The sequence below is a fragment of the Streptomyces sp. NPDC001093 genome (genome assembly GCF_040298985.1).
Classification (GTDB): Bacteria; Actinomycetota; Actinomycetes; order Streptomycetales; family Streptomycetaceae; genus Streptomyces.
Genome location: NZ_JBEPBF010000006.1, coordinates 1 through 57021, shown reverse-complemented (window position 1 = coordinate 57021; position 57021 = coordinate 1). Strand labels below are relative to the sequence as shown.

Annotated in this window: 47 protein-coding genes, 1 tRNA gene, 2 pseudogenes and 1 riboswitch; of the genes and pseudogenes, 14 read left to right on the top strand and 36 right to left on the bottom strand. The window is 70.8% G+C overall.

Annotated elements, in window-relative coordinates:
• Positions 1-54: 54 nt before the first annotated feature.
• Positions 55-321 (top strand): annotated as a pseudogene (locus tag ABT288_RS05270) (YbhB/YbcL family Raf kinase inhibitor-like protein); the annotation flags it as partial.
• Positions 322-504: 183 nt separating this feature from the next.
• On the opposite strand, the gene ABT288_RS05265 reads toward ABT288_RS05270, so the two are convergent.
• Positions 505-975, bottom strand: coding sequence for an SRPBCC family protein (locus ABT288_RS05265; RefSeq protein ID WP_351602958.1), 471 nt, complete (start codon positions 973-975; stop codon positions 505-507).
• 58 nt (positions 976-1033) lie between these two features.
• Entirely contained in the window at positions 1034-2044 is a 1011-nt protein-coding gene (locus ABT288_RS05260; protein WP_351602956.1) for an aldo/keto reductase, read from the bottom strand.
• A 648-nt stretch (positions 2045-2692) separates the two neighbouring features.
• Here ABT288_RS05260 and ABT288_RS05255 point away from each other — a divergent pair.
• The 3 genes from ABT288_RS05255 to ABT288_RS05245 all read left to right on the top strand — a co-directional run bounded on the left by ABT288_RS05255 (position 2693) and on the right by ABT288_RS05245 (position 4987).
• A complete protein-coding gene (locus tag ABT288_RS05255) occupies positions 2693-3460 on the top strand; it encodes an alpha/beta fold hydrolase (RefSeq protein ID WP_351602954.1) in 768 nt (255 codons plus the stop codon).
• A 212-nt stretch (positions 3461-3672) separates the two neighbouring features.
• Entirely contained in the window at positions 3673-4095 is a 423-nt protein-coding gene (locus ABT288_RS05250; RefSeq protein ID WP_351602952.1) for an FUSC family protein, read from the top strand.
• A gap of 196 nt (positions 4096-4291) precedes the next feature.
• On the top strand, positions 4292-4987 hold the full coding sequence (locus tag ABT288_RS05245; RefSeq protein WP_351602951.1) for a type 1 glutamine amidotransferase domain-containing protein: 696 nt from the start codon (positions 4292-4294) through the stop codon (positions 4985-4987).
• 174 nt (positions 4988-5161) lie between these two features.
• Here the strand turns inward: ABT288_RS05245 and ABT288_RS05240 are convergent, their stop codons facing one another.
• From ABT288_RS05240 to ABT288_RS05210, 7 genes are all read right to left on the bottom strand, one after another.
• On the bottom strand, positions 5162-6025 hold the full coding sequence (locus tag ABT288_RS05240) for an SDR family oxidoreductase (protein WP_351602950.1): 864 nt from the start codon (positions 6023-6025) through the stop codon (positions 5162-5164).
• Between the two features lie 160 nt (positions 6026-6185).
• Positions 6186-6983, bottom strand: coding sequence for a maleylpyruvate isomerase family mycothiol-dependent enzyme (locus ABT288_RS05235; RefSeq protein WP_351602949.1), 798 nt, complete (start codon positions 6981-6983; stop codon positions 6186-6188).
• Positions 6984-7038: 55 nt separating this feature from the next.
• Positions 7039-7932, bottom strand: coding sequence for an NAD(P)-dependent oxidoreductase (locus ABT288_RS05230; protein ID WP_351602947.1), 894 nt, complete (start codon positions 7930-7932; stop codon positions 7039-7041).
• 34 nt (positions 7933-7966) lie between these two features.
• Positions 7967-9352: an NADP-dependent succinic semialdehyde dehydrogenase gene (locus ABT288_RS05225; RefSeq protein ID WP_351602945.1), complete on the bottom strand. Its 1386-nt coding sequence runs from the start codon at positions 9350-9352 to the stop codon at positions 7967-7969.
• Between the two features lie 1120 nt (positions 9353-10472).
• The gene (locus ABT288_RS05220) at positions 10473-11156 is read right to left on the bottom strand and encodes an alpha/beta fold hydrolase (RefSeq protein ID WP_351602943.1); all 684 of its coding nucleotides are present in this window, start codon (positions 11154-11156) and stop codon (positions 10473-10475) included.
• 70 nt (positions 11157-11226) lie between these two features.
• The gene (locus ABT288_RS05215) at positions 11227-11511 is read right to left on the bottom strand and encodes a hypothetical protein (RefSeq protein ID WP_351602941.1); all 285 of its coding nucleotides are present in this window, start codon (positions 11509-11511) and stop codon (positions 11227-11229) included.
• 477 nt (positions 11512-11988) lie between these two features.
• A tRNA-Leu gene (locus ABT288_RS05210) sits at positions 11989-12075 on the bottom strand.
• Positions 12076-12501: 426 nt separating this feature from the next.
• Between ABT288_RS05210 and ABT288_RS05205 the strand changes: the two genes are divergently transcribed.
• Entirely contained in the window at positions 12502-13272 is a 771-nt protein-coding gene (locus ABT288_RS05205; protein ID WP_351602939.1) for an ABC transporter ATP-binding protein, read from the top strand.
• On the top strand, positions 13272-15800 hold the full coding sequence (locus tag ABT288_RS05200; RefSeq protein ID WP_351602937.1) for an ABC transporter permease: 2529 nt from the start codon (positions 13272-13274) through the stop codon (positions 15798-15800). The genes ABT288_RS05205 and ABT288_RS05200 overlap by 1 nt, the downstream gene beginning before the upstream one ends.
• A 57-nt stretch (positions 15801-15857) precedes the next feature.
• Here ABT288_RS05200 and ABT288_RS05195 read toward each other — a convergent pair whose 3' ends face one another.
• Positions 15858-17150 carry a class I SAM-dependent methyltransferase gene (locus ABT288_RS05195; RefSeq protein WP_351603092.1) on the bottom strand — a complete coding sequence of 431 codons (1293 nt, stop codon included), beginning with the start codon at positions 17148-17150 and terminating at the stop codon, positions 15858-15860.
• A 253-nt stretch (positions 17151-17403) separates the two neighbouring features.
• Here ABT288_RS05195 and ABT288_RS05190 point away from each other — a divergent pair, with 253 nt between their 5' ends.
• A complete protein-coding gene (locus tag ABT288_RS05190; protein WP_351602935.1) occupies positions 17404-18000 on the top strand; it encodes a hypothetical protein in 597 nt (198 codons plus the stop codon).
• A gap of 106 nt (positions 18001-18106) precedes the next feature.
• Here ABT288_RS05190 and ABT288_RS05185 read toward each other — a convergent pair whose 3' ends face one another.
• Positions 18107-19486, bottom strand: a complete 1380-nt coding sequence (locus ABT288_RS05185; protein ID WP_351602933.1) for an NAD(P)/FAD-dependent oxidoreductase — start codon at positions 19484-19486, stop codon at positions 18107-18109.
• Between the two features lie 561 nt (positions 19487-20047).
• Between ABT288_RS05185 and ABT288_RS05180 the strand changes: the two genes are divergently transcribed.
• Positions 20048-20305: a hypothetical protein gene (locus ABT288_RS05180; RefSeq protein ID WP_351602931.1), complete on the top strand. Its 258-nt coding sequence runs from the start codon at positions 20048-20050 to the stop codon at positions 20303-20305.
• Between the two features lie 70 nt (positions 20306-20375).
• Here ABT288_RS05180 and ABT288_RS05175 read toward each other — a convergent pair whose 3' ends face one another.
• The 6 genes and pseudogenes from ABT288_RS05175 to ABT288_RS05150 all read right to left on the bottom strand — a co-directional run bounded on the left by ABT288_RS05175 (position 20376) and on the right by ABT288_RS05150 (position 26374).
• Positions 20376-21371, bottom strand: a complete 996-nt coding sequence (locus tag ABT288_RS05175; protein ID WP_351603090.1) for a Ppx/GppA phosphatase family protein — start codon at positions 21369-21371, stop codon at positions 20376-20378.
• A gap of 204 nt (positions 21372-21575) precedes the next feature.
• Positions 21576-21977, bottom strand: a pseudogene (locus tag ABT288_RS05170) (DUF501 domain-containing protein); the annotation flags it as partial.
• 27 nt (positions 21978-22004) lie between these two features.
• Positions 22005-22481 carry an FtsB family cell division protein gene (locus tag ABT288_RS05165; protein ID WP_351602929.1) on the bottom strand — a complete coding sequence of 159 codons (477 nt, stop codon included), beginning with the start codon at positions 22479-22481 and terminating at the stop codon, positions 22005-22007.
• Between the two features lie 114 nt (positions 22482-22595).
• A complete protein-coding gene (eno, locus tag ABT288_RS05160; protein WP_351602927.1) occupies positions 22596-23882 on the bottom strand; it encodes a phosphopyruvate hydratase in 1287 nt (428 codons plus the stop codon).
• A 348-nt stretch (positions 23883-24230) separates the two neighbouring features.
• A complete protein-coding gene (locus tag ABT288_RS05155; RefSeq protein WP_351602925.1) occupies positions 24231-24923 on the bottom strand; it encodes a transglycosylase family protein in 693 nt (230 codons plus the stop codon).
• A 4-nt stretch (positions 24924-24927) separates the two neighbouring features.
• Positions 24928-25100, bottom strand: a riboswitch (cyclic di-AMP (ydaO/yuaA leader).
• Positions 25101-25282: 182 nt separating this feature from the next.
• Positions 25283-26374, bottom strand: a complete 1092-nt coding sequence (locus tag ABT288_RS05150) for a transglycosylase family protein (protein WP_351602923.1) — start codon at positions 26372-26374, stop codon at positions 25283-25285.
• Between the two features lie 300 nt (positions 26375-26674).
• Here ABT288_RS05150 and ABT288_RS05145 point away from each other — a divergent pair, with 300 nt between their 5' ends.
• The gene (locus tag ABT288_RS05145) at positions 26675-27358 is read left to right on the top strand and encodes a DUF899 family protein (protein WP_351602921.1); all 684 of its coding nucleotides are present in this window, start codon (positions 26675-26677) and stop codon (positions 27356-27358) included.
• Here ABT288_RS05145 and ABT288_RS05140 read toward each other — a convergent pair.
• From ABT288_RS05140 to ABT288_RS05110, 7 genes are all read right to left on the bottom strand, one after another.
• A complete protein-coding gene (locus ABT288_RS05140; protein WP_351602919.1) occupies positions 27352-28662 on the bottom strand; it encodes a cytochrome P450 family protein in 1311 nt (436 codons plus the stop codon). The two genes, ABT288_RS05145 and ABT288_RS05140, sit on opposite strands and share 7 nt — an antisense overlap.
• 427 nt (positions 28663-29089) lie before the next feature.
• The gene (locus ABT288_RS05135) at positions 29090-30160 is read right to left on the bottom strand and encodes a nucleoside triphosphate pyrophosphohydrolase (protein WP_351602917.1); all 1071 of its coding nucleotides are present in this window, start codon (positions 30158-30160) and stop codon (positions 29090-29092) included.
• Between the two features lie 85 nt (positions 30161-30245).
• A complete protein-coding gene (locus ABT288_RS05130) occupies positions 30246-30899 on the bottom strand; it encodes a SurA N-terminal domain-containing protein (protein ID WP_351602915.1) in 654 nt (217 codons plus the stop codon).
• A 150-nt stretch (positions 30900-31049) separates the two neighbouring features.
• Complete coding sequence (locus tag ABT288_RS05125; RefSeq protein WP_351602913.1) at positions 31050-31877, bottom strand: glycoside hydrolase domain-containing protein; 828 nt, start codon at positions 31875-31877, stop codon at positions 31050-31052.
• An 83-nt stretch (positions 31878-31960) separates the two neighbouring features.
• Positions 31961-33454, bottom strand: a complete 1494-nt coding sequence (locus ABT288_RS05120) for a serine/threonine-protein kinase (RefSeq protein ID WP_351603088.1) — start codon at positions 33452-33454, stop codon at positions 31961-31963.
• Positions 33455-33492: 38 nt separating this feature from the next.
• Positions 33493-34143, bottom strand: a complete 651-nt coding sequence (locus ABT288_RS05115; protein WP_351602910.1) for a hypothetical protein — start codon at positions 34141-34143, stop codon at positions 33493-33495.
• Positions 34144-34254: 111 nt separating this feature from the next.
• A complete protein-coding gene (locus tag ABT288_RS05110; protein ID WP_351602908.1) occupies positions 34255-36549 on the bottom strand; it encodes an N-6 DNA methylase in 2295 nt (764 codons plus the stop codon).
• Between the two features lie 188 nt (positions 36550-36737).
• On the opposite strand from ABT288_RS05110, the gene ABT288_RS05105 reads away from it, so the two are divergent.
• Both ABT288_RS05105 and ABT288_RS05100 read left to right on the top strand, forming a co-directional pair.
• The gene (locus ABT288_RS05105) at positions 36738-37412 is read left to right on the top strand and encodes an Rv1352/Rv1906c domain-containing protein (protein WP_351602906.1); all 675 of its coding nucleotides are present in this window, start codon (positions 36738-36740) and stop codon (positions 37410-37412) included.
• Between the two features lie 240 nt (positions 37413-37652).
• Positions 37653-38372 (top strand): hypothetical protein, encoded by a 720-nt coding sequence (locus ABT288_RS05100; protein WP_351602904.1) that lies wholly within the window; start codon positions 37653-37655, stop codon positions 38370-38372.
• Positions 38373-38397: 25 nt separating this feature from the next.
• On the opposite strand, the gene ABT288_RS05095 is transcribed toward ABT288_RS05100, so the two are convergent.
• The 6 genes from ABT288_RS05095 to ABT288_RS05065 all read right to left on the bottom strand — a co-directional run bounded on the left by ABT288_RS05095 (position 38398) and on the right by ABT288_RS05065 (position 48098).
• On the bottom strand, positions 38398-39141 hold the full coding sequence (locus ABT288_RS05095; RefSeq protein ID WP_351602902.1) for an N-acetyltransferase: 744 nt from the start codon (positions 39139-39141) through the stop codon (positions 38398-38400).
• Between the two features lie 51 nt (positions 39142-39192).
• A complete protein-coding gene (locus tag ABT288_RS05090) occupies positions 39193-39687 on the bottom strand; it encodes a hypothetical protein (RefSeq protein WP_351602900.1) in 495 nt (164 codons plus the stop codon).
• A 59-nt stretch (positions 39688-39746) separates the two neighbouring features.
• Positions 39747-40460: an HNH endonuclease family protein gene (locus tag ABT288_RS05085; RefSeq protein WP_351602898.1), complete on the bottom strand. Its 714-nt coding sequence runs from the start codon at positions 40458-40460 to the stop codon at positions 39747-39749.
• A gap of 507 nt (positions 40461-40967) precedes the next feature.
• Positions 40968-44501, bottom strand: coding sequence for a transcription-repair coupling factor (mfd, locus tag ABT288_RS05075; protein ID WP_351602896.1), 3534 nt, complete (start codon positions 44499-44501; stop codon positions 40968-40970).
• A gap of 232 nt (positions 44502-44733) precedes the next feature.
• Complete coding sequence (locus ABT288_RS05070; RefSeq protein ID WP_351602894.1) at positions 44734-47313, bottom strand: ABC transporter permease; 2580 nt, start codon at positions 47311-47313, stop codon at positions 44734-44736.
• Complete coding sequence (locus tag ABT288_RS05065) at positions 47310-48098, bottom strand: ABC transporter ATP-binding protein (RefSeq protein ID WP_351602892.1); 789 nt, start codon at positions 48096-48098, stop codon at positions 47310-47312. The genes ABT288_RS05070 and ABT288_RS05065 overlap by 4 nt, the downstream gene beginning before the upstream one ends.
• A 420-nt stretch (positions 48099-48518) precedes the next feature.
• Here ABT288_RS05065 and ABT288_RS05060 point away from each other — a divergent pair, with 420 nt between their 5' ends.
• From ABT288_RS05060 to ABT288_RS05050, 3 genes are all read left to right on the top strand, one after another.
• Positions 48519-50024 carry an MFS transporter gene (locus tag ABT288_RS05060; protein ID WP_351602890.1) on the top strand — a complete coding sequence of 502 codons (1506 nt, stop codon included), beginning with the start codon at positions 48519-48521 and terminating at the stop codon, positions 50022-50024.
• Positions 50025-50234: 210 nt separating this feature from the next.
• Positions 50235-50762 (top strand): DUF485 domain-containing protein, encoded by a 528-nt coding sequence (locus ABT288_RS05055; protein WP_351602888.1) that lies wholly within the window; start codon positions 50235-50237, stop codon positions 50760-50762.
• Complete coding sequence (locus ABT288_RS05050) at positions 50759-52405, top strand: sodium/solute symporter (protein ID WP_351602886.1); 1647 nt, start codon at positions 50759-50761, stop codon at positions 52403-52405. The genes ABT288_RS05055 and ABT288_RS05050 overlap by 4 nt, the downstream gene beginning before the upstream one ends.
• A 346-nt stretch (positions 52406-52751) precedes the next feature.
• On the opposite strand, the gene ABT288_RS05045 is transcribed toward ABT288_RS05050, so the two are convergent.
• From ABT288_RS05045 to ABT288_RS05025, 6 genes are all read right to left on the bottom strand, one after another.
• Positions 52752-53639: a cellulose-binding protein gene (locus ABT288_RS05045; RefSeq protein WP_351602884.1), complete on the bottom strand. Its 888-nt coding sequence runs from the start codon at positions 53637-53639 to the stop codon at positions 52752-52754.
• A 96-nt stretch (positions 53640-53735) separates the two neighbouring features.
• Positions 53736-54107: an EthD family reductase gene (locus ABT288_RS05040; RefSeq protein ID WP_351602882.1), complete on the bottom strand. Its 372-nt coding sequence runs from the start codon at positions 54105-54107 to the stop codon at positions 53736-53738.
• Positions 54104-54661 carry a dihydrofolate reductase family protein gene (locus ABT288_RS05035; protein WP_351602880.1) on the bottom strand — a complete coding sequence of 186 codons (558 nt, stop codon included), beginning with the start codon at positions 54659-54661 and terminating at the stop codon, positions 54104-54106. Before ABT288_RS05035 ends, ABT288_RS05040 begins: the two co-directional genes overlap by 4 nt.
• A gap of 126 nt (positions 54662-54787) precedes the next feature.
• Complete coding sequence (locus tag ABT288_RS05030) at positions 54788-55438, bottom strand: sigma factor-like helix-turn-helix DNA-binding protein (RefSeq protein ID WP_502972725.1); 651 nt, start codon at positions 55436-55438, stop codon at positions 54788-54790.
• 14 nt (positions 55439-55452) lie between these two features.
• Positions 55453-55716 (bottom strand): sigma-70 family RNA polymerase sigma factor, encoded by a 264-nt coding sequence (locus ABT288_RS50110; RefSeq protein ID WP_502972724.1) that lies wholly within the window; start codon positions 55714-55716, stop codon positions 55453-55455.
• Between the two features lie 63 nt (positions 55717-55779).
• A partial coding sequence (locus ABT288_RS05025; protein ID WP_351602878.1) for an SUKH-4 family immunity protein occupies positions 55780-57021 on the bottom strand: 1242 nt, incomplete at its 5' end.

Below are 57021 nucleotides of genomic sequence, written 5' to 3'. Positions count from 1 at the left end.
TGGCGCCCTTGCCCCAGGCGGCGAAGTGTTCGCCTGGTGAAGTTTTCTTCACTGATGTCGGGCGTGAGTCTGCGCCGGGAGGCATGTGATGTCAATGGGATGCGCAGCGGCGACGTCCACGCCTGCGGCGGAGGCGCGGTCGCCTCGGGCTTCTGGCACTGGGCCGTCGCCGACCTTCCCGTCTCCGTGACCGACCTGCCGGCCGGCGCAGGAGACGGACGTGACTTGCCTGGCGGCGCGGTGACCCTGCCCAACGACGACGGCTACAGAAGGTATCTCGGTCCGGCGACTCCTCCAGGCAACGGGCCGGACCGCTACTTCCTTGTAGTGCATGCCGTCGACGTGAAGGAACTGGAGGTGTCCAAGACGACGACGCCTGCCCTCATGGACTCCTCCTGTTCACTCACGCGATCGCGCGGGCAACCCTGTACGGCACCTTCGAGCGCTGAGCAGGCCTGCTGGTCAATCTCCGCAGGCCCTGCGAAGGCGGGTTCCGAATGGACGTCAGCCCATGTCAACAGTCGGCGCGTGGACGTCGCTACGCGGTGGCGTGACTTGGCCGATTGTCTTGTGGAGCGCCTCGAGGCCATCTCGGTAGATCTCGGTGAAAAGAGCGATCACCTCGTCGTCGGTCGCTTCGCCCTCGGGGGTGAAACGGCCCGACCACTGCACTTCGGCGCTGTCGGGGGCACCGCTCACCTCGTGCACGCGCAGGGTGGACAGGTAGCCGACGACAGGGAAAGGTGCCTCCACAATGGTGTAACTGTAGTGGCGCTCGGCGTCGTTGAACTCCACCAGGCGCTCGACGATGACGTCCTCGTCGGGGTTTCTCAGCCGTCGGACACGGCCGCCCTCCACGAGGTCGCTGTGGGAGATGTAGGGCAGCCAGCCGGGCAGGGAGCCGAAGCCGCCGATGAGTTGCCACACTCGTGCGGGCGAGGCGGGGACGATCCGGCTGACGGATGTCGATGCCATGACGTTCTCCCGAGCTCGTTGGTTTCTCCCTTGCCGGACGGGAAGCATGCGCAGGGGCTCAGGTGCCGCCGGGCAAGGGCGCCTGCGGGCTGACCAGGTCGGCTTGCCGCAGTTCGCGCCAGAAGTCAGCCGGGATCTGCTCATGCAGGGCGGCTAGGTCCTCGGCGATGCGACTGGGCTTGGTCGCACCGGGGATGACGGCGGCAGTCACGGGGTGAGCGAGGCTGAACTGCAGGGCCGCGGCTTTCATGCTCACCCCGTGTCGGTCTGCGAGCTCCTTCAGACGCCGGACCTTTTCCACGATCTCGGGGGAAGCGTCAGCGTATTCGAAGTGGGAACCGCCGGCGAGTACACCGGAACTGTACGGACCACCGACGACCATGCTGACCTGCTGCTCGACGGCCATGGGCAGCAGTCTCTGCAGAGCGTGCGCGTGATCCAGCAGGGTGTAACGCCCGGCCAGCAGGAAGCCGTCCGGCCGGGGCTCTTCCAGGGCCAGGGCCAACTCGACGGGTTCTGTGCGATTGACCCCGAGACCCCACGCCTTGATGACGCCCTCGTCGCGCAGCCGGGACAGGACCCGGAAGGCCCCGGTTCGGGCCTCCTCGAACTTCTGCAGCCACACGTCGCCGTAGAAGTCCTGGGAGATGTCGTGGACCCACACGATGTCGATCCGGTCGACGCCCAGTCGTTCCAGGCTGCCTTCGAGCGAGCGCTCGGTTGCCTCGGCCGTCCACTCGTGGACCATCCGGTTTGGACGGCCGAACTCGAAGAGACTGCCCTTCTCCCCCAAATCACGGGAACCCTCTTCGATCTCGTCCAGGATGACCCGGCCCACCTTCGTCGACAGGACGAACTCGTTCCGGGGCTTGCTCGAAAGGAGTCCACCAAGGCGGATTTCGGCCAGACCTGCCCCGTACAGCGGAGCGGTGTCGTAGAAGCGGACGCCCTGATCCCAGGCGGCGTCGAGCGTCGCGTTCACTTCGTCGTCCGGAACCGCGCGGAACATGTTGCCCAGTGGAGCCGTCCCGAACCCGATCCGATCAGGGAGGATCTTCTGCAGGCTCACGATACGTCCTCTTCACGGTGTCTTTGCCTCCGCAGCCGAGGGCTCCGCCGTGGCGATCACCCGGCTGACGCTCTCGATCTCCTTCACCAGACGTTCGGCCGCATGCTGCGGCCACCCCGCCCGCTCCTCGACACTCGTCGCGGGACTCGTCGTCGCGACCGCCGATATCCACCGTATGACCGCGCGATATAGCTCGCAATTCACCCATTCGAACCGTCGCGCGTCTCACAACGCGGCACCCCGACAACTCGCCGCCGCGCATCCAGCGCGGCGGCGACGCCGCGGTCCAGCGGCGACGGCCTGTCGAGCGGCGACCACACCCGCCACCGGCCCCCCTCCACGGCAACGAATGCGCGGCAAGCAGAGACACGCGAACATGGTGATCCGGGAGATGCGGCGGACGCGGAGCACGACGACTTCCGCGAAGGAGGTCCGCGCGACTCCGCGCAGCCGGCCGGACAGGGCTCTCGGGGTGGCTGCGGGCGACGCCTTCCGTACGACCCTCACTTTTCTCAGTCGCCGAACGGGCCGAGTTCACCTTGTACGCCGAGGAAGTGGAAGCACATGACCGTCTCCGGAATCCTGACATCGGGCCAGGGCAGACTGGCCCTTGGAGTGGCGGTGCTTTCCGCCCTGACAGTGATGCCGATGCCGACTCACGCCGCGGACGACATCGGTCGGGCCCCGGCGGCCCAGAAGCCAACCGTGGTGCTCGTACACGGAGCGTTCGCCGACGGGTCCAGCTGGAACGCAGTGGTCCAGCGCCTGCAGCGGGACGGCTACCAGGTCATCGCCCCGCCCAACACGCTGCGCGGCATACCCCAGGACTCGACGTACCTGAACAGCCTCCTCAAAACCATCAAGGGACCGATCGTTCTCGTCGGACACTCCTACGCCGGCGAGGTGATCTCACAGGCGGCCGCCGGCCTCGACAACGTCAAGGCACTCGTGTACGTCAACGCCATCATGCCGGACAAGGGAGAGTCCTTCGCCAGCCTCTCCGGCAAATTCGCGGCAGCCCCGCTCACCAAGGCGCTGAGGCAGGTCCCCTTCCGCAACGGCGGCACCACCACGGGCACCGACGTGTACATCCGGCCCGCCGAACTCCACGCCACCTTCGCTCAGGACCTCTCCCAGCAGCAGGCGTCCGTCATGGCATCGACACAGCGGCCGATCGCACAGTCCGCCTTCACCGACAAACTCACCGAAGCGGCCTGGCGGGACAAGCCCGTCTACGTGCTCGTCGGCAGACAGGACCGGGCCATCAACCCGAGCCTCGAACGGTACGAGGCCGAACGCGCGCACGCGCGCAGGACAGTGGAGATCGACTCCTCCCACGTGTCCTTGATCTCCCACCCCCAAGCCGTCACGGATCTCATCCTCAGCGCGGCCCACGACTCCGTCACCGGTAAGTGACGAACGGGCATGTCCTGTCACGGTCGCGCGTTGCGGTTCCACGAGACAGCGGTCGCAGCATGGCGGTGACATCGAGTTCACCGAAGGCGGGGACCGGAAGGCTGCTGAGGTACTCGGTCGAGGTCGGCCTGGCCAGTCTGCTGAGCTACTGGGCGGCGACCAGACTCTGGTCGACCGCTCATCAGCCGTACGAGGAAGGGCAACTCGGTGGCATGTGGGCTGCGATCTCCACGATCTTCGTGGTCCGGGAATGCAAAAGGGAGAGTGCGACCGCGGCGATCGCTCGCATGTCGGCGACCCTCATCAGCTTCGTACTCTGCCTGGCATACCTCGCGTTCCTGCCCTTTCACGCCTGGGGCCTCGCCCTGCTCGTGGGCTTGAGCGTCCTGGTGCCCGGGCTGATCGGACGGCCCGGCGACGAAGCGACCGCGGCCATCACCACCACCGTCGTCATGGTCGTCGCGGGACTGAACCCGCACGGGGCCTGGAAACAGCCGCTGCTACGTCTGGCGGACACGGCCATCGGCGTAGCAGCAGGCCTCGTCACGCTGGTCATCGTGCATCAGATCGGCAAGTGGACAGGCAGAGGAAGCGGCCCTCCATCGGATCGATCACCCACGAGTCAGGCCGGCTGACTCCGCACACTCTCGCGCCGTGGGCTGTCAGGACGGACGAGCCCCAGTGATTCACCCCTATGGTCCCGCCGAGGATCCGAGCCCGCGCCTCCGAAGTGCGCGACAGCAATGGCCCGCTTAGCGTGCGAAGTGCGTGGGGACTGCCCAGCCGTGGTCGCGCCTGCCGCGCGAAGGTCGGGACGAAGGAGCATGGGGTATGGCGAAGGTACTGTTCATCGTCAGCGGTGCCAGCTACTGGGTGCTCAAGGACGGCACGAGGCATGCCACGGGTTACTGGGCGGAAGAGTTCGCGAACCCGTACAAGATCCTCACGGATGCCGGTCACCAAGTGATCATCGCCACTCCGGGCGGCGTGATTCCCACTGTCGACATGATGAGCCTGCGCCCGTCCTTCAACGGTGGTGAGGACGGGGCCCTGCAGCAGGAGAACATCATTCGCGACGCCGAGGGGATGCGGCGGCCGCTCCAGCTCTCGGACGTGCGGCTCGAGGACTACGACGCCGTCTACCTGCCGGGCGGTCACGGGCCGATGCAGGACCTGGCGTTCGACCCCGACACCGGGCGCCTGCTGACCGAGCAGCTGCAGTCGGGCAAGCCGCTGGCGATCGTGTGCCACGCCCCGGCCGCGATGCTGGCCACCCGGATCCACGGTGTCTCGCCGTTCAAGGGCTACAAGATCACGGCCTTCACCAATGACGAGGAGGAGGGCGTAGGGCTGGCCCCCCGAGCCCCGTGGCTGCTGGAGACCGAGCTCAAGGAGAAGCTCGGGGTCGACTTCAGCCGGGGTCCGAACTGGGAGCCGTACATGGTCGAGGACCGCAACCTCATCACCGGCCAGAACCCGCACTCGGCCGGGGTCCTCGGCAAACGACTCCTCGAAGTCCTCGCCTGACGGCTCGCGGCGGCTCAGCCCGCGACCCGGGTGCGACCACGGTCCCGGCACCACGGGGCGCGGCCGGGTCGTGGCCCGCGTGCCATCCGCGCGTCCAGACTCCGGTAGCGCCGCGTTGGTGTCGTGCGCCCCTGCCGTCCTTGCCGGGGGCCGCCACGTTGATGCGATACCGGTTCAGGCCGAGACCGGTGTCTCCGGCTTCATCTTGTAGGCGTTCTTGATGGCCTCATGCCGGGTACCGAGGCCGTCGGTGACCTTGCGCTCCCACGGAACCCGCTGCAGGTACTTGGTCTCGTCGATCATGGACTTCGGCTCCAGGTTCCGGTAGCTGTCGACCTCGCCGGCGGCCACGGCCGTCAGCGTGGCGAAGACGGCTTCAGGGTCGAACTGCGCCCGCGGGAAGGCGAGTTCGGAGTAGTCGAACAGTCGCTCCGCGGGGTCGTCCTCCCAGCTCTCCCACGTCTGGAACATCCGGTCGTTGAAGCCGGTCAGGAACGGCCCCGGATTCACCGTGGCAACCTCTATGTTGTACTCCTGCAGCTCGTACGCCATGGTCTCGGCGATCGCCTCGATCGCGTGCTTGGACGCCGAGTAGATACCCGTGAACGGATTGACGTTCAGGCCTTCCCTTGACGAGACCCAGACGATACGGCCCTCGCCGCGCTTGATCATCTGCTTGGCGATCCCCTGGGTGAGCAGAAGCGGCCCCGTGACGTTGACCTCGAACTGGTGCCGGATGTTCGCGCCGGGGATGTCGACCGTCGAGCCTCCTTCTCCGACGCCCGCGTTGTTCACGAGGATCTCCACGCCCCAGTCGAGAGCCTTGCGCCGGTCGCCGTCGTTGGTTACGTCGAGCTTCTCCACGTGCAGGTCGACCTTCCGCTCGGCCGCCTGCCACTTCAGGGTCTGCACCTGGGCGTAGATCTCGACGCTGGCGATGACGTCGAATCCCTTCTGGGCCAGCCGCATGGCCGCCTCGAAACCGAAGCCGGAACCGGCTCCCGTGATGAGGACTTTCTTCAGCGACGAATTCGACATGGTGACGCACTTCCTTTTCGACTGTCCGGTTCGCGACTATCTACTTGTCGATCTTGTCGATGGTGTTCTCGTAGCTGTTTTGCGTTCAAACGGCGAGAGCGGTGCTGCCGCTTGCGACCGCGCCCCGTCGGGAGGGAAAGGCCAAGAACGGGATCGTGTGTCAGATGATGTTGAGGCGGTCGAGGAACGGCTCGGCGACAGCGGCGTCTCCGGTGATCTCGCAGTGCTCGCGCCACGGAGTGCGGGTGGTACCCCAGCAGATGAAGTCGGCCGCGCTGCTGTGGACCTGGGTCGAGCCGAGGGCGCCGGGCGCGACGGTCAGCCCTGCGTGCCCGCCCTCGGCGGGCAGTATCGTGACCGTCGTGGCACCGGGGCCGGTCAGGTCCAGCACGAGCGGCTCGGTGACCGCGGCGTCGAGGTCGTGACCTTGCATCTGGGGCACCCCGGCGAGCATGAACTCCACGGCTGGAGCCACCAGTTCGTCTGTCGGCGCCGGAACCGTGAACGGCAGCGGCCCCTGCGGGGCGAGCAGGTCGTAACGCAGATGGCAGAGCACATTGAACGCCATGGTGTTGGCCAGCAGATGCCGCGGATAGGTTCCCAGGCCTGGCACGGGTATCGGGTCGTCCGCTCGCGGCGTCTTCTGGCCCGCTTCCAGGAGCTCCAACTGCCGGGGGGTGTAGCGCCTCCACTCGTCGATCACCTCGCGGTGATTCCAGCCGCGGCGCTCGTCGACCCGCATGTCGTGGTAGCGCTCGCGGACCTGCGGCCAGGACGGGTCCGGTGTGGGGGGTTCGACCGCTTCATGGGCGAGGGCCGCCAGGTGGGCGATCACATCGATGACCCGCCAGCCTTTGCAGGCGGAGGGCGACTCCCACTGCTCGTCGTCGACGAGCGGGACGATGTCCGCGAGCTGCGCGCTGCTCGTCCGCGCCGACGCGACTCCTGCTTGTGTCATAGATGCCTCCTTTCGGCGGGCCCGAGCCCGGACCGGTGTCCGGGAGACGGACCGATCAGGCCGCCCGTCGCGACAGCCGGTATGTGGCCGCCACGTCCGCCCGCCCCTGACCATGCGTGGCAGCCGACTGCAACCGGTCGCGTACGACTTCCGCGATGCCCAGCCGCAGCCCGGCGCCGTGCGCCGACTCGGTGATCAGAGCGGCGTCCTTCGCCGCCGCCTCCAGCGGGAAGGAAGGTGTGTCGAGGTCGTCGCTGATCATCTTGGGGCCCTTGGCCTGCACGTACTTGCTGTCCAGCGCACTGCCGCTGATGACGTTGATCAGCTGGTGGGGGTCGACACCCAGCGCCTCGGCCAGGGTGAGGGACTCGGCGATGCCCTCGACGGTCGTCAGCACCCACGCGTTGTAAGCGAGCTTGAGGCTGCTGGGCTGCCCGATGTGGTCCAGCCAGACAGTGCGCGTGCCCACCGCGTCCAGGACCGGCTGGACACGCTCGCCGGCACACAGGTGGGACGCGGCGGCCAGAATGGTCAGGGTGCCGGCGATGGCCGGCTCCCTCGTGCCCAGCACCGGCGCCTCGACGAAGGCGACGCCGAGTCCGTCGGCCTGCTCCGCCAGGCGCAGGCTGCCCTCGGGCGAGACGGTGCAGCACTGCAGCCACACGGCGTCCCGGTCCAGACCGTCACGGGCCTGGTCCATCACCTCGGACACCACCCGCTCGTTGGCGAGAACGGTCAGCACGACCTTGGCCCCGCGGCAGGCCTCAGCCGCCGTGTCGCACACCACCGCGCCGACCTCGGTCAGCGGCTCGGCCGCCGCCCGCCTGCGGTTCCACACCCGAAGCCCCAGCCCGGCCGCGGCGATGTTCCGCGCCATGGCGTCCCCCATGGTTCCGATCCCGAGGACGGCCACCTCCGGACGGCCCCGGGCCGTGTCGCTTCCGCTCATGCTCCCACCTCCGTGGTGACGGTCCCGCCCGCGCTCAGGCGGCGTCCTGACCGATCCAGACGGTCTTGGCGTTCATGAACTCACGCATCCCGAGGTCAGACAGTTCGCGTCCGTAGCCGCTGCGCTTGACCCCGCCGAAGGGGATTTCGGGGTAGCTGGTGGTGTTGCCGTTGATGAAGGCCATACCGGACTGCACATCCCGGACGAACAGGTCCCGTTCCGCCCGGTCCTCGCTCCACAGGTTCGAACCCAGGCCGTACGGGTGACCGTTGGCGATCTCCAGGGCCTCCTGCAGGGACGCCACGGTCCACACCTGGGCGACCGGGCCGAAGACCTCCTCGTGGAACATCTTCATCTCGTCCGTGATGCCCGTCAGCACGGTCGGCGGGAAGAACCAGCCGGGCCGGTCCGGACGCCTCCCACCCGTCAGCACCGTCGCGCCCTTGCCGACCGCGTCGTCCACGTACGCCTCGACGTCCGCCCGGCCGGACTCGGTCGCCAGCGGGCCGACGTCCGTGGCGTCCTCCATCGGGTCCCCCACCACCAGGGCCGCCATCTTCGCGGTGAACTTCTCCAGGAACGCCTCGGCGACGTCCTCGTGGACGAAGAACCGCTTGCCGTTGATGCAGGACTGCCCGTTGTTGAGCGTCCGCGCCCTGACGGCCACGTCGGTCGCCCGGTCCAGATCCGTGGACGGCATGACGATGAACGGGTCGGAGCCGCCGAGTTCGAGCACGACCTTCTTGATCACGTCACCGGCGATCCCGCCCACCGAGCGTCCCGCCGGCTCGCTGCCGGTGAGCGTCGCGGCCGCCACCCGGTCGTCGCGCAGGACCTCCTCGACCCGGCGCGCGGAGATCAGCAGCGTCTGGAACACGTCGTCCGGGAATCCCGCTTCACGGAAGAGCCGCTCCATGTACAGCGCGCACTGCGGCACGTTCGAGGCGTGCTTGAGCACCCCGACGTTCCCCGCCAGCAACGCGGGCGCGGCGAAGCGCATCGCCTGCCACAGCGGCAGGTTCCACGGCATCACCGCCAGCACCACGCCGATCGGCTGGTACGTCACGAAGCACTCCTTGGCGCCGACGTTCCCGGCGTCGTTCCGCAGATCCCGCAGGAAGTCCGGGCCGTGGGCGGCGTAGAAGCGCAGTCCGTGGACGCACTTGGCCACCTCCTCGCGGGCGGCCCGGAGCGTCTTGCCCATCTCCGTGGTGATCATCCGGCTGACGTCGTCGGCGTCTTTCTCCAGCACATCGGCTGCCTGGTTCAGCCATTGAGCGCGCTGCTCAACGCTCGTGAGGCGATAGGACCTTGCCGCGGCGGCGGCCCGCTCCAGCTTGTCGTCCAACTGCTCGGCGGTGAGTTCCTCGAAGGTCCTGATGACCTCGCCCGTCACAGGATTCGTGGTCGCGATAGCCATAAAATGAGGCTAGTTCCGTCGTTCATTTGTAGCAAAATGTGTCACGTCGCCCTGCGTTGAGACACCATGACCCGCTGTAGGCGAATGCCATTGGCGTCGCGCCGCAATCCGGGGCGGATCAACGCTGCGGGCGATAGCCGGTGACGGCAGAGAACAGGGTTGGGCCCAGATCGGTCAAGCCGAGTGATGATCTGTTGGAAAAGGCTTCCTCAGCGCGCGAAAACGGACTTCAACGATGCCGAGCGGCACTACAGCTGCGCCATTCTCCAGGCACCATTCCCGGTGGACGGATATGGCTCGGCCCTGCGGGTGCATTCGCTGTGAACTTCTTACTCCTCCCTTCAGCAGTACGTCGACGCAGCCCCCAGGAATCACGAAGCAGGTCTACGAGGCGGACAGGTGCCATGAGCCCGATACCCTCGGCTGCGATCGCGACATGATGCCTTTCCCCTCTTTCGTCTCGATAAATAACATCGATCGAAGAAATGTGGCGTTCCAGCTCGTACCGCCACGCCGACCCTCGGTCCGAACTCCTCTCCTTCTGAGGATCCGCACGTCGCGCAGCCCGAAAATTCCCAACCCAAAGAACACCAACGCTGACACATACATGAAGAAGGTGCCCAAATCGGTACCTTGCGCGTCATAGAGCCCTCGCTGTCAGCGGCAGCGGATCAAGGAATGGCGTATCGCGTGTCGCCACGCGGATCAAGTGGTCGGTGGAGCCTTCGTGGGCGAGTCGAGTTTCCGTCGAGCGCGATCAGTAGTCGAAGAAGTGAAGGGCGGGTCCTCTGACCTGCGGCCGATTAATCGATCAACACTGCGACCTGTGACTCACCTGTCGGCAGTTGTCAGCGTTGGTCGCCGTTGAGTACCCCCGCACGGCCCAGCGACGGCCCGAGCGGGGTTCGTGCATGGCCCCTCGATGCGAACTATGGGCACGAAGGTCACCGAGGTCTGTCGGGCTGGCTGGGCGTGCCGTGAGAAGCAGGGACGGTTGGTGCTGGTCGGCGGGGTTGCTGTACTTCGCTGCTGTACCGCACCGAGTTCTGTCGAGACCTCTTTACGGCCGGCGGCGACGCGCACGGATGCCCAAAGGCGGCGTGCCCCGCAGTCCTCGGCCCTACTCCAGGGTCTTCGCAGCGTTGCGGATGACCTTGAGGACAGCGCTGGGCTGAGAGAGCATCGGGACGTGGCTGCTGTCGAGACTGACGGTCGTGGCCTTCATCCGTTCGGCGGAAGCGCGCTCCCGGTCCGGGTTCACCGTGCGGTCCTGGGTGCCCACGATGTACCAGCTCGGCTTCGCTCGCCAGGCATTGCCGGGAACCTGCTGGTCGAAGAGGTCCGCGATCGGCGGATTAGCGGTCGCCAGCACGAGCTTTTGTTCCTCCAGCGGCAGGTCGCCGCAGAAGTCGCCGATGCCCGACTCCTTGAGGTAGATGCGGTTGTCGGCGACCTCAAGGTGTTCGAAAACCGGCGAGCTGGGAAACGCGGCCAGGTGCTGCTGCGAGGTCTCGTCGTCGTCCGGGGCAAGCGCGCAGATGTACACCAGGGCGCCCACCCGGTCGTGCACGCCCGCCTTGGTGATCAGCGTGCCGCCGAAGGAGTGGCCCACGAGCACGACCGGGCCGGGCACATGGTTGATCGCGCGGGTTACGCAGTCGACGTCGCCCGCGAGCGAGTCAAGCCCGTGCTGCGACGCGAAGACCTCGCGACCCTCGGCCTGGAGTGCGGGGATGAGCTTTGCGAAGCACGAGCCATCGGCCCACAAGCCGTGGGCCAGCACGATGCTGGCTTTTCCGGCCATGAGTGCCTCCTCTGTCGCTACGTGCTACCTGTAGCGGAGATCCACTTCGTTTGATCCTCTTTGTTCAACCCTAGGTGGGAACTACAGGTGCCGCTCGCCCGATACGAGGTCCAGGTCTCAGATTCCGGTAGTAGGCGACGACGTCGGTCAGCTGGCCGCGAGTGGCGGCCCCCGTGACGTTGTCGTGCTCTTGGAAGTACTCGAACTCCACGTCGATCCAGTGAGCGCCCGGACCGATCAGCTGGGCCCGCTGAGCTGTTGCAGCCGCGGCCACGTATTCGGCCAGCCGCGCGGCTATCGCACTGGTGTCCGTGATCGCGTCCCGGCGATCGTCATGGTAGGCACGCCAAGTCATAGCAGGAACCCGCCACCGTGGGCAGCAGGGCAACCCCAGTGGCGGATAGACGCGCTACTTCGAACTGCTTGGTCAGCCAGAGCGCCAGTGACACTCCGGCCACCTGAAGGACCAGGTAGATGACCAGTGCCCTGCGGGTTCGCGATCCCCCATGGGAACCATGCTCGTCCAGCCCGTCACGCAGCGGGGAGGGATCAGTCACTTCGCTACCAGGATGTGATGACGCAGTCACGGAGTGACGCCAATCGCTGCAGTCACGCATTGACCAGAGTGGCGGCCCAGCGGCTAGTGATGGCCTCGGTGCGACGGACACCCACCCCACGTCGCTTGAACCTACCGAACACTCCCACAGGGCCCGAATGTGTGACGGGAGGCTGCACAGAGACGTGACACCTGGCCGGTGACTACGCGTTACAACCAGCGGACCGCTGCCGGGCCACTCCCGAGGGTGGCCCGCACGCCGCGTCGCAGGCGAAGTGGTGCCCGGAGCCGGACTTGAACCGGCACGCCCGCGAAGGGGCAGCGAGGTTTAAGCTCGCCGTGTCTGCATTCCACCATCCGGGCAGGCCATGGGCTCCGCTTCGAGGTTCGAGCCTATCGGGACGCATCCCCCGAACAGCGGATGGGCGGACCGATGTTGTCTTATTTTATTGACGTCTGAGGGTGCATCAGCCCGTGGAACGGGCCATCCGCACTTGCCAACAGCGTGACGTGACGGGGCTGCGGCCGTACGTGGAATGACGGAATTTCACCGCCCGAACGAGGGTGTTCCACCCGTTCTCGACACCGGCTGGACAGCGGTTCGAGGGCGATCCGGGTCGGCGACGCTCTCAGGGTCCGCCGTCCTCCCCAGGTATGACACGTCGCTCTCCCGTCCGACCCCAGGCGGCCCCCGGAACCGGAACAGCGACTGACTACACGCGCGCTCGGCGCCGGGACGATGGAACGGTCCCCATGGAACACACGTCGTCCCGACAGGAGCACCGTCCCGTGACCACCACACCCACCGCCGACCGGACCACCGCCGTGGCCGCACGCGCCACGGAGCTGTCGAAGATCTACGGGCAGGGTGAGACCCGGGTGGTCGCCCTGGACCAGGTCTCCGTCGACTTCCGGCAGGCCGAGTTCACCGCGATCATGGGCCCGTCCGGCTCCGGCAAGTCCACCCTGATGCACTGCGTGGCCGGCCTCGACACCTTCTCCTCCGGATCCGTGCGCATCGGTGACACCGAGCTGGGCTCCCTGAAGGACAAGCAGCTCACCAAGCTCCGCCGGGACAAGATCGGCTTCATCTTCCAGGCCTTCAACCTGCTGCCGACGCTGACCGCCCTGGAGAACATCACCCTTCCGATGGACATCGCGGGCCGCAAGCCGGACAAGGCCTGGCTGGACCAGGTGATCGCGATGGTCGGCCTGTCCGGGCGGCTCGGCCACCGGCCCTCCCAGCTCTCCGGCGGCCAGCAGCAACGCGTGGCCGTCGCCCGCGCCCTCGCCTCCAGGCCCGAGATCATCTTCGGTGACGAGCCGACCGGAAACCTCGACTCACGCTCCGGCGCCGAGGTCCTCGGCTTCCTGCGCAACTCCGTGCGCGAGCTGGGCCAGACCGTCGTCATGGTGACCCACGACCCGGTCGCCGCCGCCTACGCCGACCGCGTGGTCTTCCTCGCGGACGGCCGGATCGTCGACGAGATGTACGGCCCCACGGCCGACTCCGTCCTCGACCTCATGAAGCAGTTCGACGCGAAGGGCCGTACCAGCTGATGTTCCGCACCGCCCTGCGCAACGTCCTCGCGCACAAGGCCCGGCTGCTGATGACCGTGCTCGCCGTGATGCTCGGCGTGGCCTTCGTCACCGGGACGCTCGTCTTCACCAACACCATCTCCGACGCCTACCAGAAGAGCTCCGCCAAGGGCTTCGACCAGGTCGACGTCGCCGTACAGCCCAAGTACCAGGACTCCAAGGGCGATCAGGTCGGCAGACTGTCCGACCTGACCCAGGCCACGCTGGACAAGGCCGCGAAGGTCCCCGGCGCCGCCTCCGCGACCGGTGTCGTCAGCGGCTTCACCGCCGTCGCCGACAAGGACGGCAAGCTGGCCGGCGGCGACTGGCAGTCCAACGGCGGCAACTACTGGGGCACCAAGGACGCCCGGTACCCGCTGGTCGGCGGCCACGCCCCGCACGGCGCGGGCGAGGTGCTGCTCGACTCCAGGACCGCCAAGCGCGCCGGCTACCAGGTCGGCGACACCGTGCGCCTGTCGGTGAACGGCCCGGTCCTCACCCCGACCCTCGCCGGCATCTTCACCACCGACGACGGCAACGTCTCCGCCGGCGGCAGCCTCGCCCTGTTCGACACGCCGACCGCGCAGAAGCTGTTCGGCAAGAAGGGCACGTACGACGAGATCGACGTCAAGGCCGCGGCCGGCACCAGCCAGACCGCGCTGAAGGCCGAGCTGGACAAGGCCCTGCCGTCCCACCTGGTCGAGAACACCACCGGCAAGACGCTCGCCGACGGCCAGGCCAAGCAGATCGCCGACTCGATGAGCGGCCTGAAGCAGGCCCTGCTGGTGTTCGCCGGCATCGCGCTGTTCGTCGGCACGTTCATCATCGCCAACACCTTCACCATGCTGGTCGCCCAGCGCACCCGCGAACTGGCCCTGTTGCGCGCGGTCGGCGCCTCCCGCCGCCAGGTGACCCGCTCGGTGCTGATCGAGGCGTTCGCGGTCGGCGCGGTCGCCGGTGTGGCGGGGCTCGCCGCCGGCATCGGCATCGGCGCGGGCCTGCGCTCGCTGCTGGGCTCCTTCGGCGCGAGCGTGCCCGACGGGCCGCTGGTGATCAGCCCCGGCACCGTGGTGTCCGCCCTCGCGGTCGGCATCCTCATCACCATGCTGGCCGCCTGGCTGCCCGGCCGCCGGGCCGCGAAGATCCCGCCGGTGGCGGCGATGAGCAGCGTGCACGCCAAGGCCACCACCAAGTCGCTGGTGCTGCGCAACACGCTCGGCGCGCTGTTCGCGGCGGCCGGCGTCGCGGTGGTCCTCGCGGCCACGTCGATGGACACCGACTCCGCCCAGGGCCCGATGGGCATCGGCGCGGTCCTGCTCATCATCGGCGTGTTCATCCTGACCCCGCTGCTGTCCCGCCCGCTGATCGCGGCCGCCGCCCCGGTGCTGCGCGCCTTCGGTGTCTCGGGCAAGCTGGCCCGCCAGAACTCGGTCCGCAACCCGCGCCGTACGGCGGCCACCGCCTCGGCGCTGATGATCGGCCTGACCCTGATCACCGGCATGACGGTGATGGCGGGCAGCCTGCAGACCGCGATCGACAAGATGGCCTCCTCGGCGATCCGCGCGGACTACGTCGTCTCGATGGCCAACCGCTCCCCGCTCTCCCCGGACGTGGCGACCAGGCTCGCCGCCGCCGACGGCGTCACCGCCAGCAGCCCGCTGCGCAACGCCGAGTCCCGCATCGACGGCAGGACCGAGTTCCTGACCGGTGTCAACGGCTCGGCCATCGGGAAGCTGACCGATCTGAAGGTGGACGAGGGCACGTTCACGGTGGGCGGCTCGCAGATCGTCGTGGACAAGGACCGGGCCAAGGAGCACGGCTGGACGCCCGGTTCGCACGTCACGGCGCACTTCGAGGACGGCACGGCACGGCAGCTGACCGTCGCCGGTGTCTACGAGGGCAACGACATGATCAACGGCATCATGCTCGACAACAAGGTCCTCACCCCGCACCTGAAGCACCCGGCCGACATGCAGGTCATGGTCAAGACGGCGGACGGCGCCTCCGACGCCACGAAGACCCGGCTGACGAAGGTCCTCGGCACCAACCCGGCGATCAAGATCCAGGACAAGCAGGACATCTCCAACAGCATCGCGCAGATCTTCACGACGATGCTGAACATGCTCTACGGCCTGCTCGGCATGGCGGTGATCGTCGCGGTCCTCGGGGTCATCAACACCCTGGCCATGTCCGTCTTCGAGCGCGCCCAGGAGATCGGCATGCTCCGCGCGATCGGCCTGGACCGCAAGGCGGTCAAGCGGATGGTCCGCCTGGAGTCCCTGGTGATCTCCCTGTTCGGCGGGGTGCTCGGCATCGGACTGGGCGTGTTCTTCGGCTGGGCGGCCGGCGAGCTGCTGGGCACGAAGATGCCGACGTACCAACTGGTCCTGCCCTGGGGCCGGATGGCGGTCTTCCTGCTGCTGGCGGGCATGGTCGGCGTCCTGGCCGCGCTGTGGCCGGCCCGGCGCGCGGCCCGGCTGAACATGCTGGCGGCGATCAAGTCCGAGTAGCCGTACGACGACCGGAGGGGCCTCGCAGCCGCGGGGCCCCTCGTGTCGTACCGGCTGTCAGGTGTTCCAGGTGCGGGTGCGCAGCGGCAGGCCGGACGCGCCCGGCTCCGGGGTGCGGACGGCCAGGACCTGGTTGACGCCGATCCGGTTGCGTTCGAAGGCGAGCGCGGAGGCGGCCATGTACAGCCGCCAGACGCGGGCCCGGCCGGGGCTGGTGAGGCGGACCGCGCGGCCCCACTCCCCCTCCAGGTTGGCGACCCACCGGCGCAGGGTGCGGGCGTAGTGCTCGCGCAGGGACTCCACGTCGCGCACCTCGAACCCGGCGAGCTCCAGCTGGGTGACGGTGCTGCCGATGGGGGCGAGTTCGCCGTCCGGGAAGACGTAGGCGTCGATGAACTCGTCCACGGAGTACGCCGTTTCGTCGCGCTGCGGGCGGCGGGCGATCTGGTGGTTGAGCAGCCGCCCGCCGGGCTTGAGCAGGTCGTGCAACCGGCGGGCGTACTCCAGATAGCGTGCGGCGCCGACGTGCTCCGCCATGCCGATGGAGGAGATGGCGTCGAAGGGGCCGTCCGTCACGTCCCGGTAGTCCTGGACCCTGATCTCCACCCGGTCGGTCAGCCCCTCGTCGGCGACGCGCTTGCGGGCGTATGCCGCCTGCTCCTGCGACAGGGTGACCCCGACGACGCTCACGCCGTGCTCGCGGGCCGCGTGGACGGCCATCGAGCCCCAGCCGCAGCCGACGTCCAGCAGCCGCTGACCAGGGGTCAGCCCGAGTTTGACGCAGACGAGTTCGAGCTTGTCGCGCTGGGCGGTCTCCAGGGTTCCGCCCTCCTCCCAGTAGGCGCAGGAGTACACCATGGAGGGGCCGAGGACGATCTCGTAGAAGTCGTTGCCGACGTCGTAGTGGTGGCTGATGGCCTGCCTGTCGGTGCGCCGGGTGTGCAGATGCCGGCGCGCCCTGCGGACCTCCTCGCGCGGCGGGGCGGGCGGGAGAGGCGGCCCGGCCAGCTTCAGCAGCTCGCGGACGGCGGACCGGACGGCGGGGTCGCGCAGGGCCTGCAGGAGGCCGGGGGCCTCCTCGCCGCGCTCCCACACCAGCCCTGCCAGGGCCTCGAGCGCGGCGTACAGGTCGCCCTCGATGTCCAGGTCGCCGGCGACCCAGCCGCGGACGAGGCCCAGCTCGCCCGGTTTGAACAGCATGCGGCGCAGGGCCCGGCGGTTGCGCACGACGAGCGCCGGCGCACCCGGCGGCCCGGCCTGCGACCCGTCCCAGGCACGGATCCTTAGCGGGAGCGGGGTTCCCAGCAGTTGCTCGGCAAGACTCCTCAGCCGCGGCGCGGCGTCGACCATGGCGCACACCTCCAAGACGAGATCCCGGATGCCGGTAACCACGTAAACACCGTTGGCCGTTCGGCGCAGTCCCGCAAAGGAGTTACAAGTCGGCAAAACGGCTGCATATGCCATGCAGATGGGGCGGGGAGTGTGCGGGAGGCACCGCCCGTCGGTCAAGTCACGACTTGCAGGGGCATGACGCGCCTCGGGGCCCGGGCCGTAATGGATGACGTACCCGGCTTCCCCTTCTCCCCAACGGATGTGCATGGCCATGGTTCGTCTTTCCACGTTGCACCGCCTCGCCCTGCTCGCTGCCTCGACCACGGTGATCACCGGAGGTGTGCTGTCGCAGGGCAGCGCGTTCGCCGCCACGCAGTGGCAGAAGATCACCGACGCCCCGAGCGGGATCACCGTCCGGCTCCCCGGAAGACCGGCGGTGCAGAAGTACAGCGATCACGGGGTCAACAGCCGTGACTATGTGGTGCCGACCGGATACGGAGCCCTGGGCTTCTCGGTCTTCGACGGGCCCGGCAAGGCCCCGGACAAGCCGTGGGACCTGAAGACAGGTCTCAAGGCCGCGGTGGACGGCTACAACAGCTCCGATGCCGAGGCCCGGCTGCACAGCACCGGCGTCCATGACGGCACCGAGGACGGCGACCACTATCTGGAGGCGGGACTCGTCGGCGCCGACGGCAAGGTGGGGCACATCCGCATGGTCGACCACGGCAGGCAGGCGCTCATGATCATGACGATCGGCACCGGCGACCGGCGGGACGCCGTGGACCGCGACTACCGGCAGGTGCTCGACAGCATCAAGACCCGCGACCACGGCCCCCGGCAGGCCGGGGAACCCGCCGTGGCCACCTGACCGGAGTGCGTCACCGGCCCGGCGGGGCCGGGGTCCGCACACGCCGAAGGGGCCGCCCGCACCACGGATGGCAGGCGGCCCCTTCGGCGTGTTCAGCCGACCGAGGTCAGGAGGCCTTGGCCTTCTCCTCGGTCTTGGCGGCGGCGACCGGCGCGGGCTTCGCGGCCTCGTAGAACTCCTCGCGCGGGTTCTCCATGGCGCCCAGGGAGACGACCTCGCGCTTGAGGAACATGCCGAGCGTCCAGTCGGCGAAGACCCGGATCTTGCGGTTCCAGGTCGGCATCGCCATGCCGTGGTAGCCACGGTGCATGTACCAGGCGAGGCGGCCCTTGAGCTTGATCTTCATCTTGCCCATGACGATCATCGCCACGCCCTTGTGCAGGCCGAGACCGGCGACCGCACCCTTGTTGGCGTGCTCGTACTCCTTCTGCGGGAAGCCCCGCATACCGGAGACCACGTTGTCGCCGAGGACCCGGGCCTGGCGCAGCGCGTGCTGGGCGTTCGGCGGGCACCAGGCGTTCTCGTTGCCCGCCTTGCGGCCGACGAGGTCCGGGACCTGTGCGTTGTCACCGGCGGCCCAGATGTAGTCCGTGCCCTTGACCTGGAGGGTGGGCTCGCAGTCCACGTGGCCGCGCGGGCCGAGCGGCAGACCGAAGCGGGCCAGGGCCGGGTTCGGCTTGACGCCGGCGGTCCACACGATCGTGTTGGAGTCGACCTCGAGCCCGTTCTTCAGCACGACGTGGCCGTCGACGCAGGAGTCCATGGAGGTGGAGAGGTAGATCTCCACGCCGCGGCCCTCGAGGTGCTCCTTGCCGTACTGGCCGAGCTTGGGGCCGACCTCGGGGAGGATCTTGTCGGCGGCGTCGACGAGGATGAAGCGCATGTCCTCACGGGACACGTTCTTGTAGTACTTGGCCGCGTCCCGGGCCATGTCCTCGACCTCGCCGATGGTCTCCGCACCCGCGAAGCCACCACCGATGAAGACGAAGGTGAGCGCCTTGCGGCGGATCTCCTCGTCGGTCGTGGAGTCGGCCTTGTCCAGCTGCTCCAGCACGTGGTTGCGCAGGCCGATGGACTCCTCGATGCCCTTCATGCCGATGCCCTGCTCGGCGAGGCCGGGGATCGGGAAGGTGCGGGAGACCGCGCCCATCGCGATGACGAGGTAGTCGAAGGGCAGCTCGTACGCCTCGCCGACCAGCGGGGCGATCGTGGCGACCTTGCGGTCCTGGTCGATGGTGGTGACCCGACCGGTGAGGACCTCCGCCTTCGGCAGCACGCGCCGCAGCGGGACGACGACGTGGCGAGGGGAGATGTTGCCGGCGGCGGCTTCGGGGAGGAAGGGCTGGTAGGTCATGTACGACCGGGGGTCGACGACCGTGACGGTCGCCTCGCCGTAGCGCATCTTCTTGAGAATGCGCCGAGCTGCGTACAGGCCTACGTACCCACCGCCTACTACGAGGATCCTGGGACGCTCCGTGGTGCTCATGCCATCGAGTATCCACCCGCACCTGGAGGGTCGCTCGTGCGCCCCTTCACAAGGTCCGACAGGCCCTGTGCTACACTGCGCGACCCGCGTGACGCAGATCATGACCCGCGAGGGGAACCGCAGCACCCTTTGAGCCGTTGTCAAGGCCGCGTGAGCTGCCTCTCTCGGCGACGGGCGGGAGCGTGAGCCATCCGGAACACCCCCGTCGACACGCGATCCGAAGGCGCCGTACACCCTCGATCTGAACACGTTCAAGGGCCTCTTGGCCCCCTGAAAGGGCCAACGGACCGCCTTGTGTGCCACGACCTGGCCGAAATCCTTGTGAAGAACTTCACGAAGGTTTCCGACGCGGCGTCATCACGAGGCCCCGACGACGTCCGACGGACCGTCCGGCGGCCGCTCAAACGTTATCCGACCTGCTCAGCAGTTGGCTACCCATCAGTAACAAAAGAGAGCCGGGCAACAGGGCTTCACCCGGCCGGACCGTTGGGGCGGACCCCTGTTCACCCGGTCGGCCACGCACCGCGCGATATCGGGCAGAGTGGCCCATAGCGTGCCTGCATGAGCACTTCACCGAAGGCCTCCAAGAAGGCCATTTCGCGCATACGCACGGTCAGCGCGGTGCTGGGCATCGCTCTCGCGGCGGGGACGGCGACGGCCGCGTCCGCGGTGGCGGCGACGTCCGCCTCTCACCTCACCGCCAAGGTGGCCGCCCCCGCGGGCGGCCATGACCAGCACCATGGCTCTGGCGGGCACCACGGTTCCGACGATGACGACGAGGGAGGGTGCCAGGGCCTGCTCGTCCTGCTCTGCAACTGAAACGGCCGGCCCGCCCGGGCCGGGGTGACGGCCCCGGCTCCTGCTCATGAGGAACCGGGGCCGTCCCACGTCATCGCAGGCGGGCGGCTTCCTCGCCCGACGCCGCCGCCTCGGCCGCGCTGAAGGCGATGCCGTCGAGGATGTCGTGCTCGCTCACCACGACCTCCTCGGCACCGATCCGCTCCATGACCGAGAGCAGCACGAGGGCGCCCGCGCCGATGACGTCGACCCTGCCCGGGTGCATGGACGGGATCGCGGCGCGCTCGGCGTGCGTGGAGCGCAGCAGCCACTCGGTGATCTCGCGGACCCGGTCGCGGGAGACGCGGGAGTGGTGGATGCGCGCGGAGTCGTACTCGGGCAGCTCCTGCGCGATGGCCGAGACGGTGGTGACGGACCCGGCGAGGCCGACCAGGGTGTGCGCCTCGCGTAGCGGGACCGTCTCCTCGGCGAGGTCCAGGGCCGCCTCGATGTCGGCCCTCATGGCGGCGACCTGCTCCTCGGTGGGCGGGTCGGAGACCTTGCCGCCCCGCACCAGGTGACGTTCCGTCATCCGTACGCAGCCGACGTCCACGGACCGCGCCGCCCGCACGTGGTCGTCGCCGACGACGAACTCGGTGGAGCCGCCGCCGATGTCCACCACCAGGTACGGCCTGGTGAGGTCCTCACGCCCCTTCAGTTCCTCGGTGGCGCCGGTGAAGGAGAACCCGGCCTCCTGGTCGCCGCTGATCACCTCCGGCTCGACGCCCAGGATGTCCAGCACCCCGCGCACGAAGTCGTCCCGGTTCTCGGCGTCGCGGGAGGCGGAGGTGGCGACGAACCGCACCCGGGCGGCGCCGAGTTCGCGGATCACCCCGGCGTACTCGCGGCAGGCGGCGAAGGTCCGCTCCAGCGCCTCGGGCGCCAGGCGGCCGGTGCGGTCCACGTCCTGGCCGAGCCGCACGATCGTCATACGCCGGTCCAGTTCCAGCAGCTCGCCGGTGACCGGGTCGACGTCGGCGACGAGCAGCCGGATGGAGTTCGTGCCGCAGTCGACGGCGGCGACCCTGAAGAAGCCCTCCGGAACCATCGGCCGGTCCGCGAAGAAGCCGCTGCGGACCTCGGCGGGGTCGAGGACGGCGCCCTCCTCACCGGGGTGCTCGTCCGCCGGGTCGGGCGCCTGGAGCGGCTGCACGCACGGCCCCTTGCGCCACCACTCCGGCAGCATCGCGATCGCCTCGTCGCCGAGCGGGTTGACCCCCGGCCCGGCGGCCAGCGAGTGCGCGACCAGCACGTGCAGGCACTTCACGCGGTCCGGCATGCCACCGGCGCTGGGGAAGCCCTGAAGGACCTCGATCTCGTCCCGGCGCCGGATGTAGTCCTCGTGCGCCGCCCGGTAGGCGTCGGCCAGTTCCGGGTCCGTCTGCAGCCGCTCCGTCATCTCCTTCATGACGCCGTCCGCCTCCAGCGTGCCGATCGCCGAGGCGGCACGCGGGCACGTCAGGTAGTACGTCGTCGGGAAGGGCGTGCCGTCGGGCAGCCGGGGGGCGGTCTCCACGACGTCCGGCTGACCGCACGGGCAGCGGTGCGCGATGGCCCGCAGGCCCCGCGGCGGGCGGCCCAGCTGCTGCTTGAAGGCCTCGACGTCCGCGTCGGTGGGCTCGGTGCGCGGCGTGGCGGGCGGGGGCGTTTCCATGACTGCTTCAGGTCGGCTTTCTATCGATTACTGGTCGGAGGCGTCGGACTTGTCGACGCCGTCCCAGACGTTCGCGTACCAGGGCCGGCGGGCGGCCCTGAGGTCGGTACGGGACTGCTTGGCCGCGCCGGGGTCGACGACGATGTACCCGGTCTCCCCGGGCATCACATAGTGCAGCCGGCGCCGGATCTGCTGCTCGGCGTAGGAGTCGTCCTGCCAGCGGGCCTTGAGGTCGCGCAGCTGCTCGACCCGCTTGCGGGCCTGCTCCTGCTGCCGCTGGAGGTCGGAGATCTGCGCGCGCTGGGAGACGTACTGCCGCATCGGGTAGGCGAGGGCGACGATCAGCGAGCACAGCACCAGGGCGAGCAGCGCCGCGCGGCCGGTGAGCCGGGAGCGGCGGGCCTGGCGCCTGGTCTGGGAGCGGTAGACCCGGGCCGCCGTCTGCTCGCCGAGCAGCCGCAGCCTGGTCGCGGTGGAGAAACGGTCCCGGTCCCTCACGGCCATCGGTCCTCCGCTCCCCTTGTGTCCGGGTCACACACGTGCGTACGTCCCCGGACACGGTACGGGACCGGGTACGGGGACGTACGTATGACTGGCTGAGACTTAGCCCGGGTCGGCTCAGCCCTTGAAGCGCGGGAACGCGCTGCGGCCGGCGTACACCGCGGCGTCGTCGAGGATCTCCTCGATGCGCAGCAGCTGGTTGTACTTGGCGACGCGCTCGGAGCGGGCCGGGGCGCCGGTCTTGATCTGGCCGCAGTTGGTGGCGACGGCGAGGTCGGCGATGGTGACGTCCTCGGTCTCGCCGGAGCGGTGGGACATCATGCACTTGTAGCCGTTGCGCTGGGCCAGCTCCACGGCGTCCAGGGTCTCGGTGAGCGAGCCGATCTGGTTCACCTTCACGAGCAGGGCGTTGGCGGTGCCCTCCTCGATGCCGCGGGCGAGGCGCTCGGGGTTGGTGACGAACAGGTCGTCGCCGACCAGCTGGACCTTGTCGCCGAGACGGTCGGTGATGACCTTCCAGCCGGCCCAGTCGTCCTCGAACAGCGGGTCCTCGATGGAGACGAGCGGGTAGGCCGCGACGAGCTCCTCGTAGTACTCCGTCATCTCGGCGGCGGAGCGGTCCTTGCCCTCGAAGAGGTACTTGCCGTCCTTGTAGAACTCGGAGGCGGCCACGTCGAGCGCCAGGGCGATCTGCTGGCCGGGGGCGTAACCGGCCTCCTTGATGGCCTCGATGATGAGGTCGAGGGCCTCGCGGTTGGAGCCGAGGTTCGGGGCGAAGCCGCCCTCGTCGCCGAGGCCGGTGGACAGGCCCTTGCTCTTCAGGACCTTCTTCAGCGTGTGGTAGACCTCGGTGCCCCAGCGCAGGGCCTCGGAGAAGGACTCCGCGCCGACGGGGGCGATCATGAACTCCTGGATGTCCACGTTGGAGTCCGCGTGCGAGCCGCCGTTGAGGATGTTCATCATCGGCACCGGCAGCAGGTGCGCGTTGGGGCCGCCCAGGTAGCGGAAGAGGGGGAGGTCGGACGCCTCGGAGGCGGCGTGCGCGACGGCGAGGGAGACGCCGAGGATGGCGTTGGCGCCGAGAGAGCCCTTGTTGTCGGTGGCGTCCAGGTCGAACATGGCCTGGTCGATCAGGCGCTGCTCGGTGGCGTCGTAGCCGACCAGCTCCGGGCCGATCTGCTCGATGACGGCGAGGACGGCCTTCTCGACGCCCTTGCCCTGGTAGCGGTTGGGGTCGCCGTCGCGGAGCTCGATGGCCTCGAAGGCGCCGGTGGAGGCGCCGGACGGGACGGCGGCACGACCCGTGCTGCCGTCGTCGAGGCCGACCTCGACCTCGACCGTGGGGTTGCCTCGGGAGTCCAGGATTTCCCGGGCTACGACGACGTCGATGGACGGCACGAGCATCTCCTTCGTGGATGTGACGCTGGTAGTGCGGGGCTGTGTGCCTTACGGCTGTGCCTTGCGCCTAGAGCCTAACCGCCCCCGGGCCGTCGGCCACCGACCGACCGTCCCGTGGACGGGAGGGACACGCAGACGGTACCCATTGTTCACCCACGGAACAAAGGGGCCTGCCGGTGAGGCCCGGCTGAAGAGTGGGGAAACAGCACGCGGAAACAGAAGACCCCGCCCCGGCGCGTACGGGGGAACACGCGCCGGGGCGGGGAGTCCGTGGGGACGGGGGTGGCCCTCACGAGGCCTTCAGTGTGCGGGCCGGGGATGTGAGGGCACTGTGGGTCCGCTCGGAGCCAGATGTCACTTCAGGTGCAGCTGCTGGCCCGGGTAGATGAGGTTCGCGTCCTCGACGATGTCCTTGTTCAGCTCGAACAGCTTCTGCCAGCCGCCCTTGACGCCGTGCTTCTCGGCGATGGAGCTGAGGCTGTCGCCCTTGACGACCTTGTACTCGCCGTCGCCCTTCTTGACCTTCTTGCCGGTCGGGGTGCTGACGGTCTTGCTCGCCGACGGGGCCGTGCGCGTGGTGGAGCGGGTGGCGGCCTGCTGGTCGGTGGAGCGGGTGGTGGTGCTCTTGGCGGGGGCGCTCTTGGTGGTCGCCGCCGGGGCCGAGCCGTTGTACGCGGCGCTCGACAGGCCCGTGCCGCAGACCGGCCAGGCGCCCTTGCCCTGGCCCGCGAGCACCTTCTCGGCGACGGCTATCTGCTGCGCCTTGGTGGCGAGGTCGGCGCGCGAGGCGTAGGCGGTGCCGCCGTACGCGGCCCAGGTGGAGTTGGTGAACTGCAGCCCGCCGTAGAAGCCGTTACCGGTGTTGATGGACCAGTTGCCGCCCGACTCGCACTGGGCGACCGCGTCCCACTCGGAGGCGGTGGCGGCGGAGGCGTTGCCGGCCGCCATCAGCGGGGCGGCGACGGCGGCGCCGGTGACACCGGCGAGCGTGATGGCGCGGACGGCCTTGGACGGGCGACGGTGCTTGCCCTTGCCGGAAAACAGCATGGATCGATCCCCTCACCGACGCCTGCGAGGTGAGCTGTCGGGTTCGGGCCGGTTGAGTTGCCCGGCCGCGCACTCGTTTTTCCGAGGCGCGGCTTCACCCCAAGCCGGTCCAGCGTCAACCGCTGGGCCCGGCGCTTACCTTGGGTCCCCCGCTCCTGCCTACGGCGCTTGACGCGACGACTGTTCCCGGGCAACCGCTGGCAGGATTCGGCGTTGCGGCTGCCGGGGCTCGTGGTGACGAGCGGTCCTGACCGTAGACATGCGATCGGCGGAATTTCAAAGACGATCAGGGCTTCTGAGACTCATCCCACACTTTCGCCAAACCGGACATCAGTGGCGAAGTGGGGCGTCAACTGCCGCTAGCCGTCGCCCTTTTCGGCAGGGACTTCCAGGGTCTGACCGGCGGCGATGTGGTTCGGGTCGGCGCCGATCACCTTCTCGTTGCCGACATAGAGGGCATGCCACCCGCCGTCGACGCCAAGGGAGTCGGCGATGGAGGCGAGCGAGTCGCCCTCGCGGACCGTGTAGGTGCCCGGTTCACGGCCGGCGTGACGGCCGGAAGGTGCGGCGTTCTGACCGTTTGTCACGTTTTCGTCCGCGCTCTCGCCGCGGTGACGTCCACCACTGCTGAGCGCGCCGGTGTCGACCAGGCTCCAAGAACCGCCACTCTGCTGGTAATTGTCCGAGTTGTCGGTACCCGGCGCCGCCACGGGAGAGCTGTCGCCTCCCTGCGGGCTTCCGCTGTCGCGTGAGCCCGGCTTGTCGGTCTTGTCGGACTTGGGGGTGCTGGTTCCGGCGGAGCCGTCGGCCGCGCCGGGAGTGCCGGTGGTGTCCTTGCTCGGACTCGGGCTCGGGGTCGGCGTAGCGCTCGAGTCCGAGGAGGAGCCGGAGGAGTCCGAACCGGAGGAGGAGCCGGAGTCCGAACCCGAGCCCGAATCGGAGCCCGAACCGGAGCCAGGCGAGGACGAATCCGGCAGACCGGACGAGTCGGAGCCCTGGGCCGAGCCGGACGCGCCGTGCGACCCGTCACCACCACCGGAGCCGCCGACGCCGGTGTCGACGTCGACCGAGGCGGAGTCGGAGGTCAGCCCGGAGAGCAGGGCACAGGTGGCCCACGGCTTGGTGCCCTGGTCGGCGAGGATCTTCTCGGCGACGGCTATCTGCTGGGAGCGGCTGGCCTGGTCGGCGGTCTCGGCGTACTGCGTGCCGCCGTACTTGGCCCAGTCGCCGAGCGAGATCTGCAGACCGCCGTAGTAGCCGTTCCCGGTGTCCGCGCTCCAGGAACCGCCGCTCTCGCACTCGGCGACCTTGTCCCACGTGGTGCCGTCGGCCGCGTTGGCACTGGCGGCGCCGAGCAGCGGGATGGCGATGGCGGAGCCGGTCACGCCGGCCGCGACGAGGAGAGCCGGAGCCTGACGGGGGCGACGGTGACGACCGTTCCCGGAGAGCATGCGGAAGCCTTTCGTGCGACAGCAGGACCGGCGCGGCGACCGAAGCGGGGCCGCCACACTGATGGGTGAACGTATCGGCAGACGATCACTTGTCACAAGTTCATGCCGCGCAGATCACGTGAAGATCACGGAGTTGAAGGTTTGTCATTTCCGCCGGCGCGGCGGCCGGTCGTCCCCTCTTGCCCCCTTTGTCACCCGTCGGGAACGGCGGCGCCTCACGCCTGGCGCGCGATCGGGCCGGAACCATGGGCTCGCCCCGACCCGGGGGCTTCCCATCCAGTTCCCCTCCAGGAGGACACGATGCTGCGGCACACCCGGTTGCCCGGAGAGCCGGCGGACTACCTCGCCGCCCGCGAGGAGCTCCGCCGCGCCGAGATCGAACTCATGCGCCACCGCGAGAGGGTCGCGGCCCTGCGCAGGGCGCTGCCACAGGGCGCCGAGGTCGACGACTACGTCTTTCTCGAAGGCCCCGCCGACCTCGGCGCCGGCGACACCCCCGTCCGCGAAGTGCGGCTGAGCGAACTGTTCACCGCCCCGGACCGCCCGTTGATCGTCTACCACTTCATGTACGGCAAACGGCAGACCCACCCGTGTCCGATGTGCACCCTGTGGATCGACGGCTTCAACGGCGTCGCCCACCACGTCGCCCGGAACGCCGACCTCGTGGTCGCCGCGGCCGCCGACCTGCCCGCACTGCGGCAGCACGCCCGGAGCCGCGGCTGGTCCCGGCTGCGCCTGCTGAGCGCCGGGGACAGCACCTTCAAGTACGACCTCGGCAGCGAGGACGAGAACGGCGTGCAGGACTCCACCGTCTCCGTCTTCACCCGGGACGCGGACGGCACGGTCCGCCACTTCTACTCCGCCCATCCCCGCATGGCCGAGGACATCGACCAGCGCGGCATCGACCTCCTCAACCCGGTCTGGCACCTCCTCGACCTGACGCCGGGCGGCCGTGGCGACTGGTTCGCGGGACTGGACTACTGATCGCCGGTGCCTGGCAGGACCGGCGTGAACTCGACGGGCAGGGTGCGCAGGCCCCGCATGATGAGCCCGCCACGCCATCTCAGGTCGGCCGGATCGACGGCGAGCCGCAGGTCGGGCAGGCGGGTGAGCAGGGTGGCGAGCGCGGTCTGGCCCTCCAGCCGGGCGAGCGGCGCGCCGAGGCAGTAGTGGATGCCGTGGCCGTATCCGAGGTGCTGGTTGTCGCGGCGGGCGAGGTCCAGCACGTCCGGGACGGCGAACCGCTGCGGGTCCCGGTCCGCCGCCGCGAGCACCACGAGCACCGGGTCCCCCGGCGCGATGTCCTGTCCGCCGATGGTGAGCGGCTCGGTGGCGAACCGCCAGGTGGCCAGCTCCACCGGACCGTCGTAGCGCAGGAGTTCCTCCACTCCGGTCTCCAGGAGGTCCCGTTCCCCCCTGGCCAGGGAGTCCTGGAGGCGCTCGCGCTGCCCCGGGTGCGTGAGCAGGGCGTAGGTGCCGTTGCCGATGAGGTTGACGGTGGTCTCGAAACCGGCGAACAGCAGGATGAAGGCCATGGCGGCGGCCTCGTTCTCGGTGAGGTGCTCGCCGTGATCGGAGGCGCGGATGAGGCCGGAGATCAGGTCCTCGCCGGGCGCGGGCTCGGCGGGCAGCGCCTCGCGCTTCTTGTGGATCAGCTCGGCGAGGTAGCCGCGCATCTTCTTCACCGACCGTGCGACCCCACCCCGCGGCCCTCCGCCGTGCCGGATCATCATCCCGGCCCAGTCCCGGAAGTCGTCCTGGTCCTCGCGCGGGACGCCGAGCAGGTCGCAGATGGCGTAGATGGGCAGCGGGAAGGCGAACTCGTGGATGAGGTCGGCGGAGCCCTTCGCCGCGAACCGGTCGATGAGGTCGTCGGTCAGCTCCTGCACCCGGGGCGCGAACTCGGCGACCCGGCGCGGGGTGAACGCCTTGCTGACCAGCCGGCGCAGCCGGGTGTGGTCCGGCGGGTCGATGTTCAGCAGATGGGTCATCAGCTCGGCCTTGCGCTCGCCGGGAATGCCGGTCTTGCCCTTGGCGTGCGCGGGCTCGTCGTGATGCGCCGGGTTCTTGCTCAGCCGCTGGTCGGCGAGGGCCTGCTTGGCATCGGCGTACCGGGTGACCAGCCAGGCCTCCACACCGCTGGGCAGCCGCGTCCGGTGCACCGGCGCATGCTCGCGCAGCCAGGCGTAGGCGGGGTAGGGGTCGGTGGCGAACTCCCAGGTGAACAGGGCGGGAGCGGAGTCCGCGGCCGCGTCGGCAGCGGTCTGGCGGTGAGGCTGGTCGGTCACTCCTCGACGGTATCCGGATCCCGGTGAACCTCCGCGGCCCGGTGGCCGACGGGGGTGTGGGTATTGCCTCGGGGCGTCTGCCTCCGCAGGTCCCGGTGGCCGCCGGGGGGCCGCGGTCATCGCCTCGGGGCCTCTCCCTCCGCAGAGTCCCCGTGTGCCTCCGCGGCCCGGTGGCCGACGGGGGCCGCGGTCATCGCCTCGGGGCCTCTGCCCCCGCAGGGTCCCCGTGGACCTCCGCGGCCCGGTGGCCGACGGGGGCTGCGGTCATCTCCTCAGCGGCTGCTCCCTCCGCTCCCTCCGCAGGATCCCGATGGCCCTCCGCGGCCCGGTGGCCGACGGGGGCCGCGGTCATCGCCTCGGGGCCTCTCCCTCCGCAGAGTCCCCGTGAGCCACCGCGGCTCGGTGGCCGACGGGGGCGGGGCTGCGGCTATCGCCTCGGGGCGTCTTCCTGCGCAGGGTCCCGGTGAGCCTCCGCGTCCTGGTGGTCGCCGGAGGGTGTGGGTATTGCCTCGGGGGCTGCTCCCTCCGCCTGCCGGATGGCGTCCCGGTACGCACGCGCCGCCGCGCGCAGGGCCGCCTCCGGGTCCACGCCCTCCGCCTCGGCGCGGGCCGCCAGGGCCAGCAGCTCGTAGCCGATGCCCTCGCCCTGCGGGAGCGGCACGTCGAGACCGGCCGTGCGCGCGCGAGAGGCGAGCTTGGCGGCGAGGGCCAGGCCGGGCTGGCCCAGCGGGACGCCCTCCGTGACCGAGGTGCGCCGCTTCTCCTCGGCCTTGGTGCGCAGCCAGTGCTCCTTGACGTCCTCCGGCGTCTCGGCCTTCTCGTCGCCGAAGACATGCGGGTGCCGGTGAACGAGTTTGGCGACGATGCCGCCGGCCACGTCGTCGACGGAGAACGGCGCGTCGGGGTGCTCCTCGGCGATCCGGGAGTGGAAGACGACCTGGAGCAGGACGTCGCCCAGCTCCTCGCGCAGTTCCTCGCGGTCGCCGGCCTCGATCGCCTCGACCAGTTCGTACGCCTCCTCGATCCCGTACTTGGCCAGGCCCTCGTGGGTCTGCCGGGACGACCAGGGGCATTCGGCGCGGATGCGGTCCATGACCTGGACGAGGTCGAGCAGACGGGCGCCGGGCAGGTCGTAGGAGGCCGGGAGCAGCTCCAGCTCCGGCATGGCGACCCGGCCGGAGCCGGCCAGCCGGGCCAGGCCGTCGGTGAGCGCGGGCTCCCCCTCACCGGTGGCCACGACCACCACCGTCCGCCCGCCGGCGCAGGCGTCGACCAGCTCCTGCGCGATCGGGGACGCCTCCTCCACCGCTATCCCGGCCTCCCGCAGATACGGCAGCTGCGGATGCGCGCCGTCCGCGCACAGCACCGCGTCGGCGCCGTGCAGGGCCTGCCAGGCGGGCCAGGACAGCAGGCCGGGCGCGACGCGGTGGCTGGTGGTGAGCAGGACGATGCGACCGGGGTCGGCGGCGGGGGCGAGGTCGGGGCTGGATGCGTTCACGCTCCGAACGTAACCCACGGCGGCAGGGAGCGGATTCGGTTGTCCACAGGCCGGGGACGATCGTATGAACGTATGACCGGCTGCCCTATGCCGTCACCGGCTGCCCGCCCGACACCGTCGTGACCTCCCGCACCCACGGCGTCTTGGCGTCCACCCGGCTGCTCTTCTGCACGTCCCAGGCGCCGTAGCGCGGGTTGACGTCGATGCGGAGTTCCTGGGAGGCCTTGGACAGCGCCTTCCAGAAGGCGGGCTGGGTGGTGTCGGTGCCGAGCTGCTGGGCCAGTTTCTGCGCCTCCAGCTGGAGCCGGAGGTTGTCGTCGAGGTGGGCGGGGGCGATGCCGTACTTCTGCAGCCAGGCGGTCTGCAGCCCCTTGGCGCCGCCGGCCTGCTGCTCCAGCCCGGCGCGCATCTGCTCGACCTCCCTGCGGCTGACCGTGATGCCCGCGTCCTGCGCGGCGCGGTGCAGCACCCGGTCGAGAACCATGTTGTGCAGGGTGTCCCGGGTGAGGCTGCTGGTGGAGGCGAGGACCTGCTGGTACTGGGCCTCGTCCGGAACCGCGGCCCGCTGTGCCCTGCGGACCTCGTCGACCCGGCTCTCCAGCTGGGCGACGGTGATCCGCTGCCCTCCGACGACGGCCGCGGCACCCGCGTGCGCATCGTTTCCGCAGGCGGTCAGCAGGGGTGCCGCGGCGGCGATCGCGGCGGTGAGGACGAGCGCGGTGCGACGGCGGCGGTGCAAGGAAACCTCCAGAGGGGAGATTGTGCGACGGTGCACAAAGTCTTGCGATGATCGATGGTAGGCAGTGGGAAGGCCGGGGCCAACCCATTCGACCAACGATTCGTACGCGCTTCGGGCACCGTCGCGCCCCCGGCCGGAGCAGGCCCCGGCTCAGCCGGTGATGGCCACCGGCGCGTCCCACGCGTCACGGTCGACGGTGAGCGTGACCCCGCCGTGCGACTCCTTGCTGTTGACCAGGTACTGGTGGCCGCGGCTGTGGTTGGTGAACTGGGTGGAACCCCACGGCCAGTCCGCCGTCGTCGTGTTGTTCTTGTCCCACAGCGCGTACCAGAGGTTGCCCGGCAGGTCCGTCCTGTCCGTCGCCGTGGCGATGGCCTTGGCGCTGGAACTGCTGAAGCCGTAGTAGCCGGCCCGGTACGTCTTGGCGTGCAGCCCCTTGTCGAAGGCGCGCACATATGTCAGCACGGCGTCGTTGCACGACGTGTTCGTGGTGTCGTACGCCTCCATGTCGAGGTAGATCGCGCTGCCCGCCTTCATGCCCAGGGCGGAGGCCTTGGCCACGGCGTCGGCGGCGTCCGTCGCCCCGAGGGAGGCGGCGGTGGCGGAGGTCAGCTTCTCCGGGTTGGAACCGGACTGGCAGGGCGGCTGGGCGCCGACGTAGAGGGGGACGAGCTTCCAGCCCAGGGAGCTGACCGACTTCACCCAGGAGGCGGTGAGGTTGGGCTGTGCGCAACCCCGGTTCCTGCCGCCCACATAGACGGCGGCGGCACCGTAGAAGCCGGTGTGCCAGGCCTTCATCGCCGACAGCGAGGGCGCGGCACAGGTGTCGAACGCGCGCCCGGTGAAGGTGTTCTGCGCGGGCCACGCGGTGGCGGCCATGGAGGTCTGAGCGGCGATGCCGGCGCCGGCGACGACGGCCGCCCCGGCCACCGCCCACGTGATGTATCTGTGCTTCTTCGACTGCCGATGGCCGGCCATGAAACCCACCCCTGGTGCATGTGTGCCCTACGTCGATACCGCGCCACGGGAGTTCACAGGAACCTCCCGGGGCAACGGCATATTTAACCGCGCACCTGTCCGAGCCATTGCAGGGTGCGCCGGATCTCCATGGCCATCGGGTAACCGGGGCCGTGCAGCCGCTCCACGTCCATCAGCAGCCGGGCGAGGGTGTCGTGGGCGGACGGCCGGTCGCCGAGGGCGAGCAGCAGAAGGCCGATGCGCCGGCGCACGTCGTGGGCGAGCTGCGGGTCGCCGGAGACGTACTGGTTCTCGTAGTACGGCAGCAGCGCGCGGTACTCGGCGAGCGCCGCCGCCGGCTGGCCCAGCTGCTCCAGGCACTGCGCGGCCTCGTAGCGGTAGCGCAGGGAGTGCGGGTCGGCCTGGCCGGCCTCGGCGGCGCGTTCGTCGGCGAGGCGGCGCAGTTCGGGCAGCGCGCGCCGGTACTGGCCGTCGTCCATGAGCGTGGCCGCGTACTGCTTGCGCAGGGTGCGCACGACCGGGGAGTGCTCGCCGTGCTGCTCGGCGGCGGCGGGCAGGATCGCGCCCAGGATGTCCACGGCCTGGGTGATGCGCCCCTCCCCGAGCAGGCGCTTGACCTCGTCCACGGCGGCGGCGACATCGGGCTTCTCGGCCACCGGCGGCGCCGGCGCGACGGGGGCGGGCTGGGGCGCGGGAGTCCGCGCGCGGTCCGGCCAGGGGGCGTGCGGGCGCAGGAAGGGGCGCGTGGGGTCCAGGGGCGCCCCGGTGGGCGTCCCGCGCGCGGGCAGGAGCGCCGCCAGGTCCTCGTACACCTCCTGCGCGGAGCCCGGACGGTGCTGCGGGTCCTTGGCGAGCAGCCGCAGCACGAGCCTCTCCAGCGCCTCGGGGACCTCGGGGCGGATACGGCGCACGGGCAGCGGAGGCTCGTACAGGTGCCGGTGCAGCACGCCGAGCGCCGTCGAGCCCGCGAACGGCACGTCACCACTGAGGAGTTCGTGCATCAGCACACCGAGCGCGTACAGGTCGGTGTACGGGCCGACCGCGCCGCCCATCGCCTGTTCCGGCGCCATGTAGGCGGGCGAGCCGATCGGTGAGCCGGTGTGGGTCAGGCGGGTGGTGTCGGTGTCCATCACCGAGGCCACACCCAGGTCGAGCACGGTGACCGTGCCGTCCTGCTTCACCATCACGTTGCGCGGCTTGAGGTCGCGGTGCACGATCGGCACGGCGTGCACGGCGCTCAGCACGGCGCACAGTTGCGCGGCCACCGCGACCGCCCACTGCCACGGGTACGGATCGTGTTCGGCGAGGTGGTCGGACAGGTCGGCGCCGTCGACGTACTGCATGACGAGGAACAGTTCCTCGCCCTCGCTGCCCGCGTCGTGCACGGTCACCAGGCCGGGGTGGTCCACCTGGGCGGTCACCCGGCACTCGCGCATGAACCGGCGGCGCAGCTCGTCCGCCTCCTGACCCGCCACCTTGTCGGGGCGCAGCAGCTTCACCGCCACGCGCCGGTCGAGCCGCCGGTCGTACGCCGTCCACACCTGCCCCATGCCGCCCTGTCCGATGAGCGTGGACAGTTCATACCGGCCGGCGACGACACGCCCTGCCGCCACACTCACCGTCCGCTCTCGTGACCGTCGTGCCGTCCGTCGTGCAGGCCGTCAGGCCGGCCGTCGTGCCGGCGCAGGTAGTCGCTCAGCTCGTCCAGTTCGGCGCGGACCTGCTCGATGTGGCTGGGCGCCGGGCGCTGGGGCGGTGCGGGGACGTGCGGCTGGGGCGCGGGGATGTGGGGCATCGGGGCCGGCACGTACGGGGGGCGCGGCGTGCTCGGCCTGCTCGGCGCGGTCGTCGCGGTGAACGGCGAGACGGACTGGGGGTATGCGTAGCCCGGCCCCAGCGGCACCTGGCCGGCGTAAGCCTGGCGGAGCCGCTGGAAGTGGCGTATGTCCGCGTAGAGGTAGTAGGCGACACAGGCGACGGCGTTCAGCAGCAGCATGCTCATGCCCAGAGTGCCGTTCGGCGAGCTGAAGTCGTCGGTGTGGTCGGTGCTGAAGAGTGCGAAGCAGATGCCGAGGACGGTCACGGATCCGCCGAAGAACCACCACTCGGCGGGCCTGCGGGTCACGATCGCCGCGCGCAGCGGCGCCACCCACGCCAGGAATCCGATGCTGAAGAGCGCCACCGCCACGAAGATCACGCGCAACACGACCAGCACCCCGGTCGAGGGTGGCTGCGGCGGTGGCGGCGCGTAGCCGTGGCCTTGCATGGCTGCTCCTGGAGGCCTGATGCGTGCGGACGTGTGTGCTGAGTCCGAGCGTATAGGCCGCCGAGGACAGCCGGTCCCGGGTGTACCGAACCGTTGCCGCGCTCCGGGCCCTCAGCCCGGTGCCACCGTCCCGTCCGTCAGCCCGTCGTACATCCCGCGCACGAGTTGCTCCCCGAGCCGGCCCGCAAGCCGCAGCGCCCGCTCGAACTCGTCGAGTGCGCGGAAGCGCGCGCCGTAGCGCCGTTGTTCGTCCAGCGGGAGCCGGGGCAGCTGCAGACGGCGCACGTCCAGCCGGGTCGCGGTGGAGGCATAGCTGCTGGCCTGCCGGTTGTTGGCGGTGCCGCGCAGGAACCCGGCGAGGAACCACGGGTCGAGCGCCGTGCGATCGGGGCGCAGCAGCACGAGGTTGCGCCCCAGGGCGGCGCCCCCCGTCGCCTCGTCGATCACGCGCGCCACCGAGCCGCCGCCCAGCACCGGTACGACGACGTCGCCCGGCTCGGTCAGCACCGCCTCCTCTTCGCTCTCCGGAAGCGTCCCGGAGGGCGCCGTGCCGGCGAGGACGTCGTGGTCGGTGAGGACGGGCACGCGCGCGTGGCCGCCGTTTCCGCCGGCGCGCATCACCAGCGCGCCCCCGCGCGCGAGTTCACCGATGGTGGTGAGCGGCCAGCGCGCGCCCGGCGCGGGGGCGGCGGGCGGCGGAGTGAGCTCGGCGGTCAGGCGCAGGGTCGTGCCGAGGCGCTCGCGCACCTCCGTGAGCTGCTCCGCGCCGTCGGCCGCGGCCGCCGGCGGCAGATGGCGGGCGGGGGCCAGGTCGACGTCGTCGTCGAGGAGTTCGATGACCGGCACGGAACGGGCGAGCCCCGGCCGCTCCGCCGGCCGCCCCGCGTGCTCGAAGGCACGCCAGGCGTCGAGGACGGCCTCGCGCACCGCCGGCCAGTCCGGCCCGCCGCGCCCCTCCCTGGCGAACCTGCCGGTGTCCACGAGCAGCACCTCGGGCGCCGCCGGCGTCCGGTCGGGCCGGCGCAGCACCCACACGTGCAGCGGGATGCTGTACGGCGGCGCCGCCCCGGCCGGCAGCGCGATCACGGCCCGGAGCGCGCCCCGGCGCAGCAGGTCGGCGCGGATCCGGCGCCCGGAACGGCGGGAGGCGGCGGCCGGCGGCATGAGCAGCACGGCGGAGCCGCCGTCGGCCAGCCGGGCCAGCGCGTGCTGCACCCAGGCCAGTTCGGACTCGGTGCGGGCCGGGAAGCCGTACTCCCAGCGGGGGTCGTAGGCGAGTTCGTCATGGCCCCAGTTACGCTCGTTGAACGGCGGATGGCACAGCACGGCGTCGGCGCGCAGCTCGGGGTAGGCGTCGGCGCGCAGGGTGTCGCCGGCAGCGCCGCGTACGCCGGCCCGGGAGTGCAGGGCGAGCCGCAGCGCGGTGAGCGCGGCCAGGTCGGGCGCGCTGTCCTGGGCGTACAGCTCCTGGTCGGGGCGGGTGTCGACGGCCCGCAGCAGGGCGCCTGTGCCGCAGGCGGGGTCCAGGACGGTGCGGGCGGGGCCGGCGAGGTCGGCCATGAGCCCGGCGAGTTCGGCCGGGGTGAGCGTGTACTGGCGGGGGTTGGCATCCAGGTGCCGGCCCAGCAGGAACTCGAAGGCCTGCCGTGCCCCGGTCTCGGCGGCCAGCTCGGCCACGCCGCGCAGGAGCGCTGCGGAGGGGAGGAGTTGGGGGCCGGTGGGGGTGCGGAGGGCGGGGGTGCGGGGGGTGCGGGGGGTGCCGTGAACGGCGGTGGCGTTGTGAACAGCTGGTGGGGCGTTCACAGCCTGCTCGGCGGTTGAGGAGTTCACAGCGGGGGGCGTGCGCGCTGCGTCCACAGCGGGCGCCGCGGAATCCGGGTTCACATCGGCTGTCCCAGAGGCGGCGTTCACACCGGGCACCCCGAAACCCGCGCTCACACCAGGCACCTCGGAACCTGAGTTCACACTCGACGCCCCCGAGCCGCCCCGCCCGGCCCGCCGCCCCCGCGCGGTGCCGAGACGCGCCGCCAGTACCTCCTCCAGCGCGCCCGGCAGCATCGCGGCGAGGCGTGCGTCGGAGCCGGCGCTCGCGTCGAGCCAGACGGTGGGGCGCTCGTGGATCAGGAGCAGGACGCAGCCGGCGTGCACCAGGGCGGTCAGCGGGCCCTCGGGATGTCCCACGAGCTGCTGCCAGACCCGTTCCCGCAGCGGGACCTCGGCGAGTTTGCCCTGCTTGCGCAGCCAGGCCTCGACCTCGGCGAGCGCGAAGGACGGGCTGGTCTCGGTGCCGCCGACCGGTTTGGGGAAATCGGCGTGCCGGCGGCGCCAGTTGCTGACGGCGGCCCGGCCCACTCCGGCGAGCCGGGCGATTCCGGCAGCGGTCACCTCTGTCGCGTTGTCCTGCACCGGCCCCACTCCCCCTCGTCCCGTGTGTGTGCCGAGCATACCGGCGTACACAAGATCCCTGCATTCACGCCGTGTACCCATCGGATGCTGTGAACCTTGTTGACTCGGTTCACAGGCTCTGCTCTTATTGACCCAGCGAACCAGCGGCCACCGGAGGGGGAGGCCGCCGTTTTGGGGAGGGATTCGCCATGGGCATGAAAGCCAAGGTCGCGCTGGGCGCCGTCGTGGGGGTCGTCGTCATCGGTGCCGTGTCGGCGAACGCCGGCAGCAGCGGCAAGGACGGCGGTCCCGGCGGCAGTGGCAAGGGCTCTTCCGCCTCCGCCGGGCACACGCCCGGCAGCACCAAGGACAAGAAGAAGGCCGCCGCGATCGCCGGCGACGGCGAGTACCAGGTCGGCTCGGACGTGAAGCCGGGCACCTACCGCACGACCGGCAACACCGACGACATGTGCTACTGGGAGCGCGCCAAGGACGCCAAGGGCGAGACGGAGTCGCTCCTCGCCAACGACAACGTCACCGGCACGAGTTACGTGACCATCAAGCCCACCGACAAGATCTTCAAGTCCACCGGCTGCAAGGACTGGGAGGCCGTCGGCCCCAGGACGAAAGGCACGCCCGCTTCCTCGATGAACGGCGACGGAGGCATGTTCAAGGTCGGTACCGACATCGCGCCGGGCACCTACAGGTCGACCGGGAACACCGCCGACGACAACTGCTACTGGGAGCGCGCCAAGGACGCCGAGCACGGGCCGAACTCGCTGATCGCCAACGACAACGTGACCGGCACGGCCGTCGTCACCATCAGCCCGGGCGACGCCTACTTCAAGACCAGCGGCTGCGGCGACTGGAAGAAGGCGGCCTGAACCGGCCCGGCCGGTCCCACCGCCGCCCCCGCACACCGCTCGCCGGCCGCGCACCGCACGCACCCGCGCAGCGCACCCCCACCCCCCCCCACCGCGCACACGCGCACCGCACCTGTCCCACCGGCTCCGGCTGCCCGGGCCCGACCCCGCGCTGCCGGACCGGACCGGACGCCGTACGGCACACCGTTCGGCGCGCCGTACACACATCCCCGTAACACCCAGCTCTCCTGAAGGACTGTCATGCGCCTCACCCCCCGTGTCGCCACGCTCCTCGCCGTCGCGGCGCTCCCGCTGGCCCTCACCGCCTGCTCGTCCGGTTCCTCCGCCGGCCACGAGGGCACCGGCGCCAAGCCGGCCGACGCGAAGGACCTGAACGCCGGTCTCGCCACCGGTACGCAGCTGAAGAAGGCGCTGGCGCCGGCGTCGGTCTTCCCGTCCGGGTTCGCCCCCGAGTCCGACGGTGCCTCCGACAGCGGCACCCAGTTCCTCTCCCCCGCCGCCCGGAGCACCGCGAAGCCGGACTGCACCCGGCTGGAGGGCACGTCCTGGATACAGGTGACCGGCTTCAAGGGAGGCGTGTCGTTCGCGCAGAACGACTACGTGAACCACGGCAAGACCGAGGAAGTGGCCCAGGAGATCGACACGTTCCAGGGCACCACGGCGAACACCGTGATGAAGCGGCTGCAGACCGTCGCCGGCGAGTGCGCCGCCTTCACGGACACCGACGCTCACGCCAAGGTGAAGCTCACGGGCACGTCCACGGCCGGGCTCGGTGACGAGGCCTACACGATGACGCTGACGAGCGGTGCGTGGCAGAACGGCTCGACACTCATCGCGGCGCGTACCGGCAACTCCGTGATCACCGTGCTGTCGACGGCGGGCACCGACAACGGAGCCGCCACCGCGAAGAAGGTGACGACGCAGATCCTGGGCAGCCTGAAGGGCCTGAAGACCGCCTGACCGGGGGAGTGGACGCGGCGCCCGCTCACAGCGGGTGCCGCATCCACACGTTGGGCTCGACGTAGACGGCGTATCCGCGCTGCGGTTCACAGCGGACCGGGACCAGTGCGCCGGGCACCTCGACGTCGGCCGCGGTGTCGAACGGCAGCCCGGTCCAGCGGCGCCACTCCTCCAGCGAGGCGCCCACGGTCATGGAGGCCGGCGCGATGGAGTCGATGGTGGCTCCGGCGCGCGCGTGGACGCGCAGCCACGGGTCCTCGGGCAGGTCGTCGGGGCGGACCCGGTGGACGTACTCGGTGATCGGGGTGTGTGGTTCGCGGTGCTTGGCGCTGGGACGGACGGGGGCGACGACCTCGCGGAAGCCGAGCGCGCGGGCGTTCTCCCGCATCGCCGAGAGCATCACCGCGGACAGGCCGTGGCCCTGGGCGTGCGGGGCGATGGTGACCGAGATCGCGCTCACCGTGTCGGGGCGGGTGCCGCGGCGCAGGTCGGCGAAGGCCCACAACAGGATCTGGTCCCAGCCGCGCGCGGGCAGGGCGCGCCGGCCGTCGGTGTCGAGGGCGAAGGGGACGCTGAAGGCGTGGGCGACGATGTCGCCGTGCTCGTCCTCGGCGAACAACGCATACTGCGGCAGTTCGGCGGGGATACGGCCGTAGTGGGCGTTGCCCACGGGGTCGTTGGTCACGAACTCGGGCCATGTGTCGGCCATCTCGAACAACACCGGCAGCCGGTCGGGCCGCTCGGCGATGCTGCTCACCCTGACGTGCATGGCGCTCACGGTAGGCGGCGCGCCCCCGGCCCGGGTAACGGTTTTCGCCGGTCAGCGGGGCGGGTGCGGCGGCGCACCGGCCGTGCGGGCCACGCGGTCGGTCAGCGGGTCGTATCCGAGGAACGGATGGCCGCAGGCGCCCTCGGGGTCCATCAGCACGGGCTTGTGCAGGTGCCGGCCGAGGGACCGCAGGAATCCGCAGAAGAGGTCCAGCCGTTCCTGGCCCTGCAGTTCCCGCAGGTCGACGTCGAAGTCGATCTCCTCGGCCCCGAGGAAGCGGAAGACGGCGAGCATTCCGGGCACCGGCCACACCCGCAGCTGCGGGCACTCGGCGCCGGGGGGCCGGCCGAGCACGTGCGCCGCCCGCGGCAGGGGCCGTACGGCGTCACCCTCCAGGTACTCGTGCCGCCAGCCGCTCGCCACGACCAGGTCGAGGAGAGCCTGCCAGTCCTCGGCCGAGGTACCGGGCACGCTCAGGTCGGGCAGCGCGCCCGTCTCCTCGGGGTCGAACCAGCCGGAGACGTCCTCCCACAGCAGATCGCGCATTCCGCCATGCTGCCCGCCGGCCCGGCCGTGGCGCATCCGTGTTTCCCCCGGTCCGCGGCTCAGCGGGCGCGGAAACGTTCCGGTGCCTTGGTGGGGTTGCCACCCGTGGGGAGTTTCTGGGCGGGGCAGCCGTCGAGGACCCTCTTCATGGCGGCCTTCTCGGCGGCGGTGACCCACAGGCCGTACTTCTTCTTCACGGCGACCTGGGCGGCCACATAGGTGCAGCGGTACTTGCCGTTGGGCGGGAGCCAGGTGGCGGCGTCGCCGTCGCCCTTGCCGCGGTTGGTGCTCGCGTCGACCGCGATGAGGTTGAGGGGGTCGTTGGCCAGCGCTATGCGCTTGCTTGCGTCCCAGTACTGGGCGCCCTTCTGCCAGGCGTCGGAGAGGGGGACGACGTGGTCGATGTCGACCTGGCTGCTGCCGCGCCGGTAGGTGATGTCCTTGCCGGAGTAGGGGTCGGGCTCGAGCAGGCCGTAGGAGACCTTGCAGGTGCCGCCGGTGAACCTCACGGCCTTCAGGTCGCGTTTGAGTATGTCGTCGCGGGTGTCGCAGGAGTTGGAGTCGGTGTCGGCCCACGCGGTGCCGAACCGGGCCCGCGAGTAACCGGTCTTGGGTGCCCGGCCCTTGACGGTCAGGGCGTCGACGGCGGCCAGGACCGCGCCGCTGCCCCCGGCACCGGCACCGGAGGTGCCCTTGCTCTGCCCGGACTTGCAGCCGGCCACGGCGACCAGTACGGCCACGGCGGCGACCACCGCACCCCTCGGACGCGCCACGGTGCGTCCCCCCTCACTCGCCCGGGTCCGCCCGTCGGACACAGGCGGAATCGTTCCGTCCCTTACGGTAACCGCCGCGAGGCCCACTTCAGATGGGGGCCAAGGCGGTTTTTCGGGCGACCGGTGGCCGAGTTGGGGCATGCCGGTGCCGTACGGGGGGAGCACGGCCGGCACGCGCATGAGCCCGCTCACAACGGGCCGCCGGGGAGCTTGCCCCTGACGTTGGCATCAGGGGGGGCGCCGGGGGCGATTGAGGCACCGATGGCCGGCCGCTCCGGGTACAGCCCCGAGCAGCGGGCCGTGGTCCGCGTGTGGCAGCCCGGCCACACCCCGCTCGTCCGGGTCGGCCGCCCCGACTGCGGTGTGCTCGGTAGCCGCTGGCGGCGCGTTGGGAGGTGATCAGGCCCGCCGGTTCGTGGTGGCGCAGGGCGCGCGGCGGCGCGCCGGTCGCCGCCGCCGGCTCACCGGTCCTCATGCCCCCCTTACGCAGGACCCCCCTAGCGACGCCTACGACCCCAGGATCGAGGCGAGGAACTCACCGACCCAGCCCAGCAGTTCACGGCCGACCAGCGGCTTGCCGCCGACCTTCGCGGTCTTCGGGCGCGGGACCAGCACCTGGTGCACGGCCGGCTTGATGACCGTGCCGGGGTAGAGGCGCTTGACCCGCAGCTCCTGCGACTCGCGCAACTCCACCGGCGCGAAGCGGATGTTGGTGCCCTGGAGCACGATCTCGCCGACGCCGCACGCGCGAGCGAGCATCCTGAGCCCGGCCACCAGCAGCAGGTTCTCCACCGGTTCGGGCAACTTGCCGTAGCGGTCGGTGAGTTCCTCACGGACGGCCTTGATGTCCTCCTCGGAGTTGGCGGAGGCGATGGAGCGGTAGGCCTGCAGGCGCAGCCGCTCGCCGGGCGCGTAGTCGTGCGGGACGTGCGCGTCGACGGGCAGCTCGATCTTGACCTCGAGCGGCGCCTCCTCCTCGATCTCGCCGGTCTCCAGCTGGCGCCGGTAGTCCGCGACCGCCTCGCCGACCATGCGGACGTACAGGTCGAAGCCGACGCCCGCGATGTGCCCGGACTGCTCGCCGCCGAGCAGGTTGCCCGCGCCGCGGATCTCCAGGTCCTTCATCGCCACGTACATGCCCGCGCCCATCTCGGTGTGCTGGGCGATGGTGGCCAGGCGCTCGTGCGCGGTCTCCGTCAGCGGCTTCTCCGGCGGGTAGAGGAAGTAGGCGTAACCGCGCTCACGGCCGCGGCCGACGCGGCCGCGCAGCTGGTGCAGCTGGGACAGGCCGAAGGTGTCGCCGCGCTCCACGATGAGGGTGTTGGCGTTGGAGATGTCGATGCCGGACTCGACGATCGTGGTCGAGACGAGCACGTCGGACTTCTTCTCCCAGAAGTCGACGACGACCTGCTCCAGCGTCGACTCCGACATCTGGCCGTGGGCCGTGGCGATGCGTGCCTCGGGGACGATCTCGCGCAGTCTCGCCGCAGCGCGGTCGATGGACTCGACGCGGTTGTGGATGTAGAAGACCTGGCCCTCGCGCAGCAGTTCGCGGCGGATGGCGGCGCCGATCTGCTTCTCCTCGTACGGTCCGACGAAGGTGAGCACCGGGTGGCGCTCCTCCGGGGGCGTGGTGATCGTGGACATCTCGCGGATGCCGGTCACGGCCATCTCGAGGGTCCGGGGGATCGGGGTCGCGGACATCGTCAGCACGTCGACATTGGCGCGCAGCTTCTTCAGCTGCTCCTTGTGCTCGACGCCGAAGCGCTGCTCCTCGTCGACGATGACCAGGCCCAGGTCCTTGAACCTGGTCTCGGAGGAGAACAGCCGGTGGGTGCCGATGACGATGTCCACCGAGCCCTCCTTCAGGCCCTCCAGGACGGCCTTGGCCTCGGTGTCGGTCTGGAAGCGGGACAGCGCCTTCACGCTCACCGGGAACTGCGCGTACCGCTCGGAGAACGTCCCGAAGTGCTGCTGCACCAGCAGGGTCGTCGGCACCAGGACCGCGACCTGCTTTCCGTCCTGTACGGCCTTGAAGGCGGCCCGTACCGCGATCTCGGTCTTGCCGTAGCCGACGTCGCCGCAGATCAGGCGGTCCATGGGGACGGACTTCTCCATGTCCTCCTTGACCTCGGCGATGGTGGTGAGCTGGTCGGGGGTCTCGGCGTAGGGGAAGGCGTCCTCCAGCTCGCGCTGCCAGGGCGTGTCGGCGCCGAAGGAGTGGCCGGGGGCGGCCATGCGCGCGCTGTAGAGCTTGATCAGGTCGGCGGCGATCTCCTTGACCGCCTTCTTCGCGCGTGCCTTGGTCTTCGTCCAGTCGGCGCCGCCCAGGCGGTGCAGGGTGGGTGCCTCGCCGCCGACGTACTTGGTGATCTGCTCCAGCTGGTCGGTGGGGATGTAGAGGCGGTCGCCGGGCTGGCCGCGCTTGGCGGGCGCGTACTCGACCACCAGGTACTCGCGGGTGGCGCCCTGCACCGTGCGCTGCACCATCTCGATGTAGCGGCCGACGCCGTGCTGTTCGTGGACGATGTAGTCGCCCGGCTCCAGGGTGAGCGGGTCGATGGTCTTGCGGCGGCGGGCCGGCATCCGGGCGCCCTCGCGGCCGGTCGCGCGCTGGCCGGACAGGTCGGTCTCGGTGAGCACGGCGAGCTTCAGTGCCGGGTCCACGAAGCCGTACTCGATCGAGCCGCAGGAGACGTGCACGACGGAGGGGCTGAGGTCGCCGAGGTCGGCGTCCAGGCGGGCGGGGATGCCCTCGCCGCCGAGCACCTCCGCCGTACGGGCGGCCGGGCCGTGGCCCTCGGTGACGAAGACCGCGCGCCAGCCGTCGGCGAGCCAGCCCTTGGTGTCGGCGAGGGCCCGCGCGGTGTCGCCGCGGTAGGCCTCGGGTGCGTGCATGCCGAGCTTGAGGGTGTCCGCGTCGAGCTCTTCGTCGGCGGCGAAGGGGGACACCGACCACCACATCATGTCCAGCTCGCGCGCGCGGTCGCGGACGTCGGCGATGGACCACAGGGAGGCGGCGCCGACGTCGATCGGGGCCTCGCCGCCGCCTGCGGTGGCCGCCCAGGAGGCCTGCAGGAACTCCTGGGAGGTGGCCACGAGGTCGGCGGCACGCGTGCGTACCCGCTCGGGGTCGCAGACCACGGCCATCGCGCCCTTGGGGAGGACGTCGAGCAGCAGCTCCATGTCGTCCACCAGGACGGGGGCGAGGGACTCCATGCCCTCGACCGCGATGCCCTCGGCGATCTTGTTCAGGAGTTCGCCCAGCTCCGGGTGCTCCTCGGCGAGGGCACGCGCGCGTGCGCGGACGTCGTCGGTGAGCAGCAGCTCGCGGCACGGGGGTGCCCACAGGCCGTGCTCGGCGACTTCGAGGGAGCGCTGGTCGGCGACCTTGAAGTAGCGGATCTCCTCGACGTCGTCGCCCCAGAACTCCACGCGCAGCGGGTGTTCCTCGGTGGGCGGGAAGACGTCCAGGATGCCGCCGCGCACGGCGAACTCGCCGCGCTTCTCGACGAGCTCCACGCGCGCGTAGGCGGCGGCCGCGAGGGCTTCCACGACGTCGTTCAGGTCGGCGGTCCGGCCGGTCCTCAGGGACACCGGCTCCAGGTCGCCGAGGCCCTTGACCTGGGGCTGCAGCACGGAGCGCACGGGTGCGACGACGACGGAGACGGGGCCGGTCCCGGGGTCGTCCGGGCTGGGGTGGGCCAGGCGGCGCAGGACGGCGAGGCGGCGGCCGACGGTGTCGCTGCGCGGGCTGAGCCGCTCGTGCGGGAGGGTCTCCCAGGAGGGGTACTCCACGACGCCCTCGGCGGGCAGCAGGGAGCGCAGGGACGCCGCCAGGTCCTCGGCCTCTCGGCCCGTGGCCGTGACCGCGAGCACCGGGCGGCCCGCCGTGCGGGCGAGGGCGGCGACCGTGAAGGGACGGGCCGCCGGGGGCCCGACGAGGTCGATGTGCATGCGGTTGCCGTCCGCGGCCGCCTGAATCGCTTCCGCGAGGGCGGGGTCCTTGACGACGGCGTCGAGCAGACCGTGCAGGCTCATGGAGGGGCTTTCCGTCCGGTGGTGGGCAACGCGAATAACCCGACGCGTGTGACGGCCGGGGGTGTCCAGCGTACGACTCCGCCGGGGTTGGTGCCGGGCCTGTGGACAACCCCTGTTTCCCTTGAGGACAAAAGAACCCGGTGCCGGGAAGTCCTCGAAGACTTCCCGGCACCGGGCCTTTCCCCCGCAACCCCCGTATGCGGTGGTCGTGGCGTCGGTCCAGCCTGAGCGGCTAGTCCGTCGCGATGGCGTTCAGGACGTTCATGCGGCCCGCCCGGAACGCCGGGATCAGCGCGGCGAACAGGCCCACGAAGGCCGAGGCGATGAAGACCGTGATGATCGTCGGCCAGGGGATGTCGAGGACCTTCAGGCCCTGGAGCGCCAGGAGCTTCTGGGCGGTCGCGCCCCAGCCCATGCCCAGGCCGAGGCCGAGCAGGGCACCGAAGACGGCGATCACCACGGACTCCAGGCGGATCATGCGGCGCAGCTGGCGGCGGGAGAGGCCGATGGCCCGCATGAGGCCGATCTCCCGGGTCCGCTCGACCACCGACAGGGCCAGGGTGTTCACCACACCCAGGACCGCGACGATGATCGCCAGGGCCAGCAGGCCGTAGATCATGTTCAGCAGCTGGCCGATCTGGTCCTTCAGCGCCTTCTTGTAGTCGGTCTGGTCGCGCACGGTCAGCTCCGGATACCTGTGCAGCGCGGTCTTGAGCGCCTTGTAGGCGGCGGCCTGCTGTCCGTCCTTGGCGGAGGCGAAGACCAGCTCGTCCAGCGGCATCCTGTCGGCGGGGATGTACTTGGCCATGGTGGCCAGGGAGGTGTACATCGCGCCCTTGTCGATGACGGTGTCGTCGCTGGTGATCGCGCGCACCGTCAGGTGGGCCGTGGAGCCGTCCTGGAAGGCCACGGTGATCCTGGAGCCGAGGTGGATGCCGTGGTCCTCGGCGAACTTCTGGTGGACCGACATCGAGTCGGGCCGGTAGGCGTCCTTGAGGTCACCGGCGACCGTCTTGGTGCGCAGGTCGGTCGCGTAGGTCGGGTCGGCACCCGTGATGGCGGTGTCCTTGAGGGTCCTGCCGTCCGGGGTGGTGAAGTCGGCCTGGGCCGGCCGGTACTCGGTGACCCGCGCCAGGCCCGGGGCGGACTTGACGGCCTGGACCTCCTGCGGCTTGATCAGCTGCTGGTTGTCGGGCGAGATGATGAAGTCCGTCCCGACGGTCTTGTCGAGCTGGTCGGTGGCGGAGGCCACCATGGAGGAGCCGACCACCGACAGGCAGGCCACCAGGGCCAGGCCGATCATCAGGGCCGCGCCGGTGGCGCCGGTGCGGCGCGGGTTGCGCAGCGCGTTGCGCTCGGCCATCCGGCCCACGGGACCGAACATCCGCAGCATGACCGCGCCGAGGACCCGGACCAGTCCGGCGGCCAGCAGCGGGCCGATGACGACGAAGCCGATCAGCGTGGCGACCACGCCCAGGCCCAGCCAGCCCGAGCCGGCCTTGGCCTTGTCGGCGGTCGCGGCGACGTACAGGCTCCAGCCGCCGGCGGCGGTGAGGAGCAGTCCGATCACGGCGCGGACGGTGCCGGCCTTGGCGTCGGCCGGGGCGCCGGCGTCGCGCAGGGCGGCCATCGGGGAGACCTTGCCGGCGCGCCGGGCGGGCAGGTAGGCGGCCAGGACGGTGACCACGACGCCGAGGAGCAGGCCGACGGCCGGGGTCGTCCAGGCGACGGTCAGGTCGTCCGTGGACAGATGCATGCCCATCGTGCCCATGAGCTTCATCAGGCCGACCGCGATGCCGACGCCCGCGCCGACGCCGAGCACGGAGCCGATCGCGCCGAGCAGCAGCGCCTCGATCAGCACGGACCGGTTGACCTGCTTGCGGGAGGAGCCGATGGCGCGCATCAGGCCGATCTCGCGGGTGCGCTGGGCGACCAGCATGGAGAAGGTGTTGATGATCAGGAAGATGCCGACGAGGAAGGCGATCCCGGCGAAGCCGAGCATCGCGTACTTCATGACCTTCAGGAAGCTCTCGACGCTCTTCTGGTTGGCGTCGGCGACCTCCTTGGCGGTCTGCACCTTGTAGCCGTGGCCGAGGGCGGCCGAGACGTTCTTCTTCAGCTGGTCGTTCGTCACGCCCTGGGCGGCGGTGACGTTGACGTTGGTGTAGACACCGGTCCGGCCGACCAGGATCTGCTGGGCGGTCTTCGTGTCCAGGTAGAAGATCGCCGCGCCGGGGTTGGTGACCTTGAAGGCGGCGATGCCGGACACGCGCGCGTGGTGCGTGCCGACGACCGAGATCACGCCGATGTCGTCACCGAGCTTCAGGTGGTGCTTGGAAGCGGTGTCCTCGTCGACCATGACCTGGTCCGGGCCCCTGGGCGCCGTACCGGAGGTGATCTTCATGGTGCGGGCGTCGTTGCCGTTCCAGCTGCCGACGATGGTGGGCGCGCCGCTGCTCGGCGACAGCTTGTCCTTCTTGGCGTCGATGACGGTCACCGAGGTGGAGAACACCGTGCCCTCGGCCTTCCGCACGCCCTGGGCCCCGCGGACCTTGCCGACCACGGAGGCCGGCATGACCGGCGGCCTGCCGGTGCGGGAGGTGGTCTCACCGGTGTCGGAGGAGCCCTTCGCGCTGACCGTCACGTCCGAGGCCGTGGCCTGGAACAGCTTGTCGAAGGTGGTGTTCATCGTGTCGGTGAAGACGAGGGTCCCGCTCACGAAGGCCACCGACAGCAGGACCGCGATCGCCGAGAGCGCCATGCGGCCCTTGTGCGCGAAGAAGTTGCGCAGGGAGGTCTTCAGGACGGTCATGACGTGCGCCCCCGGGCGTCGAAGTCCTTCATGCGGTCCAGGACCTGATCGGCCGTCGGCTGGTACATCTCGTCGACGATCCGGCCGTCGGCGAGGTAGAGCACGCGGTCGGCGTAGGAGGCGGCGACGGGGTCGTGGGTGACCATCACGATGGTCTGGCCGAGTTCGTCCACCGAGCGGCGCAGGAAGCCGAGGACTTCGGCGCCGGCGCGCGAGTCGAGGTTTCCGGTCGGCTCGTCCCCGAAGATGATCTCCGGGCGGGCGGCGAGGGCGCGGGCCACGGCGACGCGCTGCTGCTGACCGCCGGAGAGCTGGGCCGGCCGGTGCTTGAGGCGTCCGGCGAGCCCGACGGTCTCCACCACGCGGTCCAGCCAGGCCTTGTCCGGCCTGCGCCCCGCGATGTCCATGGGCAGCGTGATGTTCTCGAGGGCGTTCAGCGTCGGCAGCAGGTTGAACGCCTGGAAGATGAAGCCGATCCGGTCCCGGCGCAGCTGGGTGAGCTTCTTGTCCTTCAGGCCGGTGATCTCGGTCTCGTCCAGGTAGATCTTGCCGCTGGTGACGGTGTCGAGCCCGGCGAGGCAGTGCATGAGCGTGGACTTGCCGGACCCCGAGGGGCCCATGATGGCGGTGAACTGGCCCCGCGCGATGTCCACGTCGACGTGGTCGAGGGCGACGACACGGGTCTCGCCGGCCCCGTACGCCTTCACGACCTGCCGCGCCCGCGCGGCAACGGCCGTACGCCCTCCAGTGCCCCCGTGCCTGGGAATGGTCACAGCCGATGTCACGGTATGTCTCCTATGTCGGTCGGCAAATCGGTGAGTGGTGCCCCGGCGTGCCAGGGCGTCGTCTCGGGTACGTCGTCGAGTCTCGCGGTCGGCGGGGCCCTCGCGCGCTGGTGCGAAGCCCCCTCTTTCCCGGGGGAGAACCCCACCCCGCCGGTGCGGTCAGCCGCCCCCCAGCGGCGTAAAGCCAGGTTAAGGACCGGGCCCCGCCCCTCTCGTCCTCCGGGGGGACGAACCCTCCCCGGGCCGTAGTACGGAGGTACCCCTAGGGGTGCTCCACCCCCGGGCGGAGCCCTCCTCGGGGTCGTCTCCACCCTTCGGCGCGAAAAGCCTCCACCCTGCCCTTGCGTCAGGGTCAAGTTCCGGCTGCCGTGGGAAGCTGTCGTACCGGAAATAGGTGCAAGGGGCACGGGAGGGGATCCGGTGGGGGGTACGACACCCGCGATACGCGGCGGCAGGCTCCGCGAGCAGGACACCCGGCGCCGAGGCGCCGTCGTCGCCGCGCTGATGCTGGCGATGGCGCTGGCCGCGCTCGACGCCACCGTCGTCTCCACGGCCGTACCGCAGATCGTCGGCGACCTCGGCGGGTTCTCCGTCTTCTCCTGGTTGTTCTCCGGCTATCTGCTCGCCGTGACCGTCACGCTCCCCCTCTACGGCAAGCTGTCCGACACCTTCGGCCGCAAGCCGGTGCTGGTGACGGGCGCGGCCGTGTTCCTGCTGGGCTCGCTGCTGTGCGCGGGCGCCTGGAACATGGCCGCGCTGATCGCGTTCCGGATCGTGCAGGGGCTGGGCGGCGGGGCGTTGCAGGGCACCGTGCAGACGCTCGCCGCCGATCTGTACCCGCTCGCGGAGCGCCCGAAGATCCAGTCCAAGCTGTCCACCGTGTGGGCGGTGTCGGCGGTGGCGGGGCCGGGGCTCGGCGGGCTGCTCGCCGCGTACGCCGACTGGCGCTGGATCTTCCTGGTCAACCTGCCGATCGGCGCGGCCGCGCTGTGGCTGATCGTCCGTCATCTGCACGAGCCCGAGCGGGAGACACCGGAAGACGGCGGCCACGCGCGCGTGGACTGGGCCGGGGCGCTCGCGGTGTTCGCGTGCGGCGGCGTGCTGCTGACCGCGCTGGTGCAGGGCGGGGTCGCCTGGCCGTGGCTGTCGGCGCCGTCGCTCACGCTCTTCGGCACGGGCCTGGCACTGGCCGGAGTGGTGGTCGTGGTGGAGCGGCGGGCGGCGCAGCCGATCATCCCGGGGTGGGTGTGGCGGCGCCGGACGATCGCGGCCGTCAACCTGGCGCTCGGCGCGCTGGGGCTGCTGATGGTGGCGCCGAGCGTGTTCCTGCCGACGTACGCGCAGTCGGTGCTCGGACTCGCGCCCGTGGCCGCCGGTTTCGTGCTGTCGGTGTGGACGCTCAGCTGGCCGGTGTCGGCGGCGCTCAGCCAGCACGTCTACCGCCGCATCGGCTTCCGCGACACCGCGCTGCTCGGCATCGGTGTGGCCGCGCTGATCCTGTGCGCGTTCCCGTTCCTGCCCTACCCCGGCTCGTGGTGGCAGCCGACGCTGCTGATGCTCCTGCTGGGCGCGGCGCTCGGGCTGTTCCAGCTGCCGCTGATCGTCGGGGTGCAGTCGACGGTGGGCTGGTCGGAGCGGGGCACCACGACCGCGTCCGTGCTGTTCTGCCGGCAGACCGGACAGACCGTGGGCGCCTCGCTGTTCGGCGCCGTCGCCAACGGGGTGCTCGCCGCGCGGCTGGGCGGGGCGGGCGATCTGGACACCGTCACGCGCGCGTTGGACGCCGGCAGGGCCCCCGAGGCGACCCGGCGCGCGATCGCCGACGCGGTGCACGCGGTGTACCTCGGCGCGGCGGCCGCGGCGGCACTGGCCTTCCTGGTGCTGCTTCTGGTGGCGCCGCGGCGGTTCCCGGTGCGCGACGAGTGACCCCGCCCGCCGGCGTCCGCCGCAAGAACGCAGGTTAACGCCGGTAACAGGCCCCCTCGGCGCGCGTCTTCCGTAGTAAGCGCATACCGACTGGCCAGTTTGGTGAAAACGTCACGCGGCCCGGAACTCGCGAGTAGCGTGCGTGGCTCCACGCCCCCCACCTCCCTGCGGTCCGCCGCCACGGACCCGAGCCACGCAAGGAGCCCCGGGATGTCCTACGACCCGCCGCGCCCGTCGTACACCCCGCCCCATCCGCCCTACGAGCCGCCCCGCCCTCCGTACCGACCGCCCCACCCCGCCTACGGCCCACCCTCCCCCTACGACTCACCGCCCTCCTCCTACGACCCACCACCCTCCGCCTCCCTCACCTACCCCTGGCAGCCCCCACCCCCGCAGCCGACCCGCCCGGACCGCCGACCGCCCCGTGAAGCCCTCGGCCACCACAGCGACCTGCGGGTGCTGCGCAGCGCCTACCGCTGGCAGCGGCGTACGGCCACGCTCACCGCGCTGGGCTACTTCACGCTGTTCCTGGTGCTGTCCGCCGCCGCACCCGGCGTGATGACGCGCACGGTCGCCGACGGCATCCCCGCCGGTCTCCTGCTCGCCGCGATCCAGGTCCCGGTCACCTGGCTCGCGATCGCGCTGTACGAGCACACCGCACGCCGGCACGTCGATCCGCTCGCGGACCGCATCCGCAAGGAGGCCGAACTGAACGCACGCCGAGGAGCCGCCCGATGACCGCCGCCGCCGGCACTCCGGCCGTGGGGGGCTTCGCCGGTTTCAGCGGCACGGCCCAGTCCATGTCCCTGGTCGCCTTCTCCACCGTCGCCACGGTGACCCTGCTGCTGTGCGTGATGACCGGCCCCGACCGCGACGACCTCGACGAGTTCTACACCGGCTACAACTCCCTGTCCCCGCTGCGCAACGGCCTCGCCATCGCGGGGGACTACATCTCCGCGGCCACCGTCCTCGGCACCGGCGGAGTGATCGCCCTGTGCGGCTACGACGGAGTCGTCCTCGCCCTGAGCACCGCGCTGTCGCTGATGCTGCTGATGTTCCTGCTCGCCGAACCGCTGCGCAACGCGGGCCGGTTCACCATGGGCGACGCGCTCGCCCGCCGGCTGCCGGGACGCTGCGTGCGCATCACGGCCTGCGCGGTGACGATCGCCGCGCTGCTGCCGCTGATGCTGGTCCAACTCGCCGGAACCGGGCAGCTGATGGCGTTCATCCTGGGCTTCACCGACGAGTCGCTGAAGACCGCGTGCGTCGTCGGGCTGGGCGCCCTGATGATCGCCTATGCGGCGATCGGCGGCATGAAGGGCACCGCGCTCATCCAGATCCTGAAGATCGTGATGCTGGTCGGGTCCGGCGCCGTGGTGGCCGTGCTGATCCTGCGCCACTTCGACTGGGATCCGGGGGCGCTGTTCGCCGCGGCCTCGCGGCAGAGCGGCGCCGGGCCCGCCTTCCTGCGCTCCGGGCTGCAGTTCGGCACATCGGGCAGGTCCCGCCTCGACATGATCGCCTCCGAGCTGACGGTGGTGCTCGGCGGTGCCGTCCTGCCGCACATCACCATGCGCATGTACACCGCCTCCAGTGCCCGCCAGGTGCGCCGCTCGATGTCCTGGGCGGTGTCGATCGTCGCCCTGTTCGTGCTGATCATCACGGTGGTCGGGTTCGGCGCCACGGCGCTGGTCGGCCGAGCCGTGATCGCCGGCGCCGACCCGCAGGGCAACACCGCGTATCTGCTGGGCTCGCGGGCGGTGTTCGGCGCGGACGTGTCCACGGCGGAGACCTTCCTGTTCACCATGGTGACGACGGCGATCTTCCTGACCCTGCTCGCCTCGGTCGCCGGGATGATCCTCGCCTGCGCCAACTCCCTCGCCCACGACGTGTTCGCGGCCCGCGTGCAGGAGATGCCGGCCCCGCGCGAGATGGCCCTCGCCCGCGTCTCGGCGCTCGCCATAGGCGTGCCCACGATCCTGCTCGCCACGATGGTGCAGCACCACAGCCTGCAGCCCCTGGTGACGCTCTCCTTCTGCCTGGGCGCCTCGGCCATCGCGCCCGCCCTGGTGTACGGGCTGTTCTGGCGCCGCTACACCCGCAGCGGGCTGCTGGCGACGCTGATCGGGGGCACGCTGACCGTGCTGCTGCTCATGCCGGGCACCAATCTGGTCTCCGGCTCACCGGTCTCGGCCTTCCCGCACGCCGACTTCAACTGGTTCCCGTTCACCACAACCGGCATCGTCTCCATCCCGGCCGGCTTCCTCTTCGGCTGGCTCGGCACGATCGCCTCGGGCCGCACCAAGGCAGAACAGCAGCGGCACCAGTACGAGGCGGTGGAGGGCTGGATCCTGGCCGGGGCGGTGCGGAAGAGCGGGTAGCGGGGGTGCGGGAGGCTTGTTGCTGGGCGCGGGGACTCGGCTGGGCCGGGGCTTGCCAGTGGCTCCAGGACGGGGTGGGGGCTCTTCGCCGGGCGCCGGGGACTCGCGGCCGGCGCGGGCGCACGCCCCCGGCGCACCGGCGTCCGCCGACGGGCTCGGCGCATGGGCCCGCATGCACTACCCCTACGCACTACCCGGCGCCCACGGGTACGACCCGGTGCGCACGCCCCAGGCGCACGGCCCAAGCGCACAACCCCGGGCACGGCACCAGCGCACAACTCGGGGCGCACGAAGCCGGACGGCTCGGACTCGATGCCGGCCGGAGCCGGAGGACGGAGGGGCGACGCTATTCCAGGACCGCTCCGCCGGTCAGGGAGATCAGGCTGCTGCGGACCTCGTCCATGGTCGCCTGGACGACGTCCCAGGTCTCGCCGTGCTCGCGCAGCACCTGTTCCGTCTGCCGGGCGATGCGCTCCTCACGCACGCGCGCGTCGGCGATGATCTCGGCGGCACGCGCGTGTGCCTCTTCCTGGCTGCGCCGCGCGTACTCCTCGGCCTCCCCGAGGGCCCGCTCGGCGTCGGACAGTGCGGCCTCGGCCCGGCTCACCCGCTCGGCGTACCGAGCGTCCAGTGCGGCGATCCGCTCCGCCTCCTCGCGCTCGGCCTCGGCCCACCGCTCGGCGTACCCCCGGGACTGCTCGGCGAGCATGCCGGTGGTGCGCTGCCGTGCCTCGCGCAACGCGGTGAGCGCCTCCGAGCGCTCTTCCTTCACCGCACGCCGGGCGCCGACGCGGATGTCGTCGGCCTCGGTGCGCGCGGCGAGGAGCAGTCGGTGGGCGCATTCGTCGGCTTCCGCGCAGAGCGCGTCCGCCGCTTCCTGCGCCTCCCGGCGTACGCTCTCGGCGCGCGCTTCGGCCTGCGCGATGTGCTCGTGCGCTGCACGCCGCGTGCGCTCACGAAGGTCCTCCGCCTCCTCCAGTACGAACTGGAACAAACGCCGTGCGCCCTCCCCGAGCGACTCGTAATCCTGCGGTGGGAGCTGGGCGACGGCCTCGCGCATCCGAGCGGCCTCCGCCTCCATGTCCTTGGCGAGCACGGTCAGCCGCGCGGCCCGTTCCCACGCGGCGTCGCGGTCGTACGACAACTCCTCCATGTACGCGTCGACCTGACCGGGGCGGTAGCCGCGCCCCCGGACGGTCACGAAGCCGTGCGGCGGCATCGATGCGCTGCTCACCGTGGGAACCCCTCTCCACCGGACATACACGACAGGATGATTTCGCGCACATCTTGATGGATCGGGCGTAAGCGTGCATAACGCGACACTCCGCAGTCACGTCACGCTCTGCATCCCGCACTTCGCGATCGGCGCGGCGGGCGGGGCCGGCTGCAGCACGTCCTCCTCAAGGGTGAGGATCAGGCTGTGGACGGGCGCCAGCTCCGCCAGACGCGCCGCGTCCGCCGCCGTCGCGCGCCCCTCGGGCGAGGCGAACGCCGCGCGCAACTCCGCCGCCGAGTCCCACTCCAGCGTCGCGACCAGGTAGTACGGCGCACCCCCGCGCACCGGTGCCGTCTCCCGGCCGACCGTGTAGCGGCGCAGACCGGGCAGCCGTCGGCCGAGCGGGATGTGCACCTCGCGGTAGTGCCGGTCGAATGCCTCGGGGTCGGCGGGGGTCTCGTACAGGGCGAGGAAACGAACCGTCACCGTGCCGCCCTCCCATGGCGGGTGAGGACGGCGGCGCCCACCCGTTCGGCCGACAGGCACTCCAGCCCGGCAGGCTCACTCCCGGCAGGGAACAGCCGCCGGCCCTGCCCCAGCACCACCGGGAAGGTCAGCAGCCGGTACTCGTCCACCAGGTCCTGCTCCCGCAACGCGGCCACGACGGCGAGGCTGCCGGTGACAACCACGTCCCGCCGCTCGGCGCGTACGACGTCAGTCAACTCCTCCTTCGTCAGGCGCGAGTTGGCCCATGCGGACACGTCCGGGGTGCCGCGGGAGACCACCAGCTTCGGTACGGCGTTCATCCGCGCGGCGAAGGGGTCGTCCCGTCCCGGCCACAGCCGCGCGAACAGCTCCCAGGTGGTACGGCCCAGCAGCAGGACCCCTTCGTCCAGCACACGGCCGAGGCGGAACTTGTCCCCGGCGACCGCCTCCGGGCCGTGCCGGAAGGCCCAGCCTCCGTAGGGCGTACCCGCGGACCCGTCCGGGTCGGACACGATCCCGTCCAGGGTGATGAACTCGATGACGACGACACTCACGACGACGGTCCCTTCGCTCGGTTGCTCACGGGTACCTACCGGCGGCACCGGCCGGACTCATCGCTCCCACCGGAAAGGACCGCACAGGGGCGTGGTGCCGGGAGGCAGCTCCGTATCAGCGTCGTGTCAGGGGGCGCCGGTGGGCGCGGGCGGCGCGAACGCGGTCAGGACGCGCGGGTCGGCGAACACCACGTTCCGGGCGACCCGGCCGCCGGTGACCGTCAGAACCTGCACGGTGTGGAGCGCGTGGCCGCCACCGGGCTCCGGCGCGTACGCCGCGAGCGCCGGCTGGCCGTTCGCCGCCACACACTCCACCCGCCAGCCCGTGCCGCGCAGCGCGAACACCCGCTCCATGAACAGCCCGTAGTCCCGCCTGCCCCGGTACCACAGCGGCACCGGGGGCATCTCCAGGACCGCGTCCTCGGTGAGCAGCCGCACCAGCGCCGGCACGTCGGCCGCCTCGAAGGCGCGCATGTAGCGCCGCACCACCGCCCGCACCTCGGGATCCTCCGGCTCACCGACCTCGTCGATCGCGCCGGCCGCGTCGCCGCGCGCGAGGGCGGCGCGCGCCCGCTGCAACGCGCTGTTGACCGCGGCCACCGACGTCTCCAGCTGCCCGGCGACCTCGGCGGCGGAGAACTCCAGCACCTCGCGCAGCACCAGCACGGCCCGCTGCCGCGCCGGCAGCAACTGCAGCGCCGCCACCAACGCCAGCCGCAGGTCCGCGCGCGCCTCCACGTCGTACCGCGCCTCGGGGAACGGCTCCAGCCACGGCACCTCCGGCGCGGGCGTCAGCGGCGCGCCGGGATCGTCGGAGGGCGCTCCCAGCCCGGACGCAGGGGGCGGCGCGAACGGCTCTCCAGCGCGCTCAGGCAGGCGTTGGTCGCGATGCGGTACAGCCAGGTCCGCACGGACGCGCGCGTGGCGTCGTAGCGGTCCCGCGCCTTCCAGGCCCGCAGCATCGTCTCCTGCGTCAGATCCTCGGCCTCGTGGAACGAACCGAGCATGCGGTAGCAGTACGCCACCAGCTCGCCCCGGTACGGCTCGAAGTCCACCGGCCCATCATGCCCTTCACGCGCGCGTGGAGGGCATGATCCGCGAACCTCCGAGCGACGTACCTACAGCAGTCCGTCCCACATCTGCTCCAGCAGCACCGACCACCAGCTCTCCGGCGAACCGAGTGCCGCCGGGTCCAGGGCGGCCAGCTGCGCCTGGAAGTCGACGGTCCAGCGGCCCGCCTGCTCCTGGTTCAGCCCGAACCGTAGGCGCCACATGCGGCCCAGCAGCGCCAGGCAGCGCGCGAACTCCGGCAGCCCGGTGTTCACGAACTGCGGCGGCACCGGGGCCCCGCCCGGCCCCGCCTCGACCGGCACGGCCACGATGTTCGCCGTGCCGTACTGCACACAGATCGCCTTGCCGAAGTCGGTGCCCATGACGAGGTACGAGCCCGCGTCCGAGGCCGACTGCACCCCGCGCTCGGCCGCCAGCTCCGCCAGCGTCGGCACCGGGCGGCCCGGCTGGGCCTGCGCCCAGAAGAACGGGCCCATGTCCACCGGCAGACCGGCCACCACCAGCGTGTGCGCCACGATCGGCGGCACACCCTGCCGGGACACCGCCTGCTGCTCGAACCGGAAGACGCCCGGCCCGAACGCCGCCGCCAGCTCCTGCCCGATGCCCTCCGGCGGGACGGGCGGCGCGGCTTGCACCGGCGGCAGCGGCGCCCGCACCGGCGCGGGCCGCGCCGGCCCGTCCGCCACCTGGTGCAACTCGCCCTGGTGCGCCAGCAGTTGCTGCATGCCCTGCTGCCGGCTCCCGTGATCCGTGCCGTACGGCGCAATGCTCGTGATCCGCGCCTGCGGCCACTGCTCGCGGATCATCCGCGCGCAGTAGGCACCCGGCAGCTCGCACGACTCCAGCTCCGTGTGCAGCTCCAGCACCTGGTCCGCCGGCACGTTCATCGCGCGCAGCTCGTGGAAGATCTGCCACTCCGGGTGCGGCGTACCCGGCGCCGAACGCCGGATCAGCTGCTGCTCCGAACCGTCCTGCGCGCGATAGCGCAGCACGGCCTGATAGCCGGGGCCCACGGTCGGCTGCGCCTGCTGCGGATACCCGTACGCCGGCGGCTGCCCAGGCGCGCCCGGAGGCATCGGCTGCGGGGCGCCCGGAGCACCCGGGGGCATGCCGGGGGCGGGCGGCGGCGGGGGTGCGCCCGGACCGGCCACCGGGGGCGCGGCCAGCACGGTCTCCGCGTGGTGCACGGCCCCGCGCCCGCCACCAGGCGCAGCAGGCATGCCGGGACCGGCAGGGGCGCCTGGAGCCTGCGGCGCACCGGGGGCTCCGGGAGCCGCGGGGACGCCCGG

What these genes read in the sequence shown, in the direction of transcription:
- ABT288_RS05265 (WP_351602958.1), bottom strand. Translation starts at nt 975, where the DNA reads ATGGCATCGACATCCGTCAGCCGGATCGTCCCCGCCTCGCCCGCACGA.
- ABT288_RS05255 (WP_351602954.1), top strand. Translation starts at nt 2,693, where the DNA reads ATGCCGACTCACGCCGCGGACGACATCGGTCGGGCCCCGGCGGCCCAG.
- ABT288_RS05250 (WP_351602952.1), top strand. Translation starts at nt 3,673, where the DNA reads ATGTGGGCTGCGATCTCCACGATCTTCGTGGTCCGGGAATGCAAAAGG.
- ABT288_RS05245 (WP_351602951.1), top strand. Translation starts at nt 4,292, where the DNA reads ATGGCGAAGGTACTGTTCATCGTCAGCGGTGCCAGCTACTGGGTGCTC.
- ABT288_RS05240 (WP_351602950.1), bottom strand. Translation starts at nt 6,025, where the DNA reads ATGTCGAATTCGTCGCTGAAGAAAGTCCTCATCACGGGAGCCGGTTCC.
- ABT288_RS05235 (WP_351602949.1), bottom strand. Translation starts at nt 6,983, where the DNA reads ATGACACAAGCAGGAGTCGCGTCGGCGCGGACGAGCAGCGCGCAGCTC.
- ABT288_RS05230 (WP_351602947.1), bottom strand. Translation starts at nt 7,932, where the DNA reads ATGAGCGGAAGCGACACGGCCCGGGGCCGTCCGGAGGTGGCCGTCCTC.
- ABT288_RS05225 (WP_351602945.1), bottom strand. Translation starts at nt 9,352, where the DNA reads ATGGCTATCGCGACCACGAATCCTGTGACGGGCGAGGTCATCAGGACC.
- ABT288_RS05220 (WP_351602943.1), bottom strand. Translation starts at nt 11,156, where the DNA reads ATGGCCGGAAAAGCCAGCATCGTGCTGGCCCACGGCTTGTGGGCCGAT.
- ABT288_RS05215 (WP_351602941.1), bottom strand. Translation starts at nt 11,511, where the DNA reads ATGACTTGGCGTGCCTACCATGACGATCGCCGGGACGCGATCACGGAC.
- ABT288_RS05200 (WP_351602937.1), top strand. Translation starts at nt 13,272, where the DNA reads ATGTTCCGCACCGCCCTGCGCAACGTCCTCGCGCACAAGGCCCGGCTG.
- ABT288_RS05195 (WP_351603092.1), bottom strand. Translation starts at nt 17,150, where the DNA reads ATGGTCGACGCCGCGCCGCGGCTGAGGAGTCTTGCCGAGCAACTGCTG.
- ABT288_RS05190 (WP_351602935.1), top strand. Translation starts at nt 17,404, where the DNA reads ATGGTTCGTCTTTCCACGTTGCACCGCCTCGCCCTGCTCGCTGCCTCG.
- ABT288_RS05185 (WP_351602933.1), bottom strand. Translation starts at nt 19,486, where the DNA reads ATGAGCACCACGGAGCGTCCCAGGATCCTCGTAGTAGGCGGTGGGTAC.
- ABT288_RS05180 (WP_351602931.1), top strand. Translation starts at nt 20,048, where the DNA reads ATGAGCACTTCACCGAAGGCCTCCAAGAAGGCCATTTCGCGCATACGC.
- ABT288_RS05175 (WP_351603090.1), bottom strand. Translation starts at nt 21,371, where the DNA reads ATGGTTCCGGAGGGCTTCTTCAGGGTCGCCGCCGTCGACTGCGGCACG.
- ABT288_RS05165 (WP_351602929.1), bottom strand. Translation starts at nt 22,481, where the DNA reads ATGGCCGTGAGGGACCGGGACCGTTTCTCCACCGCGACCAGGCTGCGG.
- eno (WP_351602927.1), bottom strand. Translation starts at nt 23,882, where the DNA reads ATGCTCGTGCCGTCCATCGACGTCGTCGTAGCCCGGGAAATCCTGGAC.
- ABT288_RS05155 (WP_351602925.1), bottom strand. Translation starts at nt 24,923, where the DNA reads ATGCTGTTTTCCGGCAAGGGCAAGCACCGTCGCCCGTCCAAGGCCGTC.
- ABT288_RS05150 (WP_351602923.1), bottom strand. Translation starts at nt 26,374, where the DNA reads ATGCTCTCCGGGAACGGTCGTCACCGTCGCCCCCGTCAGGCTCCGGCT.
- ABT288_RS05145 (WP_351602921.1), top strand. Translation starts at nt 26,675, where the DNA reads ATGCTGCGGCACACCCGGTTGCCCGGAGAGCCGGCGGACTACCTCGCC.
- ABT288_RS05125 (WP_351602913.1), bottom strand. Translation starts at nt 31,877, where the DNA reads ATGGCCGGCCATCGGCAGTCGAAGAAGCACAGATACATCACGTGGGCG.
- ABT288_RS05115 (WP_351602910.1), bottom strand. Translation starts at nt 34,143, where the DNA reads ATGCAAGGCCACGGCTACGCGCCGCCACCGCCGCAGCCACCCTCGACC.
- ABT288_RS05105 (WP_351602906.1), top strand. Translation starts at nt 36,738, where the DNA reads ATGGGCATGAAAGCCAAGGTCGCGCTGGGCGCCGTCGTGGGGGTCGTC.
- ABT288_RS05100 (WP_351602904.1), top strand. Translation starts at nt 37,653, where the DNA reads ATGCGCCTCACCCCCCGTGTCGCCACGCTCCTCGCCGTCGCGGCGCTC.
- ABT288_RS05095 (WP_351602902.1), bottom strand. Translation starts at nt 39,141, where the DNA reads ATGCACGTCAGGGTGAGCAGCATCGCCGAGCGGCCCGACCGGCTGCCG.
- ABT288_RS05090 (WP_351602900.1), bottom strand. Translation starts at nt 39,687, where the DNA reads ATGCGCGATCTGCTGTGGGAGGACGTCTCCGGCTGGTTCGACCCCGAG.
- mfd (WP_351602896.1), bottom strand. Translation starts at nt 44,501, where the DNA reads ATGAGCCTGCACGGTCTGCTCGACGCCGTCGTCAAGGACCCCGCCCTC.
- ABT288_RS05070 (WP_351602894.1), bottom strand. Translation starts at nt 47,313, where the DNA reads ATGACCGTCCTGAAGACCTCCCTGCGCAACTTCTTCGCGCACAAGGGC.
- ABT288_RS05055 (WP_351602888.1), top strand. Translation starts at nt 50,235, where the DNA reads ATGTCCTACGACCCGCCGCGCCCGTCGTACACCCCGCCCCATCCGCCC.
- ABT288_RS05050 (WP_351602886.1), top strand. Translation starts at nt 50,759, where the DNA reads ATGACCGCCGCCGCCGGCACTCCGGCCGTGGGGGGCTTCGCCGGTTTC.